This window comes from Rothia sp. HMSC065C03, assembly GCF_001837295.1.
Taxonomy (GTDB): Bacteria; Actinomycetota; Actinomycetes; order Actinomycetales; family Micrococcaceae; genus Rothia.
The window spans coordinates 560,443-618,113 of sequence record NZ_KV831978.1; the positions used below are offsets into that span (position 1 = coordinate 560,443).

The 57,671-nt window shown below is 59.9% G+C and carries 47 protein-coding genes (2 of these 47 only partly in view); 34 read left to right on the top strand and 13 right to left on the bottom strand.

Annotated features, from left to right (window positions below; all coding sequences use genetic code 11):
• The 3 genes from HMPREF2605_RS02565 to HMPREF2605_RS02575 all read right to left on the bottom strand — a co-directional run.
• Positions 1-454 carry the beginning of a sugar transferase gene (locus HMPREF2605_RS02565; protein ID WP_070642928.1) on the bottom strand. The gene continues 1,028 nt to the left of window position 1, outside the view, so 454 of the gene's 1,482 nt are visible here — the first part of the coding sequence; it begins with the start codon at positions 452-454; the stop codon falls past the left edge of the window.
• A 506-nt stretch (positions 455-960) separates the two neighbouring features.
• Positions 961-1,743 (bottom strand): phosphatase, encoded by a 783-nt coding sequence (locus HMPREF2605_RS02570; protein WP_049346436.1) that lies wholly within the window; start codon positions 1,741-1,743, stop codon positions 961-963.
• Positions 1,744-1,771: 28 nt separating this feature from the next.
• Positions 1,772-3,034: a glycosyltransferase gene (locus HMPREF2605_RS02575; protein WP_070846826.1), complete on the bottom strand. Its 1,263-nt coding sequence runs from the start codon at positions 3,032-3,034 to the stop codon at positions 1,772-1,774.
• A gap of 138 nt (positions 3,035-3,172) precedes the next feature.
• Between HMPREF2605_RS02575 and alr the strand changes: the two genes are divergently transcribed.
• From alr to tsaD, 5 genes are all read left to right on the top strand, one after another.
• Entirely contained in the window at positions 3,173-4,486 is a 1,314-nt protein-coding gene (alr, locus tag HMPREF2605_RS02580; RefSeq protein ID WP_070846827.1) for an alanine racemase, read from the top strand.
• Positions 4,486-5,091 carry a tRNA (adenosine(37)-N6)-threonylcarbamoyltransferase complex ATPase subunit type 1 TsaE gene (gene tsaE / locus HMPREF2605_RS02585; protein ID WP_070846828.1) on the top strand — a complete coding sequence of 202 codons (606 nt, stop codon included), beginning with the start codon at positions 4,486-4,488 and terminating at the stop codon, positions 5,089-5,091. The genes alr and tsaE overlap by 1 nt, the downstream gene beginning before the upstream one ends.
• 23 nt (positions 5,092-5,114) lie before the next feature.
• A complete protein-coding gene (gene tsaB, locus HMPREF2605_RS02590; protein ID WP_049346430.1) occupies positions 5,115-5,975 on the top strand; it encodes a tRNA (adenosine(37)-N6)-threonylcarbamoyltransferase complex dimerization subunit type 1 TsaB in 861 nt (286 codons plus the stop codon).
• The gene (gene rimI / locus HMPREF2605_RS02595; RefSeq protein WP_070831730.1) at positions 5,976-6,494 is read left to right on the top strand and encodes a ribosomal protein S18-alanine N-acetyltransferase; all 519 of its coding nucleotides are present in this window, start codon (positions 5,976-5,978) and stop codon (positions 6,492-6,494) included.
• A 144-nt stretch (positions 6,495-6,638) separates the two neighbouring features.
• Positions 6,639-7,739: a tRNA (adenosine(37)-N6)-threonylcarbamoyltransferase complex transferase subunit TsaD gene (gene tsaD / locus HMPREF2605_RS02600; protein ID WP_070831728.1), complete on the top strand. Its 1,101-nt coding sequence runs from the start codon at positions 6,639-6,641 to the stop codon at positions 7,737-7,739.
• 169 nt (positions 7,740-7,908) lie between these two features.
• On the opposite strand, the gene HMPREF2605_RS02605 is transcribed toward tsaD, so the two are convergent.
• Both HMPREF2605_RS02605 and HMPREF2605_RS02610 read right to left on the bottom strand, forming a co-directional pair.
• Positions 7,909-9,057, bottom strand: a complete 1,149-nt coding sequence (locus HMPREF2605_RS02605; RefSeq protein WP_070691003.1) for a glutamate--cysteine ligase — start codon at positions 9,055-9,057, stop codon at positions 7,909-7,911.
• Positions 9,058-9,361: 304 nt separating this feature from the next.
• The gene (locus HMPREF2605_RS02610) at positions 9,362-10,837 is read right to left on the bottom strand and encodes a class I SAM-dependent methyltransferase (protein WP_070831725.1); all 1,476 of its coding nucleotides are present in this window, start codon (positions 10,835-10,837) and stop codon (positions 9,362-9,364) included.
• Positions 10,838-11,055: 218 nt separating this feature from the next.
• Between HMPREF2605_RS02610 and groES the strand changes: the two genes are divergently transcribed.
• From groES to guaA, 8 genes are all read left to right on the top strand, one after another.
• Positions 11,056-11,343 carry a co-chaperone GroES gene (groES, locus tag HMPREF2605_RS02615; RefSeq protein ID WP_005505066.1) on the top strand — a complete coding sequence of 96 codons (288 nt, stop codon included), beginning with the start codon at positions 11,056-11,058 and terminating at the stop codon, positions 11,341-11,343.
• Positions 11,344-11,445: 102 nt separating this feature from the next.
• Complete coding sequence (gene groL, locus HMPREF2605_RS02620; RefSeq protein ID WP_049327584.1) at positions 11,446-13,032, top strand: chaperonin GroEL; 1,587 nt, start codon at positions 11,446-11,448, stop codon at positions 13,030-13,032.
• A 307-nt stretch (positions 13,033-13,339) separates the two neighbouring features.
• Positions 13,340-14,857 carry an IMP dehydrogenase gene (gene guaB, locus HMPREF2605_RS02625; protein ID WP_070690998.1) on the top strand — a complete coding sequence of 506 codons (1,518 nt, stop codon included), beginning with the start codon at positions 13,340-13,342 and terminating at the stop codon, positions 14,855-14,857.
• 146 nt (positions 14,858-15,003) lie between these two features.
• Positions 15,004-16,134, top strand: coding sequence for a GuaB3 family IMP dehydrogenase-related protein (locus HMPREF2605_RS02630; protein ID WP_070846829.1), 1,131 nt, complete (start codon positions 15,004-15,006; stop codon positions 16,132-16,134).
• Between the two features lie 283 nt (positions 16,135-16,417).
• The gene (locus tag HMPREF2605_RS09715; protein ID WP_083311161.1) at positions 16,418-16,735 is read left to right on the top strand and encodes a lactococcin 972 family bacteriocin; all 318 of its coding nucleotides are present in this window, start codon (positions 16,418-16,420) and stop codon (positions 16,733-16,735) included.
• Between the two features lie 140 nt (positions 16,736-16,875).
• Positions 16,876-19,020 carry a hypothetical protein gene (locus HMPREF2605_RS02635; RefSeq protein WP_070690992.1) on the top strand — a complete coding sequence of 715 codons (2,145 nt, stop codon included), beginning with the start codon at positions 16,876-16,878 and terminating at the stop codon, positions 19,018-19,020.
• On the top strand, positions 19,020-19,691 hold the full coding sequence (locus HMPREF2605_RS02640; RefSeq protein WP_083311159.1) for an ABC transporter ATP-binding protein: 672 nt from the start codon (positions 19,020-19,022) through the stop codon (positions 19,689-19,691). Before HMPREF2605_RS02635 ends, HMPREF2605_RS02640 begins: the two co-directional genes overlap by 1 nt.
• A 222-nt stretch (positions 19,692-19,913) precedes the next feature.
• Positions 19,914-21,506 carry a glutamine-hydrolyzing GMP synthase gene (guaA, locus tag HMPREF2605_RS02645; RefSeq protein ID WP_070688570.1) on the top strand — a complete coding sequence of 531 codons (1,593 nt, stop codon included), beginning with the start codon at positions 19,914-19,916 and terminating at the stop codon, positions 21,504-21,506.
• Positions 21,507-21,731: 225 nt separating this feature from the next.
• Here guaA and HMPREF2605_RS02650 read toward each other — a convergent pair whose 3' ends face one another.
• Positions 21,732-22,208, bottom strand: a complete 477-nt coding sequence (locus HMPREF2605_RS02650) for a hypothetical protein (protein WP_070846830.1) — start codon at positions 22,206-22,208, stop codon at positions 21,732-21,734.
• 378 nt (positions 22,209-22,586) lie between these two features.
• On the opposite strand from HMPREF2605_RS02650, the gene HMPREF2605_RS02655 reads away from it, so the two are divergent.
• The gene (locus HMPREF2605_RS02655; protein WP_070846831.1) at positions 22,587-23,555 is read left to right on the top strand and encodes an AEC family transporter; all 969 of its coding nucleotides are present in this window, start codon (positions 22,587-22,589) and stop codon (positions 23,553-23,555) included.
• A 122-nt stretch (positions 23,556-23,677) separates the two neighbouring features.
• On the opposite strand, the gene HMPREF2605_RS02660 is transcribed toward HMPREF2605_RS02655, so the two are convergent.
• From HMPREF2605_RS02660 to HMPREF2605_RS02670, 3 genes are all read right to left on the bottom strand, one after another.
• A complete protein-coding gene (locus tag HMPREF2605_RS02660; protein WP_070846832.1) occupies positions 23,678-25,483 on the bottom strand; it encodes a glycoside hydrolase family 13 protein in 1,806 nt (601 codons plus the stop codon).
• Positions 25,484-25,609: 126 nt separating this feature from the next.
• Complete coding sequence (locus HMPREF2605_RS02665) at positions 25,610-27,424, bottom strand: glycoside hydrolase family 13 protein (RefSeq protein ID WP_070846833.1); 1,815 nt, start codon at positions 27,422-27,424, stop codon at positions 25,610-25,612.
• Positions 27,425-27,497: 73 nt separating this feature from the next.
• Positions 27,498-28,376, bottom strand: coding sequence for an endonuclease/exonuclease/phosphatase family protein (locus HMPREF2605_RS02670; protein WP_070846834.1), 879 nt, complete (start codon positions 28,374-28,376; stop codon positions 27,498-27,500).
• Positions 28,377-28,794: 418 nt separating this feature from the next.
• Here HMPREF2605_RS02670 and HMPREF2605_RS02675 point away from each other — a divergent pair, with 418 nt between their 5' ends.
• The 5 genes from HMPREF2605_RS02675 to HMPREF2605_RS02695 all read left to right on the top strand — a co-directional run bounded on the left by HMPREF2605_RS02675 (position 28,795) and on the right by HMPREF2605_RS02695 (position 36,428).
• On the top strand, positions 28,795-30,432 hold the full coding sequence (locus tag HMPREF2605_RS02675; protein WP_049353733.1) for an alpha-glucoside-specific PTS transporter subunit IIBC: 1,638 nt from the start codon (positions 28,795-28,797) through the stop codon (positions 30,430-30,432).
• 264 nt (positions 30,433-30,696) lie between these two features.
• Complete coding sequence (locus HMPREF2605_RS02680) at positions 30,697-31,497, top strand: MurR/RpiR family transcriptional regulator (protein ID WP_246828158.1); 801 nt, start codon at positions 30,697-30,699, stop codon at positions 31,495-31,497.
• A gap of 97 nt (positions 31,498-31,594) precedes the next feature.
• The gene (locus tag HMPREF2605_RS02685) at positions 31,595-32,053 is read left to right on the top strand and encodes a cell shape determination protein CcmA (protein ID WP_070642894.1); all 459 of its coding nucleotides are present in this window, start codon (positions 31,595-31,597) and stop codon (positions 32,051-32,053) included.
• 111 nt (positions 32,054-32,164) lie between these two features.
• Complete coding sequence (locus HMPREF2605_RS02690) at positions 32,165-36,163, top strand: DEAD/DEAH box helicase (RefSeq protein ID WP_070846835.1); 3,999 nt, start codon at positions 32,165-32,167, stop codon at positions 36,161-36,163.
• On the top strand, positions 36,156-36,428 hold the full coding sequence (locus HMPREF2605_RS02695; RefSeq protein WP_141762262.1) for a hypothetical protein: 273 nt from the start codon (positions 36,156-36,158) through the stop codon (positions 36,426-36,428). The genes HMPREF2605_RS02690 and HMPREF2605_RS02695 overlap by 8 nt, the downstream gene beginning before the upstream one ends.
• 91 nt (positions 36,429-36,519) lie before the next feature.
• On the opposite strand, the gene HMPREF2605_RS02700 is transcribed toward HMPREF2605_RS02695, so the two are convergent.
• Positions 36,520-36,705 carry an FmdB family zinc ribbon protein gene (locus HMPREF2605_RS02700; RefSeq protein WP_005505091.1) on the bottom strand — a complete coding sequence of 62 codons (186 nt, stop codon included), beginning with the start codon at positions 36,703-36,705 and terminating at the stop codon, positions 36,520-36,522.
• A gap of 240 nt (positions 36,706-36,945) precedes the next feature.
• On the bottom strand, positions 36,946-37,605 hold the full coding sequence (locus tag HMPREF2605_RS02705) for a 5-formyltetrahydrofolate cyclo-ligase (protein ID WP_246828152.1): 660 nt from the start codon (positions 37,603-37,605) through the stop codon (positions 36,946-36,948).
• A 339-nt stretch (positions 37,606-37,944) separates the two neighbouring features.
• Here HMPREF2605_RS02705 and galU point away from each other — a divergent pair, with 339 nt between their 5' ends.
• From galU to HMPREF2605_RS02740, 7 genes are all read left to right on the top strand, one after another.
• Positions 37,945-38,853: a UTP--glucose-1-phosphate uridylyltransferase GalU gene (gene galU, locus HMPREF2605_RS02710; protein WP_005508447.1), complete on the top strand. Its 909-nt coding sequence runs from the start codon at positions 37,945-37,947 to the stop codon at positions 38,851-38,853.
• Between the two features lie 322 nt (positions 38,854-39,175).
• Positions 39,176-40,810, top strand: a complete 1,635-nt coding sequence (locus HMPREF2605_RS02715) for a hypothetical protein (protein ID WP_070846837.1) — start codon at positions 39,176-39,178, stop codon at positions 40,808-40,810.
• Between the two features lie 422 nt (positions 40,811-41,232).
• Positions 41,233-41,733, top strand: a complete 501-nt coding sequence (locus HMPREF2605_RS02720) for a DedA family protein (protein WP_049341824.1) — start codon at positions 41,233-41,235, stop codon at positions 41,731-41,733.
• A gap of 96 nt (positions 41,734-41,829) precedes the next feature.
• On the top strand, positions 41,830-43,002 hold the full coding sequence (locus tag HMPREF2605_RS02725; protein WP_141762263.1) for a LysR substrate-binding domain-containing protein: 1,173 nt from the start codon (positions 41,830-41,832) through the stop codon (positions 43,000-43,002).
• Positions 43,003-43,028: 26 nt separating this feature from the next.
• Positions 43,029-43,538, top strand: coding sequence for an NUDIX domain-containing protein (locus tag HMPREF2605_RS02730; protein ID WP_005508451.1), 510 nt, complete (start codon positions 43,029-43,031; stop codon positions 43,536-43,538).
• The gene (locus tag HMPREF2605_RS02735) at positions 43,538-44,722 is read left to right on the top strand and encodes a glycine betaine ABC transporter substrate-binding protein (RefSeq protein WP_070846838.1); all 1,185 of its coding nucleotides are present in this window, start codon (positions 43,538-43,540) and stop codon (positions 44,720-44,722) included. The genes HMPREF2605_RS02730 and HMPREF2605_RS02735 overlap by 1 nt, the downstream gene beginning before the upstream one ends.
• 6 nt (positions 44,723-44,728) lie before the next feature.
• Positions 44,729-45,952: a pyridoxal phosphate-dependent aminotransferase gene (locus tag HMPREF2605_RS02740; RefSeq protein ID WP_070846839.1), complete on the top strand. Its 1,224-nt coding sequence runs from the start codon at positions 44,729-44,731 to the stop codon at positions 45,950-45,952.
• Positions 45,953-46,106: 154 nt separating this feature from the next.
• Here the strand turns inward: HMPREF2605_RS02740 and HMPREF2605_RS02745 are convergent, their stop codons facing one another.
• Together HMPREF2605_RS02745 and xseA are read right to left on the bottom strand one after the other, a co-directional pair.
• Positions 46,107-46,376 (bottom strand): exodeoxyribonuclease VII small subunit, encoded by a 270-nt coding sequence (locus tag HMPREF2605_RS02745; RefSeq protein WP_070846840.1) that lies wholly within the window; start codon positions 46,374-46,376, stop codon positions 46,107-46,109.
• A 54-nt stretch (positions 46,377-46,430) separates the two neighbouring features.
• Positions 46,431-47,732 carry an exodeoxyribonuclease VII large subunit gene (xseA, locus tag HMPREF2605_RS02750; RefSeq protein ID WP_070846841.1) on the bottom strand — a complete coding sequence of 434 codons (1,302 nt, stop codon included), beginning with the start codon at positions 47,730-47,732 and terminating at the stop codon, positions 46,431-46,433.
• A gap of 155 nt (positions 47,733-47,887) precedes the next feature.
• Between xseA and HMPREF2605_RS02755 the strand changes: the two genes are divergently transcribed.
• The 8 genes from HMPREF2605_RS02755 to HMPREF2605_RS02790 form a co-directional block, all read left to right on the top strand.
• Entirely contained in the window at positions 47,888-49,105 is a 1,218-nt protein-coding gene (locus HMPREF2605_RS02755; RefSeq protein ID WP_070846842.1) for a dehydrogenase, read from the top strand.
• Positions 49,106-49,132: 27 nt separating this feature from the next.
• Entirely contained in the window at positions 49,133-50,218 is a 1,086-nt protein-coding gene (locus tag HMPREF2605_RS02760) for a 4-hydroxy-3-methylbut-2-enyl diphosphate reductase (protein ID WP_070846843.1), read from the top strand.
• A gap of 367 nt (positions 50,219-50,585) precedes the next feature.
• Positions 50,586-51,539 carry an ABC transporter ATP-binding protein gene (locus HMPREF2605_RS02765; RefSeq protein ID WP_070846844.1) on the top strand — a complete coding sequence of 318 codons (954 nt, stop codon included), beginning with the start codon at positions 50,586-50,588 and terminating at the stop codon, positions 51,537-51,539.
• Positions 51,540-51,609: 70 nt separating this feature from the next.
• Positions 51,610-52,368, top strand: a complete 759-nt coding sequence (locus HMPREF2605_RS02770; RefSeq protein ID WP_070846845.1) for an ABC transporter permease — start codon at positions 51,610-51,612, stop codon at positions 52,366-52,368.
• Between the two features lie 179 nt (positions 52,369-52,547).
• Positions 52,548-53,810: a sensor histidine kinase gene (locus tag HMPREF2605_RS02775; protein ID WP_070846846.1), complete on the top strand. Its 1,263-nt coding sequence runs from the start codon at positions 52,548-52,550 to the stop codon at positions 53,808-53,810.
• Positions 53,811-53,948: 138 nt separating this feature from the next.
• Positions 53,949-54,581 carry a response regulator transcription factor gene (locus HMPREF2605_RS02780; protein ID WP_005505116.1) on the top strand — a complete coding sequence of 211 codons (633 nt, stop codon included), beginning with the start codon at positions 53,949-53,951 and terminating at the stop codon, positions 54,579-54,581.
• A 216-nt stretch (positions 54,582-54,797) separates the two neighbouring features.
• Positions 54,798-55,883, top strand: coding sequence for a redox-regulated ATPase YchF (ychF, locus tag HMPREF2605_RS02785; protein ID WP_070593684.1), 1,086 nt, complete (start codon positions 54,798-54,800; stop codon positions 55,881-55,883).
• 148 nt (positions 55,884-56,031) lie between these two features.
• Positions 56,032-57,671, top strand: the 5' portion of a protein-coding gene (locus HMPREF2605_RS02790) for an AAA family ATPase (RefSeq protein WP_083324839.1). The gene runs 328 nt beyond the window's last position; only the first 1,640 of its 1,968 coding nucleotides appear in the window; it begins with the start codon at positions 56,032-56,034; its stop codon lies off the right edge, out of view.

The following is a 57,671-nucleotide window of genomic DNA, read 5'->3' on the forward strand; positions in this document are numbered from 1 at the left end:
GGCCCTGACGAATAACCCAACGCTCCATCAGCAGGAAGAACAGGCCCAGCGGATAAGCAATCAGCAGGTACATGCGGGTGACGTCAACCTTGAGGAAGAACGCCACAATAATCAGCAGACAGAAGAAATAAGTACTGCCGCGAGTAATGAGGCGGTACTCCTCAGTACCGAAACCCATAATGCGCAGGCTACGGGAGCCATTCACCTGGAGAATAAACCACCAGCCAATGGTCAGGCCAATACCCAAGAAGATATAGTCCATCGCGGGTACGCGGCCATCGAGAACATTAATAGGCCAAACGTTCACATAGGGCAGGTCAGCATTTTCCCACCCGAAACGAATCAGATGCGCAGCGACAACCGCAACAGCAATGGCGAAAAAATCGCCAAAGTAAAGGGCGCGCTGAACCTTGGGATGCCAGCTTCGCTTGATAACGAAGTCTGAACCCCACATTTTTTTAAGACGATCTTGTACTTTCAACGGTGTAATCTTCCCCGGAAATTTGTCCTGTATTGCGGACTGAGAGCGGCGAATAGGCACATTTACCCCTAATTATCGGTGTAAGGGAGACGTGTCCTAGTCTTTGTCCTGATGAATGAGTGAACCCTTAATCTTGCTGAGTGAATAATGGCAGAGACTACGGCAAAGGCGCTGGTAAGACGCCTAGTGGAGCGTTATATGAGCCCGCTGAGCGCATAAACGTGTTCCGTAAACTATTCTACGGGGTCGGGGGTCTTCCGTCTCGAAGAATGAAGAGGCAAAGTCGCTCCGGTGTGATGAAATCAATCACAGAAAAATAAGAGAATAAGAGCCTCCGGGAAGAATGCCTAGTGGAGCTAAGAAACTCCCAAAATTACCGGTATGTTTCACGCATCTGCAGAAAAACAATAACCGGCATATAAAAAGACAAATCCCGGAGTCTCAATAACAAGCCCTACGCACACGGCGTAAAAGGGACATTAAGGGCGCTCAAGCCCCGCACGATCCAAAATGAAATCAATCATCGGTTCATAACGGCGCGGCGGAACGTTATCGTCCATCGGCACACACACCGGCAAATCTCCCTGCTCAGCCGCAACAAACAGACCGGGATCATTACAATCCGCAATGCCAATCGTCAGCAGCTTACGAGTAGACGCCGCATAACCACCCATACCGTGATCCGAAACCACCAGATCCGGGGTCACGCCACGCGCCTCCAGCTGATCCAAAGCGATGCGCATCGGGCCGGGGAAATGTGTATGCTGCAGGTTGCCGTACTGCTCAAACATCACGACATCCATAATCTGGCGGACGTCGCCGTCGAGGAAACGCTCGCCCTCCTCAATCTGAAGAACCTCAGCACCCGCAGCCTTCGCCGCTGCAGCCATTACCGCGTAAATGGGGAACAGGCCCGCCGGGTGACCGGTCGCAAACAGGATGCGGGAACCGGCACGCACCGCCTCGCCGAAGATACGGGCGTACTCCTCCAGGGCGCTGATGCACTGCTCGGCACCAATCGTGTCCTGACCGTGAGTATGCGAACGGTCCGGGTTCAGACCCGCACGGCGGACCATCACCTCAAACACCGAATCGTAATCCCACTCGCGGGTCCACTGAACACCAAACTCAAGGTGCTCATTGCCATCCAGGAAACCCTGAATATGGTCCAGATTATTCTCGCGCGGGGTCGCCACCTCGCCGGTAATACGCACCGAATCCAGGTATGCGGCGAACTCATCGCGGCTCATGGAGAAAGACATTAAAACTCCTCATGACGTGAAAAATACATTACTGCGAGATACCTTCACGTACCTCGGCATAAGCTTCTAGGGTCTTACGCGCCGTCTGGTCCCAACCCATCGTGCGGGCACGCGCCGCAGCGTTCGCGCCCAACGAGTGGCGCAGATACGGGGCACGCACCAGACGCTCAATAGCCGCAGCCCAACGCTGCGGAGTACGAGGAGCCACCAGCAGGCCCGTACGGTGGTTCTCCACCGCAAAGCGCAGACCGTCAGCATCCGTAGCGAGCACCGCCGCGCCGCACGCCTGCGCCTCCAGAGCCACCAACCCGAACGTCTCAGACGACGACGGGGACGCCACGATATCGGCAGCACGGAAAATATTCGCCAACTCAGATGCCGGAACCGGATCCTTCAAATGCACCCGATCTGCCACACCCAGCTCAGCTGCACGCTGCAACAGGCGGCGCTCATAATCCGAATCGGAACGACCAATAATGTCCACATCCACCTGCAGATCGGAGGGGAGCAGCGCGAGCGCCTCCACCAGCAGATGCGGGCCCTTCAACGGCTGAGGCCTACCGGCAAACACAATGCGGCAACGAGTCTCCGAGGTGTCATTGAGCGGATGCACGCCAGGAATCGTATGGAAAATCGAGGTGTCAACACCCGGCGGGATAGTGGCAAGCTTCTGCGCGTCCGTACCGTAATACTCGCCCATCTGCTGCGCCTCCAGGGGAGTATTCACAATCACCCGGCTCGCGGAGCTACTCATCAGGCGCTCGGCGGCATAGCGCTCCTCGGGTTCGGGCGCCTCACCTTCGCCGCGGCGCGCATCCTTGGCAGCAGCCGTCGTATGTGGAGTAAAAAGAACAGGAACCGGGAAGCCAACGCCCTGAGCCGACCACAGGTCGGATGCACGAGCCGCAGCCTGACCCGACAGCCAATAGTGGGCGTGAATAATATCCGGGGTGTACAGTGCCTGCTCGACGCACGCCTGCGCAAAATCATCGGTGACCGCAGCCAGCTCATTCTTCGAAAGACCACGGGCGGAGGGCAGATCAAGACTGTGGCGCACAAGGCGCTCGCCGGGCTGAGGAGGCTGACGGAACGGCGAATCAGCCGGAAGCGCCTCACCGCGATCCAGGGTGAAAACCTCAACCCGCAGCTCCGGATCCAGTTCCAGCATGGCATGCACCGACCGGGCAATATAGACGTTCATGCCGCCTGCATCTCCGCTACCGGGCTGCGCAAAAGGGTCGGTGTGCATGGAATACACGTGAACCGTCCGAACCGGCGGCAGAGTGCTCATCGATGCTTTCCTCTCTAAAGGGGTACCTGACCTAGTGTAGCGCGACAGGACTTTCGCACAGCGGGAGGTCTAGAATTTAGTAGAAGAGAGGCTGCTCAAGCACAGCCTGTAGTACCCGCCCGTCAGAAACGAAGGACCATGACTCACCCTCAGCAGCCTGCCGAACCGCTTTACTGCCCGCCCTGCACTCCCGGCCAGGTGGAACGTAGCGCCACGATTGACCTTGACGCGCTGGAACATAACGTGCGCCGCCTCAAGGAACTCATTGGTGACCGCATGCTCATTGCCGTGATTAAGGCGGATGCGTACGGTCACGGCGCATACCCGGTGGCACGTTCAGCTATTGCTGCCGGTGCCGACCTGCTGGGCGTGGTGCACGTGAACGAGGCCCTGGAACTGCGTGCTGACGGTATTGACGCGCCGCTCATGGCGTGGCTGCACACCCCCTCCACCGACTTTGATGCGGCACTGCAGGAGAAGATTCGTCTGGGCGTTTCCGGCTGGGACCTGGAGGCGGTAGCCGCCGCCGCTGAACGCACCGGCGAGCGCGCTATCGTGCATCTGAAGGCTGATACCGGTCTGGGTCGTAACGGCGCCACCGCGGCGGATTGGCCTGCGCTGGTCGCTCGTGCCGCTTCTCTCGAGGAGTCCGGTCTGATTACGGTTGAAGGTATTTTTAGCCACCTGGCGGTTGCTGATGAGCCGACCCGCGCCGAGACTGCGCAGCAGCTCGACACCCTGGATACTTTTGTGGCTCAGGCTCGTGAGGCTGGCCTGGCCCCGAAGATCGTGCATTTGGCGAACTCGCCTGCGACCCTGACCGCCTCGCTGGAGGGCTGGGACACGGAGGAGCGTCTGCTCGGTGACGGCGTGCGTTGCGGTTTGGCTCTCTACGGTCTTTCCCCGCTGCCGGAGGTGACCGCTGAGGACCTGGGGTTGAGGCCCGTCATGACGGTGAGCAGCTACATTGCCGCCGTGAAGGAAGTTCCTGCAGGTCAGGGCGTTTCCTACGGTCTGCGCTACCACACTCCCAAAGCAACCACCCTGGCGCTGGTGCCGCTCGGCTACGCTGACGGCGTGCCGCGCATTGCGGAGAACGCGCCGGTGCGCATCTACCCGGGCGCGCAGAACGCGGAGAACGGCTCCGTGCCTAACAGTGCGGAAGGTAAGACCTACCGCGTGGTCGGCCGCATCGCCATGGACCAGATGGTCGTTGACCTGGGCGAACCCGGTCTGAGTGACCCCGCCCTGGGCTACCTGGGGGCGCCCGCCATCCTTTTTGGTGCCGGTGAGAACCCGCCCGTGGAAGAGTGGGCGGATGCCGCGCAGACCATTAACTACGAAATCGTGACCCGCATTTCGTCCCGCGTGGAGCGCCTCTATGTTGGCGGCTCCTGGGTTGAAGCTGAGCTGAACGAGCTGTGGGGTACCGGGCAGGAGCAGGAGGACTAATGAGCGCTGAGTACATTTCTGCCGCACTCGACCTGGATGTGACCGGCCCCGACCATACCCGCCGCCTGGCGCTCACCCTGGCGCAGCACCTGAACGCCGGGGACGTACTGTTGCTCTCGGGCGAGCTCGGTGCGGGCAAGACCACGTTCACCCGCTCCCTGGGTGAAGGCCTGGGCGTGCGCGAAGGCGTTATCTCACCGACCTTCGTGCTCTCGCGCGTGCACCCGAACCTGCCGGACGGCCCCCGCCCCGGCGGCCCCGACCTGGTGCACGTGGACGCCTACCGCCTCTCCAGCGCCGAAGAGCTCGACGACCTGGATCTGGAGTTCTCCTTGCCGCGCTCTGTGACCGTCATCGAGTGGGGCCGCGATAAGGCTGAACATCTGAGTGATTCGCGCCTGGAGCTGGACTTCACCCGCCTGACCGGCGCGGATGCACGCTTCGCCTACTCGGCTGTCGAAGAGTTCAGCTGGGACGACGAAGACGAGGACGAAAGCGACGAGGACGCGGACACCCCCGAACCTCGCCTGCTGCGGGTGCGCGCCTTCGGCCCCCGCTGGGAGCACGCTTTTGACGCCCTGAAAGAGGCCCTGCAGAGCGCCTAGAGCCCGCGCGTTAGAATGATAGGGTGCTAGTACTTGCCCTTGATTCATCCGCCACCGCATCTGTGGCGCTCGCCCGTGTGCACGGCTCCGAAGCCGGTGCGTCCTTCGAAATCCTCGCCCGCTACGAGAGTGAAGATACCCGCTCCCACGCCGAGGTGATGGGCCCCTACGCGCAGGCGGCCCTGCAGGACGCTGGCGTGCGCGGCGAAGATTTGGATGCGATTCTGACCGGTATCGGTCCGGGACCTTTTACGGGTCTTCGCGCCGGTATCGTTACTGCGCGCGCTCTGGGTTTTGCCTGGTCGGTGCCGGTGTACGGCATGATGAGCCTGACCGCCCTGGCTGAACGTGCTGTGTCTGGCGTGGTTGCCAGTGAAGCTGCCGGGGGCGCAGCTGGAGATACAGCCGGGGAAGAGAACGTAGAACGAGCGTTCGCCTCTGCTGAAAGTGCTGAGCTTGTAGAAGGTGCTGAGCTGCTCGTACTCTCCGACGCGCGCCGCCGCGAAGTCTACTCCGCCCGCTACCGCGTGAATGCCGAAGGCTACAGCCTGGTGGACGGCCCGAACGTATGCCCCGCCTCCGAAATTCTGCCCGGTGGGGCTCCCTCCTATGCCTACGGTTACGGTGCTGGCCTGTACGCCGAGGCCCTCGAAGAGCACGGCTGGACCATCGTTGATTCTGCCCGCGAGGTTCACCCCCACGCCGAGTACCTGGTTGCCGCCGCGGCACGCCTGGGCGTAGAGAACCTGAGCGAGGACACCTCCGCCCAGTACCTGCGCGACTCGGACGCAAAGGTCCCCGCCGCAATGCTCGCCCGCCAGCAGAAGCAGGCCGCGCAGTCCGCCGCACAGGCTGCGCAGACTGCCGCGCAGAAGGAGAGCTAAATGAGCGCTGCTGAAAACTCTGAAAATATCGTGCGAGACGACCTAGCTCTGGGCGCTCGCCTGCGCGTTGCCGAACTCGCGGACGTGCAGGCTATGCACCGCATGGAAACCACCCTGTTCCCCGCCGACGCCTGGCACATCGACATGTTCCTTGAGGAACTGACCCACCCGACCCGCACCTACTACATGCTGGAACTGCCCGCAGAAGGTTCGGAAGATAACGAAGGCGGCTGGCGCGCTATCGGCTACTGCGGAACCATGGTCGTAGCCGACACCGCCGACGTTCAAACCATCGGCGTGCTCCCCGAGTACGAGGGCCACGGCTTCGGTCGCGCCATGCTTGAGCAGATGCACGAGCGTGCCCGTGAGCTGGGTGCCGAGCGCATCCTGCTGGAGGTGCGTGCCGACAACCCGCGCGCCCAGCGTCTCTACGAACGCAACGGCTACCGTGCGATTCACGTACGCCGCGGCTACTACGATGACGGAACCGACGCCATCATTATGGAATGCACGTTCTAAATAATCCGTTGAACTAAACGGCAATCCCCGCGATAGAGGCGAGTATCCGCCACCCTCTACGCCGCTGCATCCCTATATCACTGCATCCTTCCATTACTGCAACTAGAAGCACTACGCGCAGACAGCGCAACAGAAAGATAGACTATGAGCACTCGCGAACCCCTCGTTCTGGGCATCGAATCCTCCTGCGATGAGACCGGTATCGGCATTGTGCGCGGTGCACAGCTGCTCAGCAACACCATCTCCTCCTCCATGGAAGAGCACGTGCGCTTTGGCGGCGTGATCCCCGAAATCGCCTCCCGCGCCCACCTGGACGCCATGATCCCCGCCCTCAAAGCGGCACTCGCCGAAGCGGACATCACCCTCGATCAGGTGGATGCTATTGCCGTCACCGCCGGCCCCGGCCTGGCGGGCGCACTCATGGTGGGTGTCTCCGCGGCGAAGGCGCTCGCTATTGCCACCGGCAAGCCCCTCTACGGCATTAACCACCTGGTCGCCCACGTTGGCGTTGGCCTGCTGGAGGATAACGGCACCGAGGACGGCTCCGACCTGCTGGCGAATGCCGGCTCGGGTGGCCTGGGTGCACTGTTGGTTTCTGGCGGTCACACCGAAATCCTGCAGGTGCGCGACATTACCTCCGATGTGCGTCTGCTCGGCGCGACCCTCGACGATGCCGCAGGCGAGGCTTACGACAAGGTCGCCCGACTGCTCGGCCTGGACTACCCGGGCGGCCCCGCGATTGACCGCGCCGCCGCTGAGGGTAACCGCAACGCCTTCGTGTTCCCGCGCGGCCTGTCGAACCGCAAGTTCATGGGCACCGTCGAGGAGCCCGGCGCGCACCGCTATGACTTCTCCTTCTCCGGTTTGAAGACCGCCGTGGCGCGCGTGATTGAAAGCTTTGAGGCCGCCGGTGAAGAGGTTCCGGTCGCCGATATTGCCGCGTCCTTCCAGGAGGCTGTCGTAGACGTTATCACCAAGAAGGCGATGCTCGCCTGCCGCGAGCAGGGCATGAAGACCCTGCTGCTCGGCGGTGGTGTGGCGGCTAATTCGCGTCTGCGTGAGCTGCTTGCCGCCCGGTGCGCCTCCGAGGGGGTACGCCTGATCATTCCGAAGTTCACCCTGTGCACCGACAACGGCGCGATGGTTGCGGCGCTGGGCGCCCGTCTGGTCGCCGCCGGTCGTGAACCCTCGGGCGTAGACTTTACGACGGACTCCTCGCTGCCGGTGACCACTGTCTGTTTCTAAGCGGGCTGCTTCTAAACGGGCTGTTCTAAACGGTCTGTTTCAGAAAGGCAGCGCGAGCGCGTTCCTGTGGCTCGCCTCGAAAATACTCATAGAAATGCCTCGGCACAGTCTCCCAAAGGACTGCGCCGAGGCATCTCTGTATTCAAACTTTAGCCGCGGGGGAACGGCGCTAACGCAGTGCCCGTGCGCGGGACTGCGCGGCAACATCCAGCGCCACCTCACGCAGAGAGCCGGTCTTCTCAAAGACCGCACGCTGACGATCCGCACCCGTACCCTCGGCGAGGATGCGGCGCACCTGAGCCAGCTCCACCTCGCAGTCAAGGTCGCGTGCCACCGGCTCCAGCTTGGGCAGAAGCAGTTCGAAATCTTCGCGCAGGGTGCGCTGTACCGGCTCGTTGGAGACTACGATCTTAGCCTCCAGGCCGTAGCGGGCTACGCGCCACTTATTCTCCTGCGCGTGCCAGGGGGCGAGCACTTCAATGCTTTCGCCCGCCTCAATGCGGCGGGAGAAGTACTCCACCAGGCACTGCGTGAACGCCACGATCGCGGCAACATCCGGCAGGGAGGCGAGGCCATCGCAGTAGCGCATCTCAATGGTGCCGTAGCGCGGAACCGGGCGCACATCCCAACGGTCCTCGCTGGGGTCGTTAATCACGTCGGTTGCCACGAGCGAATCGAGGTACTCGCTGTACTGCTCCCAAGTATCAAAGTGGAAGGGCAGGCCGTTCGTCGGCAGCTGCTGGTAGAGCTGGGTGCGGTGTGATGCGTACCCGGTGTCCACGCCATCCCAGTAGGGGGAAGAGCAGGAAAGCGCCAGCAGGTGCGGGCCGTAGTTGGTGAGCGCGTCAATAAGCGGCAGAACCTTATCGCGGGAGTCAACGCCCACGTGCACGTGCACGCCGTAAATGACCATGTGGCGGCCCCAGTACTGGGCACGCTCGACCACACGCTGGTAGCGTTCCTTCGCCACGACCGGCTGGTCAGCCCAGTGGGAGAAGGGGTGCGTGCCGGCGGGGTAGAACTCAATGCCCAGGTCATCGGTGATTTCACGGATGATGTCGGTCAGTTCCTGCAGCTGGCGGCATGCCTCGGCGACGGTGTGGCAGATGCCGGTCACCACTTCGATGGTGTTCTCCAGGAATTCGCCGGTCACGTGCGCGCGGTCGGAGGCGGGCTCGAGCAGTTCGGGGCGGCGCTCGCGCAGGATGGTTAGCACCTCGCCGGCGCGCTGGGTCAGTTCGCCGCTTTCACGGTCGATAAGTGCAATCTCCCATTCCACGCCGAGAGTGGACTGCGGGGAGGAAGCAAAGTCGATCATATGGCCTTTCCTGCGTCTGGAAATAGTGTCGTGCACAGTGCCGACTACGGAAGTTTGCTATCGGTGGGTTCGGCCCGGCAGGGTACTAGCTGGTGAGAGCCGGCTCCGCGGGGGAGTACCTCTACTGGGCCCCGTATCTTTATTAGGCCCGTATCTTCTCATTAGGCACTGTATCTAGTGTACGGTCTAGCGGTGCTCAGCGCCCTGTCGAGTGCAGAATCCGAAAACGGTACCGTAACGAATCGTCACGAACGGTAATCCAAACGTGCAGCCGGATGTGCGGGTTGGATGCGGGGCCTGAAAGCTAGAGCGGGCGCACGTGCCAGCCGATACGGCGCGAGTCCCTGCCCGAACCGATGCGGGTAAAGACCAGCGTTGCCGGACGGTAGGTAGGCTCCTGTGCACCCGAAGAAGAATTAGCATTCTTTTTCTGTTTTTTCTTAGAGGTCTTAGAACCTGCAGAACCCAGCAGGCGTGCACGCAACTGCTCCGGAACAATATCCACGCCACGCTTTTTAATCGTCAGCGCCGTAAAGCCCTGCTCACGCACCCAACGCTTCAGCTGCTTCTCCTGCAGGGGAATCTCCTCCAGCACCTCGTAGCAAGCAACCAGTGGATGCTCCACCGGCTTGGCAGAACACAGGTACGCCAGGTGCTCATCCAGCAGATGCGCACCAATACTCTGCGCAAACTCAGCGACCAGATGCGAGCGCACAATCGCCGGGGCAGGCTCCAGAAGGTATTCGCCCGGCTGCGGCAGGGATACCGGAACCTCCACGCTCTGCTGAGCCTCTGCTGCCGTGAGGGGGCTACGGAAGCTGACCGCCTCGTAGGGCGGTAGTAGGGCGCTGGTTTTCTTGGAGTCTTCGTTAGAGCTTTCGTTGGGGATTTCCTCGGGGCTTTCATCGAGGTCGGCTTCTTCAACGGGCAGCTCACGCACCGAAGTTGCGGTGCGAGCCACACCCTCCTGCGCCAGCGCGTTAAACCAGAGGACCAGTTCGGCGAGGGACCCCTCCGATTGAATCCACTCCGCCTCAACGCGCGGGTTGGGGTTTGCCTCCGACGCAATATATTCGGGCAAGGGGATGCCCTCATGCGGAAAACCGGGGCCCAACTTCACACCCATCGGCACACCCGTGCGCGCCAGATTCAGCACGAACGAGAACGGGGGAGAGAACGCCTCCGGATCAAAAAGACGCTCCGTCTGAGCCTTCTTGGTACCGCGTAGCTCGCGGCGTGCCGGGTCCATCCACACAATGCCCACCGGCTCACCGGCAGCATCCAGAAGCTCACCGTACACATAGTCGGTCACATCGCCCGAATACACGCGCGCCTGCGGGCAGAACTCAAGGTTCTTCGCCGCAAAAGAAGCCGTCAGCGGGTCCAACTCCACCGCAACCACGGCACCGCGATCCGCCGCATATACGGCAGAATCCGAGGCGATACCGCACCCCAAATCAGCCACCGTGCCGGCAACAGGGCGCAGACGCTGAGCGCGATAATGCGCAATCACCGGGCGGGTCGCCTGCTCCGCAGCCTCCTGAGTCAGCATGAGCGTGCGGGCGCGCTCGCCGAACTTGGCGCGCGCACGGGTACGAGCCTGCGCCAGCGAAATAATCTGTGCAGACTCCTCGGGGCTGAAACCGCGCGAACGCAAAGAGGTAACGGCGCTGAGCGTATCCGAGCCCAGCGGGTAGAGCTCGTCGGCTGCCGCGAGCGCTTCGGCGCTGAACGGAAGCTCAGCGGCGGGAGTAAAAGGGGATGTAGGCATGCTCCTCATTTTACGGGGTGCCGGTTTTGAGAGGTGAGGAGCCCGATTTGCCCAGCTTTTTGCTCGGCGTTCGCCTTGCGGTGAAACACCCCGGCAGAGCGCCGCTATTCTTGACCGAAAGCGCAGGTGAAATTAGAGTTGAGGTAGCACTCGAGACAGTACATTAGGCGCGCCACTGCGCCGCTGTCTCGCATCAAACGTCAATCCACAATCCGGAGGAACCGATTATGGCCATCAAGCCGCTGGAAGACCGCGTCGTTATCAAGATCGAACAGGCTGAGCAGACCACCGCATCCGGTCTGGTCATCCCCGAGACTGCGAAGGAAAAGCCGCAGGAAGCACGCGTCGTCGCCGTTGGCCCCGGCCGCGTGGATGAGAAGGGCAACCGCATCCCCGTTGACATCAAGGAAGGCGACGTTGTCGTGTTCTCCCGCTACGGTGGCACCGAGGTCAAGTACCAGGGCGAAGAGTACCTGATTCTCTCCGCACGCGACGTTCTGGCAATCGTCGACTAATACTTTCAGATGCTCATGCGCCGTACCGTTCACCCGGTGCGGCGCATGAGCTGTCATCTGCCCCTCATTTTCTTTCTGTGACGCACTAGGAGTAGCGAACACATGGCTAAGCAGCTTGAATTCAACGATGCCGCCCGCAAGTCCCTGCAGGCTGGCGTCGATAAGCTGGCAAACGCGGTCAAGGTAACCCTTGGCCCGCGCGGGCGCAATGTTGTGCTCGACAAGCAGTGGGGTGCACCCGTCATCACCAACGACGGCGTGTCCATCGCCCGCGAAATTGAACTGGACGACCCGTACGAGAACCTGGGCGCCCAGCTGGCGAAGGAAGTCGCCACCAAGACCAACGACGTAGCCGGTGACGGTACCACCACCGCAACCGTGCTCGCACAGGCACTGGTCAACGAGGGCCTGCGCAACGTCACCAGCGGTGCAGCACCCGCCGACGTCAAGCGCGGCATTGAGGCTGCTGTGGAGGCTGTCTCCGCACGCCTGCTCGAGAACGCACGCCCCGTGCAAGGCCCCGAGGTGGCGCACGTTGCCGCTATCTCCGCGCAGTCCGAGCAGATTGGTGAGCTGCTGGCTCGCGCCTTCGAGAAGGTCGGCCAGGACGGCGTCATCACCATCGAAGACGGCTCCTCCACCGAGATTGAGCTGGACATCACCGAAGGTATGCAGTTCGACAAGGGCTACCTCTCGCCCTCCTTCGTGACCGACGCTGAGCGCGGCGAAGCAGTGCTGGAGAACAGCCTCGTGCTGCTCTACCAGGGCAAGATTTCCACCATCGCAGAGATCATGCCCGTGCTCGAGAAGATCGTTCAGGCGAAGAAGCCGCTGACCATCATCGCTGAAGACGTTGACGGCGAGGCGCTCTCCGCACTGGTCGTGAACAAGCTGCGCGGCACCATCAACGTGGTGGCTCTGAAGGCTCCCGGTTTCGGTGACCGCCGCAAGGCAATCATGCAGGACCTGGCAATCCTGACCGGCGGTACCGTCGTGACTGGCGAGCTCGGCATTGACCTGCCGCAGGTCACCCTGGAGCACCTGGGTTCGGCACGCCGCGTGACCGTCACCAAGTCCCACACCACTATTGTGGACGGCGGCGGCGACCCCGAGGCAATCGAGGACCGCGTGCAGCAGCTTCGCCGCGAAATTGAGCGCGTGGATTCCGAATGGGACCGCGAGAAGCTCAAGGAGCGCCTGGCTAAGCTTGCCGGCGGCGTGGGCGTTATCAAGGTCGGTGCCGCAACCGAGGTTGAGGCCAAGGAGCGCAAGCACCGCATCGAGGATGCTGTGTCCTCCACCCGTGCAGCTCTGGAAGAGGGCATCGTCTCCGGCGGCGGTTCCGCACTGGTTCACGCGCTGAAGGCACTGGACGGTATGGACCTGGGTAACCACGACGCAAACGTGGGTGTGCAGATTGTCCGCCGCGCCCTGGTTCAGCCGCTGCGCTGGATCGCTGAGAATGCTGGCGAGGACGGCTACGTCATCGTCTCCAAGGTCTCCGAGCTGCCCGTGGGTCACGGCTTCAACGCCAAGACCGGCGAGTACGTGGACCTCATCGAAGCCGGCGTGATCGACCCGGTGAAGGTGACCCGTTCGGCTCTGCAGAACGCTTCCTCCATCGCGGCTCTGGTGCTGACCACCGAGACCCTGGTGGTTGAGAAGCCCGAAGAAACTGAAGAAGACTAAATAGTGTGTGTGCCCGGTGCCGCCCCTCCACTATGGAGGCGGTACCGGGCACTCGCTGTCGGTAGGCTCGGATGCGCTCGCGTTCGTGGGGTGCTAGAACCTGCCGGCTGCCTCCCGCTGAGGGGTGCTTGCTATGAGTGCTTCTCAGCAAAGAAACCTTTAGCGGTTTACTATAGAAGGTAAGCTGTTCCCGTTTGCGCTCGAATCACCTTGTGGGGTGCGAGCAGACGGGTCGTATCGCATCTTGACATACGCAACGTATAGGCTGAGCTTCTCACCGATGAAGCCAGCATCCGAAAGGTAGACAATGACCATTCCCACCGCTCTGTCCGAGGATCCCTTCGGCTTCACCGGCCTGACCTACGATGACGTGCTGCTGCTGCCCGGCAACACCGACGTCATCCCCTCCGATGCGGACACCTCCACCCGCCTGTCCAAGCGCATCACCCTGAACACCCCCATTATTTCCGCGGCAATGGACACCGTGACCGACTCCGCTATGGCAATCGCTATGGCACGTCTGGGCGGTATGGGCGTTATCCACCGCAACCTCTCCATCGAGGACCAGGCTGCACACGTGGACCGCGTGAAGCGCTCCGAGTCCGGCATGATTATCAACCCCGTCACCATCGGTGCTGACGCAACCATCGCCGAATACGACGAGGTCTGCGGCTACTACAAGGTCTCCGGTCTGCCCGTCGTCAGCGAAGAGGGCGTGCTGGAAGGTATCATCACCAACCGCGATATCCGCTACATCTCCCGCTCCGACTACGAGGGCATTCGCGTCCGCGACATCATGACCCCCATGCCGCTGGTCACCGCGCACCCCGGCGTCACCAAGGACGAAGCATTCGCGCTGCTGTCCCACAACAAGATTGAGCGTCTGCCCCTGGTCGACGACGCAGGTAAGCTCGCCGGTCTGATTACCCTGAAGGACTTCGTCAAGACCGAGCAGTACCCCCGCGCCACCAAGGACGAGGACGGCCGTCTGCGTGCCGGCGCTGCTATCGGCTTCTTCGGTGACGGCTACGAGCGTGCAATGACCCTGGTCGAGGCAGGCGTCGACGCACTGTTCGTGGACACCGCAAACGGCCACTCCCAGGGCGTGCTCGACATGATTGCCCGCCTGAAGAAGGACCCCGCCGCAGCACACGTGGACGTCATCGGTGGCCAAGCTGCAACCCGCCTGGGCGCACAGGCAATCATTGACGCTGGCGCTGACGGCGTGAAGGTCGGCGTTGGTCCCGGCTCCATCTGCACCACCCGCATTATCGCCGGTGTTGGTGTTCCCCAGGTGACCGCTATCAACGAGTCCGCTAAGGCAGCAATCCCGGCAGGCGTGCCGCTGATTGCTGACGGCGGTATGCAGCACTCCGGCGAGATTGGTAAGGCACTGGTTGCTGGCGCTGACTCCGTGATGCTCGGCTCCCTGCTGGCCGGTACCACCGAGTCTCCCGGTGAGCTGATCTTCATGAACGGTAAGCAGTACAAGGCATACCGCGGCATGGGTTCGCTCGGCGCAATGCAGACCCGCGGCCGTCACAAGTCCTTCTCCAAGGACCGTTACTTCCAGGCTGACGTCTCCAGCGAAGAGAAGCTGATTCCCGAGGGTATTGAGGGTCAGGTTCCCTTCCGCGGCCCGCTCTCCGCAGTGATTCACCAGCTCGAAGGCGGCCTGCGCCAGACCATGTTCTACGTCGGTTCCCGCACCATCGAGGAGCTCAAGTACAAGGGTCAGTTCGTGCGCATCACCCCCGCAGGTCTGAAGGAATCGCACCCGCACGACATCATGATGACCGTTGAGGCACCGAACTACCGCCGCTAAAACGCATCACTAACGATGATTCGCCGCATGGCGTGCACACCATGCGCCGTTGAGCCCGCCCCATACCCGCTCGGGTATCGGGGCGGGCATCGGCGCGAATAACGCCCAGCGGCACCCCTCAAACCGAATTCGAAAGGATTCACCCCATGTCTGAAATTCAGATTGGCCTCTCCAAGAACGCCCGCCCCACCTACTCCCTGGACGACGTGGCGCTGGTGCCCACCCGCCGTACCCGCGACCGCCGCGACGTCGACACCTCCTGGCAGATTGATGCCTTCAAGTTTGACACCCCCATCATTGGTGCGCCCATGGACTCGGTCATGTCCCCGGCGACCGCCATCGCACTGGGCAAGCTGGGCGGCCTGGGCGTGCTGAACCTCGAGGGCCTGTGGACCCGCTACGAGGATCCGCAGCCGCTGCTCGACGAGATTGTTGAGCTGCCCGAGGCGGACCCCGCCTCCGCAACCACCCGCATGCAGCAGATTTACTCCGAGCCGATTAAGCCGGAACTGATCACTGCACGCTTGGAAGAGATCCGTGACTCCGGCGTGGTCGTTGCAGGCTCCCTGAGCCCGCAGAACACCCAGGAGCACTACGAGACCGTAGTGAAGGCGGGCGTTGAGCTGTTCGTCATCCGCGGTGCGTCCGTCTCTGCTGAGCACATTTCCACCTCGCACGAGCCGCTGAACCTGAAGAAGTTCATCTACGAGCTCGACGTTCCGGTCATCGTTGGTGGCGTTGCTGGCTACTCGCAGGCTAAGCACCTGATGCGTACCGGCGCAGCCGGCGTGCTGGTGGGCTTCGGCGGCGGCTCCGCGCAGACCACCCGCCAGGGCCTGGGCATCTCCGCACCGATGGCAACCGCTATCGCCGACGTCGCCGCTGCACGTTCGGACTACCTGGACGAGTCCGGTGGCCGCTACGTACACGTGATTGCTGACGGCTCCCTGGGCCGCTCCGGCGACATGGTGAAGGCGCTCGCACTGGGTGCTGACGCCGTGATGCTGGGTGCTCCGCTGGCTCGCGCCTCCGAGGCACCGGGCCAGGGCCTGTACTGGGGTAACGAGGCGCACTCGCTGGACTTCCCGCGCGGCGTGCGCACTCCGCTGGGTGTTGTTGGATCCCTGGAGGAAGTCCTGTACGGTCCTTCGCACCACGTGGACGGCACCAGCAACATTGTCGGTGCGCTCAAGCGCGCAATGGCTAACTGCGGTTACCTGGACCTGAAGAAGTTCCAGAAGGCTGACCTGACCGTGGTTCCTGCGTACCGCGGCTAATGTAGCTTCATGAATCACCGCCCGGTGGTTGGTGGGTTTATCCCTCCGACTACCGGGCGGTATTGTTTTGACGTGCTCTTTTAGGTAGGGGTTGAGTCACTGTCTTTGGGAGAATGGAATTTATGCCATGTTGTGAAACTTTCTCATTTTATAGTGACTGGGATTATATTTTCACTGTAGTGTATCTAATAAGGATATGGCTAAGGTCTATATTCTTTGAAAGAACTTCTGCAAAACTGCAAGTTCAATACCATATGGATATACCTATCGAAGGAGATTAGAAATGGGTATCTTCGCTCCCCCTGTTAAGAAGGTTCTTGCTGCTGCCGCGTTGAGCGTGACGGCCCTGACTGCCGTTCCTGCCGCAACTGTCCCGGCTGCGGCGACTGTTGTTGAGGTGCATGGTGGTACTTGGGACTATGGTTCGTCTATCTGGGGTGTGTGGTCTCGTTATTACCACAAAGAAGCACGGCATAGTGCAACCGTTTGGGGAAGTAACTGGGTTTACTCCGGATGTAAGAAGCCCTTTACCACTGCTAGGGCTTCGTCTGGTCATTCTTGGGACCACACTAACGAGGCTTACTATAACAACCATTGTTAGAGATGAGCGCGTTGGATGTTCTATAGCGTATTAGCAATATGGCCCTGCAAATGATGCAGGAAGCTAATATACAAAATATTTGGCGGGCCGTCTGAGTGAATCTATCAGGCGGTCCGCCCATATGACAGAAATGAATCCCCATGCTTAAGTGCCGATTCCGATTTGGCCGGTATGTATCGGCCCTCACCTCAGTTTATCTATGGGCGGCCCTCGCCTCCATTGTGTTCCCTTTCTTCATGCTTCTGAGTATCAACTCGGAGATGTCTCTTGGGCATACCCGTAACCTCCAGATTCCTTCAATCAGCGAAGGCGTAGATACTCGCAAATTTCTAGAGGATATGTGTCAGGAAGCGGAGAAGAACAGTATCGCTATAGCTCGTCGCACCCTTGATGTGTCAGATACTCGGCACGGTATCGTACTCGAATTCTGTGGTGCCGAAAATACTGTACGTGGGTGGGAACAAACAGGATACCCTTCCTATACCCCTGAAGACCGCGTTGAGGTCAAAAGGCTTAATCCGGGCAAGGTTGCAGAAGCGCGAGGTCTCTACAACCTTTATGGCGGTAGTGAGCAACAACGCGCCCAGCTACTCGCTACCCTGCGTGAAAATGGTGCGCATACAACGGAATACGATGTTCTCAATCTCCGAAGTATTGCAGGGTACTACATGGGAACCTCAGGCGGGTATGCCTTTATTGCAACATGCCTAGCCCTTAGTACGGCTCTGATTGGTGCCATATTCCGGCAGACGAAAAAAAGCGCGCGCCTGCGTCTGCATGGGGCATCCTTAAACCGTGTCTACGGTGCACAGCTGCTAGAGTCGGGGCCTGCTATTCTTTGTGGAATTCTGGGCCTCTATGCCCTTTTCTATACATTCCTCGCCCTGTACAATTCGTGGGCTTTTGCAGCTTTGACGCTGAAAGTTCAGCTTATCCTGTTGTGCTGGATGTTGGGCCTTATGCTTCTGCTGCATTATGTGGCTTGTGCACTTACTGTAGCTATACCTATTGGACAAGCCCTTAAAGGAAAGGTACCTACGCGTATTACCTATGCGGCTAGCTGGGCGTGCCGCTCTTTGGCGCTCATTCTTGTTGTTGCTACTCTAATCACTTTGGCTTACACGACTCAGCAAGTTCATGCACTCAATCAAGCCCGCCCCGCGGTGCTTCAGGGTAACGGATATAGTGTGTCCTTTAATGGTTTCCGGTATAAGACTAGTGACATCCAGAACCTTCAGGGCTGGAGTAAAGAACAAGTAGAATCTGATAACGTCATCCTCGCTAGTGCGGAGAACCCTGTCTATACATCCCCTGAATCGATTGAAGCTTATAGAGCCGGAAAGGATGAATCAGCCTCTCTGAAATCTGATCAGAGCTTGGGTCGTACCTTTCTGTACGTGAATCGTGAATACCTGGATAGTAATCCTGAATCCCTGCCAGCAGGTTTACCTCCTCTTGAAGACCTGGAAGGTCGTAGTGGTCTTAGCGTCTACTATCCCCAGGAATTGGAAAAGCACACTGATGATATAAGGCGCCTTGCTTCTAGTACTTTTGACTCGGCTGATAGCTCTTCTTCCTCGAATAATTTAGAAGCTTCACGTGCTGAGCTTTCGGAGTTGAGGGCATATGAGTCTGTAACGAGGTCCTATACATATGGTGACGGTACTAAAGCGAACTACTTTGTGCAGAACCCCATCATTGTGTATGTCCCGAAAACTGTGCTGACTGACAGAATGGAGATGCTCGTTGCCGCCTTCAGTCAGAACGGGGCATTTATTAAGGACCGGCAGAAAGCTCTTGAATCTCTGAAGGGTAGTGCAGCTCGAAGCTACGTAGGTGAAATTCTGCCGGTGAGCGAAAAATATTTTAGTCTCACAAGCAGGATGCAGAGCGAACAACGCATTAGCTTGTATGCGCTCATCATCCTTTCCGTTTTGTGTCTTGTGACCCTTCTGGAGTACGCACGTGTGTACTGCGCAGAACATCAGCAGCGTATCGCTCGTTCCTTTACCTACGGTATGCATCCGACCCGGACTTTCCGTGGGGTTCTCATTGGGGAGGCGGTTTTGACGATTCTTGTCATTAGCTATGGGGTCCTCCAACTAACGAGTTTGGCCCACGAGCAGTATCTCAATGCTGGGGCTGAGACTGCATCTGTTATTGCAGTACTGGCAACGGTACTCTTCACATCCACTGTTATTGTGTCGATTGGTATGAGTTTATGGGCCTTTGGCAGAGGCTACCGAGTTACTGTTGCCAATCATGCGCGAAAGGAAATGTACTGATGACGTCCATCTTAAAAACAGAAAATCTGCTGGCCGTAAGCGGGGGGTCTGTGCGTATTGCAGGACATCCTATTTTTGCTGATGTCCATATTGCCGTAGCTCCAGGACAGATGCTAGCCCTAACTGGTGCCTCAGGAAGTGGCAAGACCACTCTCCTTAACTGTCTAGGGACCCTGACCGACTTTACTGAAGGGGAATATACCTTCCAAGGAACAATGTTGAGCGGCTCATCATCGCGAACCCGCCGTCATTTCCGCCGTGATAGTCTAGGATATCTCTTCCAGAACTATGCCCTGGTAGAAGGGGAGAGTGTTGAAAAGAACGTCCTCGGACCGCTCGCGGTTATGCCGCGTTCGCAGCGTCCGAGCCGCAAAGAGCTAGAGTCCGTCCTCGCCCGGGTCGGTTTGTCTGGGCGAGAGAAGTCTCTTATCTACCAACTCTCGGGTGGTGAGCAGCAGCGCGTGGCGCTTGCTGGGCTTATGTTGAAGCAGCCATCCCTGATTCTGGCAGATGAGCCGACCGGCGCGCTGGACGCCGAGAACGAGGCGCAGGTACTTGATATTCTGCGGGAGCTGGTGAACGCCGGGGCCTGTGCCATTATTGCTACGCACAGCGATGCGGTGGCTGACTTCTGCGACCGGCGTATTGATATGTCTCAGTTCAAGGGATAAACGAAGAGAATTGTTTTTATAATGTACCGCCTGGCTATGGAGACGTTAACTCCGTTGCCGGGCGGTGCTTTCTTATATCGCTGTCTTGATGCGGTGGAATGACCGGCAAAGTGCGGAATAGTTCCCGCGCCGCGGGCATTCAACCCCACAACGCGATAGCGTAAAATAGATATATCCCCGCGCAAGTGCGCGGATTAGTACCAACACGTTGAGGTAATTTTCGTGACCAACTCTGTGAACCTGGACCAGCTCGAAGAGCGTCCCGTCCTGGTGGTAGATTACGGTGCACAGTACGCGCAGCTCATTGCTCGTCGCGTGCGTGAAGCCGGCATCTACTCCGAAATCGTCCCCCACTCCATGAGCACCGAGAAGATGCTCGCCAAGAACCCGGCAGCTATTGTGCTCTCCGGTGGCCCCTCCTCGGTCTACGCCGATGGCGCACCCAAGGGCGACAAAGCCCTGTTCGAAGCTGGCGTGCCGATCTTCGGTATCTGCTACGGCTTCCAGGTGATGGCTCAGACCCTCGGCGGCACCGTCGCCCAGACCGGTCTGCGCGAATACGGCGCAACCGACGCTGTGGTCTGCGCTGAGAACTCCTCCTTCCTCACCGGCACCCCCACCACCCAGAACGTGTGGATGTCTCACGGCGACTCCGTGACCGAAGCCCCCGAAGGCTTCGAGGTGCTGGCAAAGACCCCCGGCGCATCCGTGGCAGCATTCGTGGACGAGTCCCGCAAGCTCGGCGGCGTGCAGTGGCACCCCGAGGTGAAGCACTCCGACTATGGCCAGGTCGCTCTGGAGAACTTCCTCTACAATGTGGCAGGCCTGAAGCCTACCTGGTCTACCAACAACATCATCGAAGAGCAGGTCGCAAAGATCCGCGAGCAGGTCGGTAACGACCGCGTTATCTGCGCGCTCTCCGGCGGCGTTGACTCATCCGTGGCAGCAGCACTTGTGCACAAGGCTGTTGGCGACCAGCTCACCTGCTTCTTCATCGACCACGGTCTGCTCCGTGAAGGCGAGCGTGAACAGGTTGAGCAGGACTACGCAGCATCCATGGGCATTAAGGTCATCACCATTGACGAGTCGGAGCGTTTCCTCTCCGCACTCGAGGGTATCACCGAGCCCGAGGCGAAGCGTAAGGCTATCGGCCGCGAGTTCATCCGCTCCTTCGAAGAGGCACAGCGCAAGCTGATTGCCGAAGCAGGCGAAGAGGGCGCAGACATCAAGTTCCTGGTCCAGGGCACCCTGTACCCGGACGTTGTCGAGTCCGGCGGCGGCGACGGCACCGCAAACATTAAGAGCCACCACAACGTGGGCGGCCTCCCCGACGACCTGACCTTCGAACTGGTGGAGCCGCTGCGCACCCTGTTCAAGGACGAGGTTCGCGCTATCGGTCGTGAGCTCGGCGTTCCCGAGAAAATCGTGGCACGTCAGCCGTTCCCCGGCCCCGGCCTGGGCATCCGCATTGTCGGCGAGGTTACCCGCGAGAACCTGGAGACCCTGCGTGCCGCTGATGCTATCGTGCGTGAAGAGCTGACCGCAGCAGGTCAGGACGAGCACATCTGGCAGTGCCCCGTGGTTCTGCTGGCTGGCGTTCGTTCCGTGGGTGTTCAGGGTGACGGCCGTACTTACGGCCACCCGATTGTTCTGCGCCCGGTCTCTTCGGAAGACGCAATGACCGCTGACTGGTCGCGCCTGCCGTACGACCTGCTGGCTAAGATCTCGAACCGTATTACGAACGAGGTCAAGGACGTTAACCGAGTGGTGCTGGATGTTACCTCCAAGCCCCCGGGAACCATTGAGTGGGAGTAATCCCGCTGTGGGCTACCTAGCTTTGTAGCTGGGAGCCTGTGAAGGAGCCGCCCGGTGCATCCTGCTGTGATGCGCCGGGCGGCTTCTTGCGTAAGAACATGTAGAAAATTTCTGGGCGGATATTTTTGAATTTATAAAAAATCGTCTATTTATTTAAACTGCGAGTCTAAATAAAAACGCACTCCAAATAAATACCCTAAAAAACTACACCAAGAAATAAACCTATTAGTGCGGGTGATGCGGGTGACGAATCGAATCACGCCAATGAGCGCTCGACCCCAACCCAAAATGCAGAGCAAAAAACGTGCCAAAACAGCAGAACCCAAACGCGCACGCCATATACACGCCGTAGGTCAGCATCATAAACTCGGAATCGTGACTCACGCCCGAAGCGACATTCAACGCCAACGAGACGCCCAGAATCACAAGCCATGCGACGCTTGCCACCGCAATCAACCAGGACAGTAGGCTCAGTACCGGGTGCGGGACCCTAAACGTGCGCTCCTCGACAAGGGCTTCTGAGGGGGTAACACGGGATGCGGGGGTAGCCGCTGAGGCGCTCGTAGCGGCGGACGCGGAACGCCGCGGGATACGCACCCCGGTGTGGGGATGGGCGGCGCGGCGCGGGGTTTTCTGACGCGCTACCTTGGGGGAGGGGACACCCCCGGAGTCGGAAGGGCTGGAGAGGTAAGGCTGCTGCATTGCGTGCTCCCGGCGAGATCTTGAAGGGAACTAATCCTGCTGAGTTCGCTTCGTGAGGGTATGGACGGCAGACGAGTTCATACGGTAGGAAATGCAATCTCTGCGTATTTCTAGAGTAAATTTGATGTATAAAAAATACGAGGGTTTCGGCAAATATGATGCAATATGACGCGAAAATTTCGAAATGGCATCCCGTGAAATGCTCAACCTTAATCTGAATGTATAGGCGGGCGATATTAGACAGGCTCACATTCTCGAGAATATTCCTCGCCAACCCGTCCTCGGTGCCCGAACGTGAGACCATGGAAAGGCGGCCTAGCGCAACGGCGCGGTGCGCATCCAAAATAAGGGCCAACGCGGTGACCGAAGGAGCGTCTTGTGGGAATCATCCTGCCCCTCATCTACCTGGTTGCAGGGCTGACGCTGGCCCTCACCCTGCCCGAGCACCGGGGCAGACAGCTCAAGGAATGGGCCTCGGCCCTGCTGACCCGCTGGATTATTCCCGCCGTCATCATCTACACGGTCGCCACCAGCCGCCCCGAGCTGTTCTTTGTTGCCGCGTCCACCATGGTTATGATGCTCCTCGGTGTGCTCGGTGCCGGGCGGATTACCCGAGATCCCGTGCAGAAGCTCGCCTTCGTCTATCTGAACGCCGGGCTCTTCGGCATCCCCGTGGTCGCGGGCATCTGGGGCGATGAGGCCGTGCGCGTCTACATCGGCGCGTATATCGGCAACTCCATCATGGGCAATATTCTGGGTACCTCGCTGCTACGGGGCGACTCGAGGGCCGAATCGGGTGAAGGTTCCCCACCCCGTACGGCCACCGCCGCGAGCCACGACGCAACCATCCGCAGGGTACTGCGAGGGCTGCGCACGAGCCCGCCCGTTATCGCCGTGGTAATCGGCCTGCTCTGCCTGCCCGCAGGGCACTTCCTAAGCGTTCACGGGGCCGGGTTCTACCGGGTGCTGACCTGGGTCTTCAGCTTTATCGGAATGATCGTTCTGGGCATGTGGCTCGGTGCCGCCAAGCTGCACCGCGCAGACCTGACCCGGGCCGCCGGATGGGGGGTGCTCCGCGCCGCGCTCGTGAGCGTCTACAGCCTCGGCGTGCTGGCGCTCGCCCGTTGGGCGCACGACGCGGCGGGCATGCACTTCGACCAGCTACTGGCCTACCCGCAGGCGCTCTTCATCCTGGGAGTCCTGCCGCCTGCCGCCAATATCGTGATCCTTGAGACCCACTACCGGCACGAGGGCACCGCAGCCCCCGTCATCGCCGCAGGGGCGGTCGTCAGCGTCGGTCTTATCGCGCTGGCGGTGCCGATTCTTCAGCTTGCGTTCTCCGGTTAGCCGGAGCCGAAACGAGCACACAACGAGTGGGTACAGCAAAAGGAGGGCGGGGATCGTACAATCCCCGCCCTCCCGCGGTTCTACGCCGACCTAGAGGTCAGCAGCCGTCAGACAGCTTTCGTCTATCGAACGATGTGGTAGACCTTCGCCTCGTAGGGGCGCAGGGTCGAACCCGCATCGTCCTTGTAGTTGGAGCTCACCAGCTCAACACGAGCACCAGCCTCGCGTGCCTCGTTCAGCACGGCGAAGTCGCGCTCCTGCTCCTCGGCGGTGAAGTTCGAAATCACCAGCAGAGACTCGTTCGCGGGGGAACCATCCGCGCCACCGGTACGGGTGTAGGCGTACACGGCCTCGTCCTCATCGTGCGGAACCTGAACCGAATCCACCGGAGCGAAGGAGGCGTAAACCATCAGATCCTTCAGCTCACCGCGGCGCAGAGCCACCAGCTGCTGGTAGTGGTAGAAGATCGAATCCTCATCCGCCAGAACAGCCTCGGCGTTGATTTCGGGGTAGTTCGGGTTCACGTTAATCCAGGTGGTCACGCCCTCGGGGCTGAAGCCGGCGTTTGCCGAAGCATCCCACTGAACCGGGGTACGAGCGTTATCGCGGCCCTTGATGTAGATCGCCTGCATTGCCTCTTCGTGGCTCAGACGCTTGTGGTCAACGTGCATGTCCTCGTAGAAACGGATCGAGTCACCATCGCGGTAATCCTCAATCGAATCGAACTTCACGTTGGTCATGCCAATTTCTTCACCCTGGTAAATGTACGGGGTGCCCTGCATGAAGTGCAGAGTGGTCGCCAGCTGCTTAGCGGACAGGGTGCGGAACTCATCCGAATCGTTACCGAAACGGGAGACCACACGCGGCTGGTCGTGGTTGTTCCAGTACAGCGAACCCCAGGCGTTACCCTCCAGGGTGGTCTGCCAGTCGTTCAGGATGCGCTTGAGCTCGGTCAGCTTGTACGGCGCGTAGGACCACTTGCCGCCCAGAGAGCCGTTCGGGTCGTTATCCACGCCCATGTGATCGAAGTGGAAGATCATGTTCAGCTCACCGGTGTGGTAGCCAGCCCACAGCTTAGCGTCCTCGGGGCTGGTTGCGCTGGTCTCGCCCACGGTCATCACGTCGTAGCGGCTGAAGGTCTCGCGGGTCAGTTCCTTCATCCACGGGTGCACCATGGTGCCGTTAGAGATGACGAACGGAATCGAGGAGGTGTGCTTCTCGAAGTCGGTGGAGGGGTCATCCGGGAAGCCCTCGGGCTTGGAGATGATGTTGATAGCGTCCAGACGGAAGCCGTCAACGCCCTTGTCCAGCCACCAGCGGACCATGGAGTATAGATTCTCGCGAACCTTCTCGTTCTCCCAGTTCAGGTCGGGCTGTTCCTTGAAGAAGATGTGCAGGTAGAACTGGCCGGTTGCCTCGTCCCACTCCCACGCCGGGCCACCGAACTCGGATGCCCAGTTGTTCGGAGGAATCGGGTTGCCGTCCTCGTCGAAGCCCTTCGGATCCTTCCAAATGTAGTAGTCGCGGTAGGGGTTGTCCTTAGACGAGCGGGACTCCTTAAACCAGGGGTGCTCATCGGAGGTGTGGTTCGCGACCAGGTCCATCAGAATCTTGATGCCGTGCTTGTGGGCGGTTTCAAGCATCTCGTCAAAGTCTTCCATGGTGCCGAAGTCACTCATGATGGCGAAGTAGTCAGAGATGTCATAGCCGTTGTCCACGTTCGGCGAGTCGAACACGGGGGAGAGCCAAATGACGTTGATGCCCAGCTTAGCCAGGTAGGGCAGCTTCTCGGTGATGCCCTTCAGGTCGCCAATACCGTCGCCGTTTGCGTCGTTGAAGGAACGGGGGTACACCTGGTACACCACGGCTTCCTTCCACCACTGGCGGCCTTCGTAGGAGGGAACCTGGTATGCCTCGGAATTGCTCATAATTGCCTTTCTGTACCGGCGGGTTACGCCGAAGAGGGAAAAGGTGTCTGTGATTAAAGTATAGGGCGAGGGGGACCGGAACGTCCGTGTCTGGTCCCCCTCGCGCACCATTATTTTGGGGCGTGCCTACTCGGCGTTACCGAAGAGGTAGACCTTAGCCTCGTAGGGGCGCAGCAGGGTGCCCTCGTCGGTGAACTCGCGGTTCTCATCGCGGTAGTTCGAGCTAATCAGCTTCGGGGCGTTCTCGATAGCCTTCAGCTCGTTCGGGGAGAGAGCCTGCGAGTTGGTCAGAACCACCGAATCCAGGTTGCCGCCCGCGTAGTTCAGCTGAACGGTGTCATCGGTGAAGTTAGCTACGACCAGCAGGGCGCGCTCGCCGGTTGCAGCGGCGTCCTCATCGGAGTTCACGCGCAGGTAGGCGTAGACCTGCTCGTCCTCTTCATCCAGGAGGCGGTACTCACCGGTCAGGACGATTGGGTGCTCGCGGCGCAGGCTAATCAGGTCGCGGTAGTGGTAGAACACGGAATCCGGGTCTGCGAGCTCTGCTTCTGCGTTGATTTCGGTGTAGCGCGGGTTCAGCTTCAGCCACGGGGTGCCGGTGGTGAAGCCTGCGTTCTCGCCGGCGGTCCACTGCATGGGGGTGCGTGCGTTGTCGCGGCCGGAGGCGCTGATGTAGCGCAGCATGTCCTCGGCGGAGACGCGGCCCGACTCTTCAACATACTTGCGCCAGGAGTCGTGAATTTCCAGGTCGTTGTAGTCCTTGACGTCGTCGAAGAAGACGTTGGTCATGCCCAGCTCTTCACCCTGGTAGATGTAGGGGGTGCCCTGCATCAGGTGCAGTACGGTGCCCAGCATCTTGGCGCTGACGGTGCGGTACTCGGGGGAGTCGTTACCGAAGCGGGAGACGGTGCGGGGCTGGTCGTGGTTGTTCCAGTACAGAGAGTTCCAACCGCGGCCGTGCAGACCCTCCTGCCAGTGGGTGAGGACCTTCTTCAGGTCAACCAGGTTGAAGCGGCGGTCGGACCACTTGCCCGTCACGCCGCCCTCGGAGGCGTCCACATCCATGTGCTCGAACTGGAAGACCATCTGCAGCTCGTTGCGGTCGAAGCCGGTGTAGAGAGCGGCGTCGTCCACGGTCACGCAGGGGGTTTCGCCCACGGTCATGACCGGGTACTTGCTCAAGACCTCGCGGTTCATCTCCTGCAGGAATTCGTGCACGCGCGGGCCGTTCGCTGCGACAGCCAGGGAATTGTCGAGGCCGCCAGCGAGGACTGCCGGGTCCTCGGGGAAGGAGAGGTCCTTAGAAATCAGGTTGATGACGTCCATGCGGAAGCCGTCCACGCCCTTGTCCAGCCAGAAGCGCATGATGTCGTAGACCTCTTCGCGGACCTTCGGGTTCTCCCAGTTCAGGTCGGGCTGCTTGACGGAGAAGTAGTGCAGGTAGAACTGGCCGGTCGCCTCGTCCCATTCCCACACGGAGGGGCTGAAGCAGGAAATCCAGTTGTTCGGCGGAATCGGCTTGCCGTCCTCGTCGAAGCCCTTGGGGTCGCGCCAGATGTAGTAGTCGCGGTAGGGGTTGTCCTTGGAGGAGCGTGCCTGCTTGAACCATTCGTGCTCGTCGGAGCTGTGGTTGACGACCAGGTCCATCATGAGCTTGATGCCGTGCTTGTGCGCGGTTTCGAGCAGCTCATCGAAGTCTTCCATGGTGCCGAACTCGGCCATGATGGCGCGGTAGTCGGAGATGTCGTAGCCGTTGTCATCGTTCGGGGAAGCGTAGATGGGGGAGAGCCACAGCACCTGAATACCGAGCTTGGCGAGGTACGGAATCTTCTCGGTAATGCCGGGCAGATCGCCGATGCCGTCGCCGTTGGAGTCGTTGAAGGAGCGGGGGTAAATCTGATAGACCACCGGTTCCTGCCACCACTGGGTCTGGTTCGTCATTGTTCTTCCTTCCCTTGGTATGGATGAGTGTTGTGTGGGGCCGCTCTGTGGGCGGCTAAAGTCTGATGCCCTTTTAGGACTGGGTGGTGAGGGGCGTCAGGAGGCTCTCCGGTGCCCAGCTTTCAGGGTCAATCTCCAGGAGCAGACCGCTGTGGTCGGAGATTGCCTCGGGGGAGTTGTCGCGGAAGACCACCGCGTGCGAGTTGACCGTGAGCAGGCGATCGGCGAAAACGAAGTCGATGCGCTTGGCATCCGTGCTACCTTCCCAGCCGGCAATTTCGCGGTGGACGGTGTTCTCGCCGTTAGTGTGCTCAGCCAAGGAGCGGGTGTCAATCATGCCGCTGGAGGTGACGAACGCGTAGCCTTCGTCGCTCAGGTGTGCTGCGGAGTTGAAGTCGCCGCCGAGCAGTACCGGGGCGGTGCGGGCGCACTCGGCAAGCTCCTGCGAGAGGTGTGCGTATTCCTGGGCGAAGAGGGGCTCGCCGTCGAAGTCCCACCAGGACATGTGGGTGGTGGCGCACCAGAAGGTGCCCGTCTCAGTTTCGATGAGTGCTGCCTGGGCGGCGCGGCGCTGTACCTGGTGGTAGCCGTAGCCGGGGGACATATTGATGGGCTTGATGCCGCGAATCGGCAGGCGCGAGAGGATAGCTACGCATTCGTCGTAACGGTCCCAACCGAGGTGGGTTTCGGTGAGGGTCCATTCGTAGCGGGCGCCCATTTCGTTGAGTGCCTGCACGAGCAGCAGGGCGTAGTTGTCTTCGCGGACTGGAATACCCGCGCCGCCGCGGTAGTTGAGGGGCTCCTTCACCACGGGGGTGGAGGTGAGCTGGTTGACTTCCTGCAACGCAATGACGTCCACCTGCTGTTCAATAATGAACTTGGCGAGGGTACGGATCTTGGCAATCTGGTGGATTTCGCACCAGCTGTGCGTATTGAGGGTGAGGAAGCGCATGTATCTAAGTCCGGGGTATGTGTGAGGTTGAAGAATGATATGCGCACCGCGTATTGAGGTGGTGAGTGTTTATGCACTCTGACCTATGGGTGCACTGTTTATGCTATCGATTCTGTGGGCTGAGTAATAGGGGAAAAGTCGCATCCGCCCTCAGTATTTTTAACCAGTGCCGGGAGATGTTTCAGGTTCTGAAAAACTCTTTCAAAACTCACAGTTTTGGTACCTGCGGGTAGGTAATACCTGGCATTATTGTTTCTGTCTAAAACACATTCGGCATTTAGCGCACGCAGGATATGTGGCACCCGTCTCATATACTTTCGTTTGGAGGTATAAAGATGCAGCGTGACCATCGCAGGCTGGCAATGATCGCCAACCCCTGCGTCCGCTCACTCGACAACCCGAAAGGGCGTATAGCCTCATGATGGAAAAAGTACAGAGGTTCGGCTCTGCCATGCTGGCACCCGTTCTTCTCTTCGCATTCGCTGGCCTCGCGGTCGGTATTGCGATCATTGCACAGAACGGCGACCTGATCCCCCTCGCTGCTGACAAGGAAAGCGCGTGGAACCACTTCTGGTCCGTTTGGGAGTCCGGCGCATGGACCGTCTTCAACCAGATGGAACTGCTCTTCGTGATTGGTCTACCCATTGCACTGGCAAAGACCGCTAACGCACGTGCAGTGATGGAAGCTGCAATGGTCTACCTGACCTTCAACTACTTCGTCGGCACCATGCTCAAGGTATGGGGCAAGGGCGGCACCGGTTTCTTCGACCTGGACTACACCACCGACATCTCTAAGAGCGCGGCAGGTACCGGTCTGAAGATGATCGCCGGTATCAAGACCATGGACACCGGTATCTTCGGTGCAATCATCATCTCCGCAATCGTGGTGTGGGCACACAACCGCTGGTTCGACAAGAAGCTGCCCGACTTCCTCGGTATCTTCCAGGGTTCCCAGTACGTCTACGGCGTCTGCTTCTTCCTGATGATGCCCGTGGCATTCCTGTTCTCCTGGCTGTGGCCCTACGCTCAGCACGGCATCTCCTCCCTGCAGGGCTTCTTCATCGCATCCGGCGCACTCGGCGTGTGGGTTTACACTTTCCTCGAGCGCTTCCTGATTCCGACCGGTCTGCACCACTTCATCTACTCCCCGTTCGTCTTCGGTAACGTTGTTACCCCGAACGGTATTGCTAAGGACTGGCCGACCCACCTGACCGAGTTCGCAAAGAGCGACAAGCCCCTGAAGGAACTGTTCCCCGGCGGCGGCTTCGCACTGCACGGTAACTCCAAGGTCTTTGCACCCATCGGTATCGCAGCGGCGTTCTACACCACTGCTCGTCCCGAGAAGCGCAAGGAAGTTCTCGCTCTGATGATCCCCGTCTGCCTTACCGCAATCCTGATCGGTATCACCGAGCCCCTCGAGTTCACCTTCCTGTTCCTGGCACCCCCGCTGTTCCTGGTCCACGCAATCCTGGCAGCATCCATGGCAGCAATCATGTACCAGCTGGGTCTGGTTGGTTACATGGGTGGCGGTCTGCTTGACTTCCTGTTCCAGAACTGGATTCCGCTGTGGGCAAACCACTCCGGCACCTACCTCATGCAGATTGGTGTGGGCCTGTGCTTCACCGTCCTGTACTTCCTGATCTTCCGCTTCATGATTCTGAAGTTCGACTTCAAGACCCCCGGTCGTGAAGAAGACGGCGGCGAGACCAAGCTCTACAGCAAGGCAGAGTACAAGGCAGCTAAGGCTGCTGAGAAGAACGGCGGCGCAGCTGCTGAGTCCGCTGACGGCGACCTCTACGCACCCCGTGCAGCTGGCTTCCTCGAACTGCTCGGTGGCGCAGAGAACATCACCACCGTGAACAACTGCGCAACCCGCCTGCGTGTCTCCGTTGCTGATGAGTCCCTCGTCAGCCCCTCGGATGCAGACTTCAAGAATGCAGGCGCTTTGGGTCTGGTCCGCAAGGGCAAGGCATTCCAGGTGATCGTCGGCATGGACGTTCCCCAGGTTCGCGAGCGTTTCGAGACCATGGTGAACGAAGCTAAGACCCTCTCCTAAGAGACTTCAGCTTTCAACCGCCTGACGGTATGATGCCTCATAAGGTATAGACTTCGCCGGCGGTATCGGATAACACCGATGCCGCCGGCGAAGCTGTACCCGGGCGCGTGCCTGGACACATGCCCAGCTCAAATCTGTACGAGACCCCACTCAAAGTGAGGGATGACCATCCCCACCCACCCTGGCCGATGACCCTAGAGCGTGTACTATTTATATATTGCTCACCATCGGATTCAGGAGCTTTGAGTGGATTTACAAGACGTCGTGAATGCGAACCAGCACCGGTTCAGTGAAACTGAACGGGAAATTTTGGCATTCATGCTAGAAAATGAAGAGTTCGTTGCGGAGTCAACGATCAACTCTTTGGCACATAAAACGTATACTTCGACCAGCTCAATTATTCGCCTGACGAAGAAGCTGAACTTCTCCGGATTTGCTGAGTTGAAGTACTTCATTAAGTCCTCTCTGAACCGCAGCGAACCCTTCAACCCGCGGTTCATCGAGAGTGGCCGCGAAGACATTCAGCGCACCTACGACTACCTCGAGCACATGGAACTGAGCGGACTGCTCAAGCGCATCCATGAGGCTCGCACTGTGTACTGCTTCGGTACCGGCTACGCGCAGCGCAATGCCGTGCAGGAATTTACCAAGTCCATGCAGGTATGCGGTAAGTTCTGCCAGGTCATCCCGGCACGTAATGAGTTCGAAAGCGCCATGAACAATATGACCCAGGACGACGTGGTCATCATTGTGTCCTTCTCCGGTCAGACCGAGAACATGCGCGAACACATTAAGATGCTGGCGCTACGCCGCATCCCCATGATTGCGGTGACCGCCATTGGTGTGAACTACATGTCCTCGCACGCCGAGTACTCCCTGCACTACCAGACCACCCCCACCCAGATCAGCACCCAGCGTAAGCCCTACTACTCCTTCGTTGCGCTGTCGGTGCTGCTGGACTACATCGTGCGCCGCTACATTGAATTCGTTGAGAATGAGCGCCGCGAGTCCCTGCAGGACCAGGTGGACGACGCCCTCAACGCTGGGGACGAAACCGACGCCTGACAAGGCATTACTGTGCCCGCCTGTGCCCACCTGCTTCTTCACTCACTCCTCCTGAATCCGACCGAATCCGCCTGAGACCATCTGAAAGAGACACCCTGTGACCGCAATTTTCGCGCTCATCGAAAACACCGAGAAGATGCGTAAGTACCTGTTCTGGTACCTCATGATTATCCCCGCGCTGCTACTGCTGTGGATTGCTCTGGGCGCAGCGAACTCCCAGATGGACTTCCAAGCAGCCCTGAAGATTCCCTTCTTCACCGTGGCATTCCTGAACGCCTGCCTCAGCCTGCTGCTGGGCGGCACCCTCAAGTTCGCGGGCGCGGAGAATGAACGCACCGAACGAGCCTACGCCCTGTACCTGACCATTCTGCTGGTCATCATCGGTAACCTGCCCGGCGCGATTCTGAGCTTCTTCCTCTTCCGCTCCCTGCGCTTCGGCAACCTGGAAGGCGAGCTGGCGCCCAAGTACCGTTGGGCGCTTCTGCCCGCCCTGGTCTTCTACGTATTGGTGACCGTAGTGCTGCTCGTCGCCAACATCGCAATGTGGTCGAAGTAAGCACGTAGGAAAAGACAGCAAGCACGCAGGCGCGCACTGACACCCGCCCCGCTTAAGGCACAGCATGAGGCACACCGGGCAGAGGACCCCGGAAGAACCACCATCTTCGGTGTGTACGCGCAAACGTACACCGCACTGACCCACAAGGACACTCACGACGTGAACCAGATTCCCGAGCCTACCGACGCGCAGCACGCACCCGGCACCCCGGCTGATACCGCTCAGCCCGCCGCCGCCGCGACCTCAGCAGAGGAAACCCCCGAAGTAGCCGACGAAATCAACATCGCCGAGCTGCCCGCACACCTGAACCCCGCCCACGAGGACTTCGACCCCTCGGCGGGGCTTGAGCGCTGGGCGGAACAGATGGACGTCTACACCGGCCCCGACGCGATGCTCGACTTTAATCAGGTCGACTACGTGCACATCGACCTGTCCGAGGCGAACCCCTCCGGTCTGGCACAGCTGCTCGCCGGACGTAAGACCCGCCTCTCCACGATTCTGCGCGACAAGTCGCAGCTGGAGGCGGGCATGCGCTCCGCACGCACCCTGCGCACCAAGATTTACGAGCTTGCCACCGACCACGGCCTGGACTCCGGCTACTTCGTGGCGGGTACCGCCTCCTGGCTGTCGCACGACACCCGCGAGGACGCCGCCGCCTACGAGAAGCGCTTCATCGCGCCGATCCTCATGGCGCCGCTGAGCATCACCCCGCACCCGAAGGATGACGACTTCGAGCTGCGCCTTGCCGGTTCCGCGCGTCTGAACCCTGCGATGGTTCGCCAGATCAAGCAGGAGTACGGCATCGACCTGGGCACCATGGACGTGGCGCAGCTGGCGAACTCCATGTCCCGCTTGGACCCCGAGCCGGTTATTGAGCGTATGCGCGCCTCCGCCGGTCGTATTCCGGGTATGACCATCGAGTCGAAGTACTTCATCTCGACCTTCGCTGACCTGAAGGAAAGCTTGGGCGAGCTGCCGCATACCGCCATCACTCCGCTGGTTCGTGACCTGGCGGCGTTGAAGGTTCCCGGCGTGAAGCCGCGTGAGCTCAACGCACACAATCTGCAGCAGCCTCTGGATCAGCGCGACCCGGCAGAGGAAATGCTCCTGCTGGACGCTGATGCGAACGCCCAGGAGATTATCGACACCGCGGTCAGCGGCTTCTCCTTCACTATCACTGCGGCACCCGGCACTGAGCCGCTGCGCACCGCCGTGAACATTGCTTCTGCACTGATGGGGCGCGGTAAGTCCGTGCTCGTCGTGGGCGAGAAGCGCTCTACCCTGGCTGAATTCTCTGCACTGCTCAAGCGTACCGGTATAGACGGCCTGCGCTACGACCTGCTTGCCGAGCACGATTCTGAGGCTCAGCGCGCCGAATTCATTCGCGCGATTGTGCGCAACGAGAGTGCCGAAGAACCGAACTCTGAGGACCTGAACGAAGAGCTCGTAGCGACCCGCGCCGCCCTGCTCGACCACACCCGCGCTCTGCTGAACAAGGACTCGAACTGGCAGATTTCCGTCTACTCGGCGCTACAGCGTCTGGCTGAGCTGACCGCCTCCGAGGACGGCCCGGCAACCCGCGTGCGTTTTGACCGCCCCATGCTCGACTCGCTCATGGAGCGTGAGCAGGTGCGCGCCGACCTGGTGCGCCTGGGCGAGATTGACGGTTTTGCGTCGGCTTCGCGTACCTCCCCGTGGTACCGTGCCCGCCTGGTCAATGACGAGGAAGCCGCCGAGGCGTACGCCCTGGTCATTACCCTCAAGTCCTCCCTGCTGAACCTGCGTGAAGCGATGAACCAGACCAGCGCCATGCTGGGCCTGCGCCGCGGCCGCACCATCTCTGAGTGGGAGTCGCAGCTGGCGATTCTGATGCGCATCCGCGAGACGCTCAAGCGTTTCCGTGCGGACGTGTATGACCGCCCGGTGACCGACCTGATCGCTGCGACCGCTTCGGGCGCGTGGCGCCGTGAGAACGGCATCGAGATGAGCAGTATGCAGCGTTCCCGCCTGCGCCGCGCGGCTAAGGAGTACATCCTGCCCGGCGTGAATATCGGTGACCTGCACGAGCAGCTGAAGATTGTTCAGGCGGAGCGTGCCGAGTGGATTCGCCACATTGAGGCGCCCCGCACCCCGCAGATTCCGGAGAACCTGGATCAGCTGGCTGCAGCCCTGAACTCCCTGGTGTCTGAGCTGGCGGGTCTGGGCATTGTTCTGACGGACACCATCGAGGGCACCGACTTCGTGCGCACCGACCTGGATGCTCTGGATGCGCGCCTGGACGCCCTCATGGCGGACCGTGTGCTGCTCATGACCCTGCCTGAGCGTGACGCCCTGACCCAGAAGCTGCGTGAACGCGGCCTGTCGGAGCTGCTCGATGACCTGTACGCGCGTCAGGTTCCGACCGAGGTTGTTTCCGCTGAGCTGGAGCTTGCCTGGTGGCAGTCTGCCCTGGAGTTCTTGCTGCAGCATCACGAGGGTAAGCTGCTGGATGGCGACCGCCTGCGCGATACGGAGTCCCGTTTCCGCCGTGCCGACTACGCCCACATGACCAGCGCCCCGGCGCGTCTGCTGGCGAAGATTGCGCGCGTATGGACCGAGCGTATTGAATCCGAGCACGACCAGGCGGCGTACCTGAAGAGCCAGCTGCGCGGCTACGAGTTCGTGCTCGAGGAACTGCTGACTCACGCCCCGGTCATGGCGCGTACCCTGCTACCGCTGTGGACTGCGAGCCCCTTCGCCCTGGCGCGTAAGGTTCCCGCCTCCATGCGTTTTGATACGGTGCTGCTACTGGATTCTGAATCGACCCCGCTGGCAGCGAACCTGCCGGCGATTACCCGCGCCGACCAGGTGATTGCGCTGGGCGACCCGCACTCGGGTTACCCCTCACCGTTCATCGTGTCCGCGCCGACTTTCGGTGCGCCCGAGCCGACCGACGAGCAGCTGGACAGCACCTTCGACGTGCTCGCTACCGTACTGCCCAACCGCACCCTGGCGATGCTGCACCGCAGCATGGACCCGGTGATTCTGGACTACCTGAACCGTGAATTCTACGGTTCGCAGCTGCATGCGGCTCCGGTGAGCCGCGCCTCCTCTCAGCCTGCCGGCTCTCTGACCGTTGAGTACATTGATACTCGCGGCAAGGTCAGCGATAACGCGAACCTGGATTCGCCCGGTGTTGAGGTGGAGCGCGTCACGAACCTGGTGCTCGAGCATGCGTACCGCACCCCGGACCGTTCGCTGGCGGTTGTGACGGCTAGCCCGAAGCACGCTCAGCGTGTGGCTGAGTCGGTGCGTCACGCCCTGAGCCTGTACCCGCAGCTGGCGCCGTTCTTTGCCGCCGGTGAGGAGTCGTTCCGCGTGGTCGACCTGACCCGTGCCGAGACCCTCGAGCGCGATACCGTGATTTTCTCCTTGGGTGTGGGCCGTGCCCGCCTGGGCCAGGCGTCGTACGATTTGGGGCAGCTGTCTGCTGAGCATGGTCGTCAGGGCTTTGTGGTGGCGTTGACTCGTGCCCGCCGTGCCCTGCGTATCGTTTCGTGCATTGACCCGTCGGAGCTGGATCCGCAGAAGCTGCATCATGGCGCGGTAGATTTCTACCACCTGTTGCGTGAGCATGCGGAACGTCAGGCGCGTGAAGAGGTGGAGGCGAAGGCACAGCGCGTACCCGAGACCCTGCCGCGTAACGCGTTCTTGGCGGCTGACGATGCGGACACCCCGGATCTGGGCGACTGGCTGCTCAACGATTTGGTGGCGCGCCTGCAGGCTCACGGTGTGCGTGTGACCCGCGGTGAGGGCGACATCGCTCTGATCGCGCACGCCCCGGAGAAGCTGGCTGCTGAGCCGGTGCCCGCGCTGGGTGTGGCTCCCGTGGTCTCTTCGAACCCGAGCGTTCCGGCGGCTATGCCGCTGGTGGCGTGCTCCGATGGCGAGCCGAACTATGCGCGCGCTTCGGTGCGTGAGCGTACCCGCCTGCTGCCGGAGCGTCTGAGCCGCACGGGCTGGAACTACATCACCCTGGGCACCCTGGAGGTGTTCGCCGATCCGGATGCTGTGGTGGCGCGCGTGCTGCACTACCTGGATATGGATGAGGGCGCTGAGGTTCGTGGCTAGTTATTCGTCAACGCCGAAGCCTCGCCGCGGGCACCGCCGTGTGAGCGGCGGCGGCTCGGTGAGCGGGGCTGAGCCTCTGCTGGTGGGTGTGACTACGCCTCCGGTTGTGGCTTCGGGTACCTCGTCTGCCGTGGGTGCTTCCGTGCAGAAGGCTGGTACCAAGAAAGCGGCTACTTCCGCGCAGCCTCTAACCCCGGAGGAGCGTGAGCGTCTGGAATGGATGCGTCAGCAGCGTCCTCCGCACTGGGGTAACAATATCGTGTAGTGTCTTCCCGCGGGGGAGTGCTTCTTAAACGCCGAGGGGCGGGGCAACCTGTGTTGCCCCGCCCCTCGTTTTGGCTGGTGTGGAACCCCGTTTAGGAGTTGCCCTTGTCGGTGCTGTAGAAGCCGGAACCCTTGAAGGTCACGCCGACGGTGTTGTAGCGCTTGCGCAGGGTTTCTTCGCCGCACTGCGGGCAGACGCGCAGTGCATCGTCGCTAAAGGACTGGCGCTGCTCAAAGACGTGGTTGCAATTCTTGCACTGGTAAACGTAGACCGGCATTTTGTCCTTCTGTATCCGTTTTCGCTGGGATGGTTTATTAACGTGGTTTGAGTGTACCGCTTTTGAAACGTTGGGAGCTATTTGCGTTTTCTTCTCAAAAAGCTATTTCTGGTTTCTTTTTGCCTTTTTCCTGGGTGATTTTGTGGGTGTGTCCCGCATATCTTTGTGCTTTTGCATAAAGATTCGGGGTGTCAATCAGGGGTGAAGCGGGTACGAGAGAATTGGGTACTTTTAGACCTGCTAACGGGTGCGGTAGATACCCTGCTCGGTGAGGATGACCGGCAGAATAGCATCCCACTGGTCGTAGGGGACAGCCTCGTAGATTTCGTCGCTGAAGACAATGCCGATGCTCCGGCCGGTGAGCTGCTGGTCGCTGAGCAGGGGGATAATCCGGTCGTAGTAGCCGCCTCCCTGACCGAGGCGGTGCCCGCCTGCATCAAAAGCAAGGGCGGGGATGAGACGCAGGTCGGCGTCAATGAATGCTTGCGTGTCTTGTTCTTCGCCTTCGGGTTCGGGGATGCCCATGGGGCTGAGCGGATGCTCAACGGTGGGGTCCCAGTGCACCCAGGCGAGTTTGCGACCGGGGCGTACGACGGGCACGAGGATGCGGTGTCCCTGCTCATGGAGAGCGTTTAGTGCTTGGACAATGGGCGGCTCAGATTTGGTGGGCAGATACGCCGCAATGGTACCGGGGGAGTGGACCCGCTGCGCAACCGCCTCGAGAATGTGGTGGGTGAAAAGGTCAGTCAGATGTTGCTGTCCGTGTTCGCCGCGGTGGCTGCGTGCGGTGAGGCGGCGCGGGCGGATTTGGGAGCGGAGAATGTCTTTGTCTAGGGAGATATCGTCTGCGCTGGCACCGGCGTCGGAGTTGCTGGTGGCGGGGGTTGTGTTGAGGTGCATGGTGTGTCCCATCGTCGTTGCGGGTCTTGTGTGAAGGGTTGGGGAGTGGCGCGTCCCGTAGGAAGTAAGGTGCGTTCACTCTATGCTGAGAGGTATCCGTGCGCAGGGTAAAACTGCCCTGGTGGGTGGTGAAAATTGACCTATATCTGCGGGGACGTGGATTCCACTTTTTAGTATAGGGTTTGAGAAAAATAGTGCTGAGTTCTGTGGGGTGCATTTTCTTTGCACACCGAAGAATGGGCCGCTGTGGATATGTAGTTAGTCACGTTGAAGATTTTTTCATGTCATAGTGTCTATAAATCGCCTTAAGTACTTTACAACTTAGGGTATTCTTGTGGCATGGCTACTGAAATTAAGTCTGTTACTAAGGCAGTTATTCCTGCTGCTGGTCTGGGCACCCGATTCCTGCCCGCAACGAAGGCAACCCCCAAGGAAATGCTCCCCGTCGTTGATCGCCCCGCGATTCAGTACGTGGTGGAGGAAGCAATCCGTGCCGGTCTGAACGACGTTCTGATGATTACCGGCCGTAACAAGCGCGCTCTCGAGGATCACTTCGACCGCGTTCCCGTTCTGGAGCAGCAGCTCGCTGAGCAGGGTAAGGACGCCCTACTCGCATCCGTGGTAGCTACCAATGAGATGGGTGGCGACCTGCACTACGTGCGTCAGGGCGACCCCAAGGGTCTGGGCCACGCTGTTCTGCGCGCAAAGCGCCACGTTGGTGACGAAGCATTCGCTGTTCTGCTCGGCGATGACCTGATTGACGAGAAGGAAGACCTGCTCGCTCGTATGGTGGAGGTCCAGGAGCGCACCGGCGGTTCTGTCGTTGCTCTGATGGAGGTTCCCCGCGAGGCTATTTCTGCTTACGGCGCAGCTGCTATTGAGGCTGTTGAGGGCGAAGACGGTTTCGTTAAGATTACCGGTCTGGTTGAGAAGCCTGCGGCTGATGAGGCTCCCTCGAACTACGCTGTGATCGGCCGTTACGTTCTGAGCCCGAAGGTCTTCGAAGTTCTGGAGAACACCGCTCCGGGCCGCGGCGGCGAGATTCAGCTGACCGACGCTCTGCAGACCCTGGCTCAGGGTGAGGGCGAAGGCGAAGGCGTCTACGGCGTGGTCTTCTCCGGCCGCCGTTTCGACACCGGTGACAAGCTGTCCTACCTGAAGGCAAACGTTATTCTTGCTGCTGAGCGCCCCGAGTTCGGTGACGACCTGCGCGCATGGCTGAAGGACTTTGTCGCAGAGAACTGCTAATTACTCTGCATCCGCTCTCTAAAGAGGGCAACCGATAAATACCAACCACGCTGAGGAAGGCGTTCTTTCCGGTGGGGCGTTTTAGCCCCAAGGGAGGGCGCCTTCCTTTGCGTCGTATGTGTCTATTATGTGCTTGGGGTGCTACTTGGGTGAGGGCCCAAGGCGTGCCTTGTGCAGGGACGCGACGACGTTGTAGTGTGCATATTCCTTCTGGGGTATATGTGCATATCCAGCCCGATTCTTGCCGCTTATGGAAAGCATTGGGAATATAAGGGTATGATTAAAGTCTAGGGATAAAGGGACGATAGAGGGCGACCTGAATATGACGCTTTTGAACACCTCCGGCGTGTTGGTAATTCTGACCGTGATTTTGCTGCTGTGGTTTGTGCCCAGGAGCCTGCGTCGCGCGCCCGCTGGCCCTGTCATGGAGCCTGAACGTCCCCTGATTAGTGCTGAGCGTACCGCGGAGGATATTCTCGCCTCCGCCGGTGTGCTGCTGAACGAGTCGGAGGCATACCAGTCCTCCGATCACGCGGTGGCACCGGGTACTTCTCTGCCGTCTTCTGCTCTTCCGCAGGTTTCTTCCCGTTCCTCCCACACGGTGGAGGAATCCGCCCAGCCTGCGCCCGATACGGCTTCTATTTCGCAGATTCGCGAATCTTCCCCGACTGCCCCGTACACGGACGAGATTCCGGTGGTGGAGGAGTCGAAGTCCTCGCCGCTGTCCTACTTTGATACTTCGAGCCCGAGCGGTATTGCCCTGCTGGTTGCTGCCGGTTTGGGCGTGCTTGCCCTGGTCACCGGCCTGTTGGCGCTCTTTGGTGTGCTGGCGTGGGGCTGGGCTGTTCTCTTGCTGATTCTTGCCGGCGGTGCATGGGCTGTGAGCCGTTTTGGTCTGCTGGAGTCTGTTGCTAACCAGGTCAAGGCGAGCCGCGATGCACGCCAAGCTAAGGCAGAAGATGATGAGGATGACGAAGCTGAGGACGAAGCCTACGAAGAGTCCGATGAACATGAAGAAGCCGGCGATGATGCTTCTGAGCCTGTAGAGGACTCGGCGGCTGAGGGTGTGGAGCCTGAAGTTGCTGAAGAGCCTGCACATCATGCTCGCCCCGCCACCCGTGAGGCTACTACCCGCAAGTCTATACACGGTGTGAACCGCGAGGCGGCACGTCCGAGCCGCGCGCACATCGCGGTGGAGTCCTCCGATGAGGCTCCCGAGGCGGCTCCTCGTGCGGAAGCGCCTGCTGCGGCACCTGCTCATTCTTCTCGTGCCGTACCTGCCCGTTCTGCCCGCGCGGCGGAGGCGCCCGTCGCACACCGTCAGGAGCGTCGCCAGCAGCAGCGTCCGAGCCGTTTCCAGCCGATTCGCCGTGGTAGCGTGCTCTTCGATCAGGAGAGCGGTTCCGCTACTTCCTCCGGTGCACCGCGTACTGCGGCACAGCCTCAGCGGGTAGCGCAGGCTCCGGTTGCTCCGAGCCAGCCTGTCCAGCCTCAGCCCGCACAGCCCGCTCAGGCACCCGTACAGGCTCCCGCCAAGCCGGTAGCAGCTCAGCCTGCACCAGCCACCCAGGCACCTGCACAGCCGGTAGTAGCTCCCGCACAGCAGCCGGCAATTCACCCGGATCAGCCGGTGGCTCGCCAGGCTCTGCGTGACGGTTCGCCCGTCCGCCAGGCACCTGCGGCACCTGCTACTCAGGCTCCCGCTCAGCCGATTCCCGAAGAGATTCCTCTGCCGGATGTCCTGGACGATTCCGAGTTCGATGCGCTGGATATCGCCTCGCTGAACGATTCGGTTCTTTCGACCGGTGCTACTGCGACCGGCGGTGTTCGTTCGACGAACCGTCACCCCGGTGCCGGCTCCTCCTTTGAGGCGGTTAGCAACACCTGGAACCCGGTTCAGCTGCCTAAGCCGCTGAGTGCACTGCACCGCCAGGACAAGAACCAGGGTAAGAAGTAGACTTTGCTCCAGACACGCATAAAACCCCGACAGTTCACACTGTCGGGGTTTTTGTATGCCTGGGGATGATTGGGAAGAAGTTAAAAAGAAAAGGAACCCCGTCCATGGGGTTCCTTTTCTAGCATCACACACAGGAAGAAAGTCTTCTAGACCGATTAGGAAGGCCTTCCCACAAGGCCTGCCCTATTCGGTAATAAAAATATATCCTAATTCCCGTGCGGGTGACAAGCTGAAAATAGCGACACCCTGTCAATAAACTAAGGTTGCCCTAAGTAAAATCCGCGCCATTGCAGGCGACAAGGGGCAATAACCCCCGGCTGAAAAAATTTAAAAAAATTTTCTGACCCCTCCAAAAGTCGAATAAGAAGCCTCAAAGAACCTTCAATCAGGTTAATATCGCCCACTCATGAGAGAATAGCCGGGTGAAAGATTGGTTTGACGCACTCCCGATTGAGGTTGCCCTAGCTTTCATGTGGGTGGTCGGAATCGTCCGCACCAGCATCGTGTACGCTCTTGGCGCGCTTGCTGCTGAAGGCGGTGCCCGCCTCGACCGCATCCGCAAAGCCATGGACAGCCCGCTCTACCGTAAAGCGCGCCGCTTGATTAATCGGTGGGGCGTTATTGCTGTGCCCCTCTGCTTTCTCACCGTGGGTCTGCAAACCGCGGTCATCATCACGACCGGCTTCACGAAAATGCCTCTGCGTCGCTGGGTTCCCGCGATGCTGGTTGGAACCTTCATGTGGGCGTGTATTTACACCACCATCGGCTTCGCAATTCTTGCGGCCCTCGGCCTGGAGCCGTGGATGTTCCCGCTCGCCCTTGCCATTGTTATCACGGTGCTGGTCATTGTGACTCAGCTGCGCGAACGCCGCATTAACCGCGAAACCGTTGAGAACACTGCGGATAACATCGCCGAGAACTAGTCCTACCTTCAGCGGGGGATAGGTGCACTATCTCGCCGGGTTGAGGCCACTCACCTACCCTCAATGCCCCCGCCCAAGATGTGCTAGCGTGGAGGGATGAGTTCATCCGCATCCTCCACCGCAGGCACCCCCGAAGAGCAGCCCGTCAACGACTCTGCCCTCACCGCAATCGACCCCGAGCAGAACGCGCCCGAAAACGCTACCGACCAGGTAGAAAGCGAAGCTCCCACCCGCGTGTACCTGCATCCCGAGCAGCTGGCGATGATCCAGACCCCGGAGGCTCTGCCCGTCCCCGTGCTGCAGCGCTCTGTGCTGCGCATTAGCTACGTGCCCGCGATTATGCCCGGCAAGTGGTTCAACCGCTGGCACGAGCGTTTCGGCGACCGTGTGCAGCTGGCGGAGGTACCCGTGCGTGAGGCGCGCGGCCTGGACTCCCTGCATCAGGACCTGTGCCTGATTGACCCTGCCCTCAACTCTGCGGAAGAAACTGCCCCCGAGGCGCCCGCCGAGGTTAGCGCTGAGGCTACCGAGCACGCCCCCATTGAGCGTAAGGACGTACCCGAGAACCCCTTCGCACACATGAGCATTGTGCGCCCCGACCGCGAACCGGCAAGCACCGACGGCGAAAAGTACCATAGCATCCGCCTCTACGAGGAGCTACCCGTGGTCATTCTGCCGGTGGACCATGTGCTCACCGTGCTTGATGAGGTGCCCGTGGAGGAGCTTGCTGAAGAGTTCCTGCTGCAGCCCGCCTCCGATATTCCCGCTTATGAGGAAGTCTCCCGCGCATGGCGTGAGAGTGCCGGTCGCATCGTGCCCGAGGGCCTGACCGATAAGGAAACCATCGAGCTGGTTGCCGCTGGTGTGGGTCTGTACATTGTGCCCATGTCCATTGCGCGTTTCTACCACCGCAAGGACCTCACCTACCGCCCCGTTGCGGGCCTGGACACCTACCCGGTGCACCTGGTCTGGCCGCGTGCCCCCAAGGGCGAGCCGCGCAGCGAAGAGCTCGAAGCGCTCCTGCAGGACTTCATCGGTATTGTGCGTGGCCGCACCGCAACCAGTGAGCGCGGTAGCGAAACCCGGCAGGCACGCGCCGAACGCATCGCCGCTGAAAAAGCAAAGGAAAAAGCGAAGGCACGAGCCGCCAACGCCCGCCGCGAAGCACGCGATAAAAAGCGCGCCAACGCCAAGAAAAACGGTAACGCGCGCCAGCACGCTCGACAGTCCGCCAAAGCCGCCAGCGCACGCCGCGGCAAGAAACGCTAACGAACGATAGACGGTAAAATCAAACCATGGCATTAGCAATGGAAACCCGACCCGCAGCCTACGCAGTGATCATTGAGCAGGGCAAGCTGCTCATGACCCGCTGGGTGCCCGAAGACCGCGCGCTCAGCCCCCTCTGGTCCCTGCCCGGCGGCGGCATGGAACCCGGCGAACAGGCCGACGAAACCGCGCTACGAGAGACCCTCGAAGAGACCGGTTACAGCGTCGCCATTGAAGACATTCTGGGCGTGCACGCCGGACACTTCCCCGTGCGCTCCACCCAGAAAGACCCGCAAGCGCTACCCTTCTGCGCCCTGCGGGTGGTTTTCCGTGCCCACATTGTCACCGGCGAACTGCGCCACGAAATCAACGGCTCCTCCGACACTGCACGCTGGGTACCCATCGCTGAGCTGGACACCATCCGCTACGGCACCCTCATCGACGAGGTAGCCTCCATGATGGGCTACTCCAACGCCGCTAGCTGGGCACGCGAATACCGCGAATTTCTTGCCGATGAAAACGCACGGAAGCTTCCCTAATGAACCGACTGACCCTCACCCGCCGTGCGGCTCTCACCTCCCTGGCGCTCATGCCGCTGCTCGCCGCCTGCGGCAACAATGACACGACCCCGCATGTGGACCCTTCCGCCTCCAGCTACGGTACCCTGCGTATCGGCTACGGCGCCCTGCGTGAGATGCGCGCCGTAGCGCACGTGTACGCACGCGCCCTGCGACAGGTCGGCTACACCGTCGAACTTGTTGACACCGACAACAGCCGCGCCGCCGCCCTGCGCGGGCTCATGGTTCCTTCGGCTAATTCTGCCACCCCTACCGCTACTCTGCCCGACGACGAGGCAACCGGTAGCACCACTGCCGCGGCCCTTGAATCGTTGGACCTTGTCATCGACTACAGTGGAGACCTGCTGCTCTACCTGACCGACGACGGCAAAATCAGCCCCGCCGCCGCACAGAACGAACGTATTGCCGCCTCCGTGACCGCCTCCGCTCAAGCGGCAGGCGTGACCCTGCCCCCGGCGGCCACCCCCACCACGGAGGAGAGCACCACCTCCGCACATGCTACGGACGGTACCGCAAGCCCCTCGGCAAGCTCCACCCGCTCCGCAGACCCCATCAACCTGCGCGCCATGAGCACCACCGACATGACCAACGCCATCTCGCGCATCCTGCCCGAAGAGCTCATGCTCCTCAACGGCGCTAACGCCACCAACAAGGATGTACTGGTCACCACCCGCGCCGTGAGCGCCCGCCACAAGCTCAACTCCCTCGCAAACCTGCGCGATGTGCAGTCTTCTTTGGCGTTCTCCATTCCGACCGGGTACTCCAGCGGCACCTACGGCGTGGATTCCCTGCGTAGCCTCTACCACTACCGCGTGCACGACCCGAAGATTCAGGACGACCCCGCCGAGCGCGTCAACGCCCTCACCGCAGACACCGTGCAGGTGACCCTGCTGCACAGCTGCGACTCGGCAATTGACGATAACCGCCTGGTCACCCTGGAAGACCCCTCGACGGCACTTTTGCAGCAGCAGCTGGTGCCCATTATCCGTCGTACCCTGCCAGATAGCGCCCGGACGGCAATTAACCGCGTATCATCTACATTAGACACGGGTAACCTCTCGTTCCTGTTGCGTCTGACTAGCGGTTCCAACCCCATCGCAGATGATGACGCAGCACAATTCATTTTGGATCACCCTAGAAAGTAAATCATCATGACGAAGTACCGTCAGTCCTCAAAGTTGAGCAACGTCCTGTACGACATCCGCGGCCCCATTCTGGATGAAGCCAATCGCATGGAGGCGATGGGCCACCGCATCCTCAAACTGAACATTGGTAACCCCGCCCCCTTCGGCTTTGAGGCGCCGGATGCCATCATGATGGACATCATTCGTCACCTGCCTGAAACCCAGGGCTACTCCGATTCCCGCGGCCTCTACTCGGCACGTACCGCCATTGTGCAGCACTACCAGAACCGCGGCATCATGAACCTCGACACCGACTCCATCTACCTGGGTAACGGTGTGTCTGAGCTGATCCCGATGACCCTGCAGGCACTCTGCGAGACCGGCGACGAAATCCTGGTCCCCATGCCCGACTACCCGCTGTGGACCGCATCCACCGCGCTGGTGGGCGGCAAGCCCGTGCACTACCTGTGCGACGAGGAAAACAACTGGTACCCGGACATCGAAGACATTAAGTCGAAGATTACCGAGCGCACCAAGGGCATTGTGGTCATTAACCCGAACAACCCGACCGGTGCCGTCTACCCGCGCTCGATTTTGAAGCAGATCGTGGACCTGGCACGCGAGCACGGTCTGGTTGTGTTCTCCGACGAAATCTACGAAAAGATTACCTACGATGGCGCAGAAGCCATCAACATGGCAACCCTCACCGGCGACGACGTGCTCTGCTTGACCTTCTCCGGCCTGTCCAAGGCATACCGCGTCTGCGGTTACCGCGCAGGCTGGGTCGCTATTACCGGCCCCAAGAAGGACGCAACGAGCTACCTGGAAGGCATCCACCTGCTTGCATCCATGCGCCTGTGCTCCAACGTTCCGGCACAGCACGCAATCCAGACTGCACTGGGCGGCTACCAGTCCATTAACGAGCTGATTGTCCCCGGCGGCCGCCTGTACGAGCAGCGCACCCTGGCGCACAAGATGCTCAACGAGATTGACGGCATCAGCTGCACCAGCGCGGACGGCGCTCTGTACCTGTTCCCGAAGATTGATGTTGAGCGCTTCGACATTACCGACGACGAGCAGTTCGCCCTGGATCTGCTGAAGAGCCAGAAGATTCTCTTCAGCCACGGCCGCGCGTTTAACTGGAAGGACCCGGACCACTTCCGTCTGGTGTTCCTGCCCGATACGCAGACCCTCACCAGCGCCCTGGAGCGCCTGGGTAACTTCATGGCTGACTACAAGCAGAAGCACTAGCGAGCTTTACGGCCGCCTCTGCTTTGCGAGAGACAGAAATAGCCTGCCCCGCAGTTCTGATGAGCTGCGGGGCAGGCTATTTTTCCGATTGGCAGATGCGCCGGGGCGTGAATGCGCCAGGAAGGAGGCGACGTAACGCGCCAGCAGGGGCGTGCTAGTTCGCCGCAGGCTCCTGACCGCCCTGTGCACCTGCCTGTGCGCCGCGTGCCGCGTTCAGGCGCTCTTGCGCGCCCTGCAGCCACGCCTCGCAGCGGGCGGCAAGCGCCTCGCCACGCTCCCACAGTGCGATGGAGGTTTCCAGGTCGCTGGCGCCGGACTCCAGCTGGCGCACGACCTGCTCCAGCTCGGCGCGTGCCTGCTCGTAGCCGAGGGTTTCGACGGGGGCGCCCAGCTCGGCGCTGTTGAAGCTAATGTTCTCGCTCATTGAGGAACCTTTCAGAGGTAAAAACTTGGGGTAAAACTTTAGGGGTATTGAGGTTTAGGAGATGTTCGAGGGATCCGTGGAGGTCACGGTCGCCTGCGCCGAACCGGTCGCCGCGCGCACCGTAATCTGCTCGCTCTCGCTCAGCGCCGAAGCGTCACGCACAATAGCGCCCGCGGCATCCTGAACGATGGAGTAGCCGCGGTTCAGCGTCTGCGCAGGAGAGAGCGAACGCACCCGCGCCAACGTGTGCGACAGGGTCGCCGACTCACGCTCCAGGCGGTGCTGCACCGAACGGTGGGCGCGCTCGCGCAGCTGGCTCAGCTCCTCCACACGCATGAGCAGGGAGGACTCCGGGTGGGTGAGCACCGGGCGGCTGCGTAGCTGGGCAATGTAGTTCATCTGCATGCCCACGTAGCCGAGCACCGCACGGTCCAGGCGGGCGCGCGCCTCGGTGATGCGGGCGGTTTCCTCCGAAATATCGGGCACGATGCGCTTACCCGCATCGGTGGGGGTGGAGGCGCGCAGATCGGCGACCGCATCGAGGATGGGGGAGTCCGCCTCGTGACCGATTGCCGAGACCACCGGGGTGGTGGCCGCCGCGACGGCGCGGATGAGCGCCTCCTCAGAGAAAGGCAGCAGATCTTCGAAGGAGCCGCCGCCTCGGGCGATGACGATGACGTCCACCTCCGGGTGGGCGTCCAGTTCGGCGAGCGCGGCAATGACCTCAGCCGCCGCGCCCTCACCCTGAACGCGGGTATTGCGCACCTCGAAAACCACGCCGGGCCAACGCAGGGAGGCGTTGCGGATAACGTCCTTCTCCGCGTCAGAATCGCGACCGGTAATCAGACCCACGCGATTCGGCAGCATGGGTAGCGGCTTCTTCCGCGCGTCAGAGAACAGCCCCTCGGCGGCGAGAGCTTCACGCAGACGCTGCAGCTGCTCGTGCAGGTTGCCGGTGCCGACCGCGTACACTTCCTTGCCGATGAGGGAGAGCTTGCCGTTCTTCCACAGGCTCGGCTTGGCGCGGGTGACGATGCGAGCGCCTACGGTCACATCAGCCGCCAGGCCGCTACCGGCACGCCCGAAGAGCGCGAGGGTGAAGGAGAAGTCTTCGTTGAGGTCTTTGAGCTCCATGAAGACGTTGCCGCCGCGGCCGTTGAGGGAGGCGACCTGCGCCTCCACCCAGAGCTCGGGAACCTTGTCTACATAGTTTTTGAGGTTCTGCGCGAGCAGGGCGAGGGGCCAGGGGTTGGTGGCGGTGGTTTCCTGAGACTTCCCGGGAAGCTGCCGCTCGTGCACGGGCGGCACCACCAGCGCGGGTGCCGGCTGCGCTGCGGAGGGGTTGTAGAAGTTCATACCTTCTATTGTCCCTGATTGGTTGGTTATGCGCCTGCGCACAGGTCAGCCTGGCGACTCGGGTAGCTTGCACGGAGTGCAGGCAGAACTTAGCTTCTGGCGCATTCTGCGGGTCTGAATCGGCTTTGAACACTGTGAGCGGGTACCCTAGGCTCATGCGCTCACCCGATCAGTCAGCACATCAGAACAACGCCCTCAACACCGCCGCGGCTTCGTCAGCGGCGGGTACTGGCGCGCAAAACTACCCGGCGGACGCGACCCGAGTCGTCGACACCCGGATTACCCGCACGGACGGCTACTATACGGCGGACGAAGACACCACCCTGCTACAGCCCACGCGCACGCTCGGCCACGCTGCAGCCCCCACCAAGGCTGAACTGCAGGCCGCCCCGGAGCCTCCCTTCGCGGCAGGTTTGCGGAGGTTCCTGACCGTTGTGCTGTGCGCCCTGGCCCTGGTGACCGCTCTGGGTGCAACCACGGGTGCCTGGGTGAACTCTAAGCTCATGTCAGAGCGCGGTTTCTCGCAGATTTCCTCCAACCTGGCGGAGGATTCGCAGCTCGCCTCGCGCATCGCGGACGGCGCAGTCGAAGACCTCATGAAGTCGGAGGCTATGACAACCTTCCTCGACGGCACCAAACAAAGCGGCTTATACTCCATTCTTGTAAAGCCGACACAAGACGGCATACGTTCCATGCTCAACCGTTCCGCGGCTGAGCTGTCAAAAACTGAAGAATATCGAAGCCTCTGGAAGGAAATAGCCGAGGAAACTCGCCGCTACAACCTTGAACACCAGGACGGCCCCGCCGTCATTGTGCTCACCCCCTTCTACCGTGCGCTGGACGCGAAGGTCGGCTCTATCGGCTCCTTCGACCCTGACCTGACCAAGCTCGGCCCTGAAACCCTCAACATTGACCGGGTGAAGGACGGCAACAGTCAGCAGGGGCAACAGGAGCAGCAGGAGTGGTTCCTGCACGCAGGCATTAACCGTGCCGCCGCGCTGGGCAAGTCCACCATGCCGCTGACCATCATTTCGGTGCTGAGCCTGCTGCTGGCTACGCTGCTGGCACCCAGGCACCGCATCCTGGTGCCGGTGTTCACGGCTCTGCTCTACGCCCTGCTGGGCTGGGGCGCGGCAGCCTGGTTCGGCGGCCAAACCCCTGAATCCCTGGGAATTACCAGCCACAGCACCGCCGGAACGGCGCTGATTACCGGGGTATGGAACCAGCTTGCACCGTCACTGACCGGGCACTTGCAGGCGGCGGCAAGCTACGGGCTGGTCATGGCGATTCTCGCCCTGCTGATCGGTATTCTGATTCGCCTCATCGCCCTGGGACGTAGCTCTGCGAGCGGTGCCACAGTCATCACACACTAAAAGTCCGAACAACGTAGGATAGTAACCATGTCCACTGAAACTATTGCCCTGGGCCTGCCGCCCGTACCCCGCGAGCGCCGCAGCCGCGCCGACGTTGAAGCCGCCGCACCCGTCAACGGCGAGAAGAAGGTCCTGCTCGCCACCCCGCGCGGTTACTGCGCCGGCGTTGACCGTGCCGTGATTGCTGTCGAGAAGGCGCTGGAACACTACGGCGCGCCCGTCTACGTGCGCAAGCAGATTGTTCACAACCGCCACGTGGTGGAGACCCTGGAGAAGCAGGGCGCTATCTTCGTTGATGAAGTGGATGAAGTTCCCGAAGGTTCCGTGACCGTGTTCTCGGCGCACGGCGTGTCCCCGGCGGTGGTTTCCGCAGCTGGCGACCGCTCCCTGAACACTATTGACGCGACCTGCCCGCTGGTGAACAAGGTGCACCGCGAGGCTGTGCGCTTCGCTAAGCAGGACTACGACATCCTGCTCATCGGTCACACCGGCCACGAAGAGGTCGAGGGTACCGCCGGTGAGGCGCCCGAGCACATCCAGATCGTGAACTCGCCCGACGAAGTGGACCAGGTGACCGTTCGCAACCCGGAGAAGGTCGTCTGGATTTCTCAGACCACCCTGTCCGTGGATGAGACCCTGGAAACCGTGGCGCGTCTGCGTGAGCGTTTCCCCTCCCTGCAGGATCCGCCCTCGGACGACATCTGCTACGCAACCTCCAACCGCCAGGGCGCCATCAAGGAGATTGCTCCGCGCGCTGACCTGGTCATCGTGGTTGGTTCGGCAAACTCCTCGAACTCCGTGCGCCTGAAGGAAGTGGCACTCGAATACGGCGCTAAGCGTGCCGAGCGTGTGGACTTCGCACACCAGGTGGACGAGTCCTGGTTCGAGGGTGTGGCGACCGTGGGCCTGACCTCCGGCGCGTCCGTGCCCGAGGTTCTGGTTCAGGAGGTACTGGCCCTGCTCGCCGAGTACGGCTACAGCACCATCGAAGAGGTCGAGACCGCGAAGGAAGATATTCTCTTCTCCCTGCCGAAGGAACTGCGTTCCGCTCTGAAGAACGACGAGAACGTAGGCCGCCAGCTCGGTGGCCGCGGCGCTAAGCCCACTCGCTAAGCCTTTTAGCTGATGACCCCGTGTCCTTTTCCCCGTGTGGGGAGAAGACACGGGGTTTTTCGTGCTTGAGGATGCATGGGTAGGGATGGCGGTACGCGCCGGTTTCCGCTCGCGGGGGAGTGCCCCCTCTGCGGCGCTGGGGCGCCTTGAGGACGGAGCCCCCGCTTCACGCGACCGCCTCCGCTGCTGGGGGTGTGCCCTCTCTGCGGCGCCCCAACAACGATTGATACAGGCGCCTTGAGGACGGAGCCCCCGCTTTGCGTAACCGGCCGCGACGCTCGCATATCCTCAACTCATGACATTTGTCATGTGCAGGTCATGACACTCTGTACCGCAGCGGCGCGAAAACCGGAGGTGTAATAGAAACATGAACACCGCAGCACTTCAGAACAGCAAGCACAACACCGCAGAAACCGTTATTTCTGCCCGCTCCCTCCGCCAGGTTTTCTCCACCCGCGCGGCAGGCACCGTGGTCGCCGTCGACTCGATTGACCTGACCGTCAAGCGCGGCGAAATCATCGCCCTGCTCGGCCCCAACGGCGCAGGTAAGACCACCCTCATCGACATGATTCTTGGCCTGACCCAGCCCAGCGGCGGAGAGTTGAGCGTCTTCGGTCGCAACGCTTCCGAGGCGGCACGTGCCGGTCTGCTCGGTGCGGTTCAGCAGACCGGCGGCCTGCTCAAGGACCTGACGATCCGCGCCACGGTCGAGATGATTGCGGCGCTGTACCCCAAGCCCATTGACGTGGATGAGGTACTCGCCGGCGCCGACCTGACCGATATTGCTAAGCGTAAGGTCGGCAAGTGCTCGGGTGGTCAGCAGCAGCGTCTGCGTTACGCCCTGGCGACCATGCACTCGCCGGAACTGCTGATCCTGGACGAGCCGACCGCCGGTATGGACGTGAATGCGCGCCGCACCTTCTGGGAACGTATGGAAGCCATCGCAGAACGTGGAACGACCATTCTTTTTGCGACGCACTACCTGGAAGAAGCACAGAACTTCGCCCAGCGCATCGTGCTCATGGAATCCGGCTCCATCATCGCTGACGGCTCCTCCGACGAGATTCGTGCCCTGACCGGCCACCGCCACCTTTCCTTCCTCGCACCCGCACCCATCACCGACCTGGATGTGCCGGTCGAGGTGACCGAAGAGTCCGGCGGGTACCGCCACCGCATCTCCGTGCTGGAGATTGAGCAGGTACTGCGCACTCTGCTGAACAACTACAGCATCAGCGACCTGGAGGTTATCAAGCCCTCCCTGGACGAGTCCTTCACCCTGCTGACCGAGCAGGCCGCCGCCTCCAAGGCATCCGACGCCTAAACATTCAGACTGCCTAAAAACCACACCATCTAAACGTTACGCCGCCGCTACACACCTCAAGGAAAACATCATGCTCCGCTACGCACTCTACGACATCCGCGCTTCTATCCTCTCGACCGACCGTTTCTTCTTCGGCGTGGCACTGCCCATCGTCTTCTTCCTGCTCTTCGGCGCGATGCAGGATTACTCCTCCCAGCCGATGGGTGACGGCAACGTAGCGGCGTACGTCATGATTGGCATGGCGCTCTACGGTGCGGTTCAGAACACTGTGGCGATTAGCGGCAGCACCGTCGCTGAGCTTTCCAGCGGCTGGAACCGCCAGCTGGCGCTGACCCCGCTGACCACCGGCAAGTACCTGGGCGCGAAGTCGCTGACCGCCCTGGTGATTTCTGCGGTGCCGGTGATTGCGGTGAACATTGTGGGCATGTTTACCGGCGTTGAGATCCCGGTGAACCAGCAGCTTGCCGCTGGCGCGCTGACGGTGCTGTGCGGTCTGGTGTTCGCCTTCTACGGCATCATGATGGGCCTGCTGATTCGTAACGAGAACGCCGTGTCCATTGCGAACGGTCTGCTGGTGATTATGAGCTTCTTCGGTACCGTGTTCTCCCCGCTGAGCACCGACCTGCTGAAGTACGCCCGCTTCACCCCGCTGTACGGTGCCGCTGAGATTGCCCGCTACCCCTTCAGCGCAGGTCAGACCATTATCTCGGGTGGTGCGGACTGGCTCGTGACCGAGCCGCTCTGGTACGCCGTGGTGAGCCTGGTCGTGTGGGCGGCTATCTTCCTGGGTGTTTCTGCCCTGCTGATGCGCCGCGCAACCCGCCGCTAAATGCTTCTTCCCGCCGCAGTCTCAAGGGTTCCGTAGTATCAGGGGCTTCCGAGGCTGCGGCGGAAGCCGTATCCACTCACGCTGCTCCTACTAACACAGCCCCTACTGACACCGCTGCTACTAACAATGCCGCACCGGTGGTATCTGCACCCGCGGCACCCGCACGTTAGGCTAGAACCATGACCGAAACCCACACCCATTCCTACGAGAACGAACACCCCCACACGGAGAACGAGGCGGCACCCTCCGCCGCGAAGCGCACCCTGGGCAAGCACCGCTTCCGCTTCCTCCACCGGGAACGCAGCGGCAACGTGAACTGGCTGGCGCTGGGCTTTAGCGCCCCGTGGCTGGTGTTTCTGCTCATGCCGCTGGACAGCTTCCTCACCACCCCGGAGCTGGCGCCGGTGCGCTGGACCGGTGTGGCACTGGTGGTGCTGTTTGCGGTGGTGAACTGCTCGGCGTACGCGGTGCCGTGGCTGGTGCCGGTCACCTCCACGGTGCGTCGAAGCGTCATCTGGACGGTGCTGATGGCACTGCCTGTGGTTGGCCTGACGGCGCTGCGGTTGGAATCGGCGTATATGGTGTTCTTGTCGTTCAGCATGTACTTTGTGGCGTTCTGGATTTTTGGCACAATCGCCCCGTACCGCCTGCGCTTGGGTGTAGCGGCGACGATTGCCCTGGCCTGCTGGCTAATTTTTATGGCGAGCATCGGCTTTGATGTCACCGCGCGCGGTGGTATGGCCCTCTTTATTGGTGCACCGATGGTGGGCATGCTGGGCTTCTCCTACCTGATTGAGCTGGGCGAACGCGCGGACGTGGCGCGTGCCTCCCTGGCGCTCTCCGAGGAGCGTGAGGAGATTGCCCGCGACGTGCACGACGTGCTGGGCCACTCCCTGACCGTCATCACCCTCAAGGCTGAGCTGGCGCAGCGTCTGCTGGAGATTGACCCCGCCCGCGCCGGTGCCGAGATGGAGGCGATCGCGCAGCTGTCCCGCGCGTCCCTGGCGGAGGTCCGCTCGACCGTCACCCGCCTGCGAGTGCCCGACTTCTCGGGTGAGATTGAGGGTGCGGGCCGCGCCCTGCAGACCGCTGGTATTCGCGCCGAGCTGCCGGAGGCTCAGAGCGCGCTCGCGGTGGCTGGTGTGAACGCGAAGCTGTTCTCCTGGGTTCTGCGTGAGGCGGTTACGAACATGGTGCGCCATTCGGGTGCGAACGCGGCGCGGGTGCGTCTGAGCGCAACCGGTCTGGACATCCTCGATAACGGCGTGGGTGTGGGCGATGCGCGCGGTAACGGTCTGACGGGTATGGCTCAGCGTGTGGCGGCGTCCGGCGGTAGCGTGGTGATTGAGGCGGCGCCCGAGCAGTGGCTGGCGGAGAACCCTGGCGGTGGGGTGGGTACGCGCATCCGTGTGAGCATGGACGGTGACACCTCACTGCTGTAGGTAGGTTCTGCAGATTGTGGAACTTGGCGCCGCGCCCTGGACGGGGGAGCTACCCGCCCCTGTATGGTGGTGGTAGACAACCTCACGCGGTTGTTCCGCCCGCCGTTATCACCCCGTATTCACCCCTGGGAGGCTTCCATGATTCGTGTTCTGCTCGCTGACGATCAGCAGCTCATCCGTGAGGCTCTTGCCGCCCTGCTGGGCCTGGAGGTTGACCTGCAGATTGTGGGTCAGGTCGGTAGTGGTGATGAGGTGTTGGGTGCTGTCGCCCTGTTGAAGCCGGACGTGGTGCTGCTGGATGTGCAGATGCCCGGTACTTTGCTGGCTGATGGTATTGAGGCGGCTGCGGCGCTGCGTGATGCGGGTGCTTTGAGTGAGTCGGGTGAGCCGGTGCGTACGCTGATTGTGACGACGTTTGGCCGCCCGGGTTATGTGCGCCGTGCGTTGGAGGCTGGTGCGAGTGGTTTTGTGGTGAAGGATACGGGTGCTCGCCAGTTGGCGGAGGCGATTCGTCGTGTGCATGCGGGGTTGCGTGTGGTGGATCCGTCGTTGGCGGCGGATTCTTTGGTGACGGGTGCTTCTCCGTTGACGGAGCGTGAGGCGCAGGTGCTGCGTGAGGCGGCGTCGGGTGGTACGGCTCAGCAGATTGCGTCGGCGTTGTTTTTGTCGGCGGGTACGGTGCGTAATTATTTGTCGGCGGCGATGGCGAAGACGGGTGCGTCGACTCGTCAGGATGCGGTGCGTATCGCCACGGAGAACGGCTGGCTCTAGCCCGCTGCTCTCATCAACACGGGCGGCTCCTGCGCGAACACGGTAGAATGGTAGTGTCTATGCCCGCAGGCGCCCCGCACCCGTTTCTTCTTGAGACTGGCGGTGTCGCGCTTGGAAGCGGGCACCATTTTCGCCCTGTGCCCGCCCGCACCCGCCGCATCACGTACGCGGCGCATCCTGAGTGTTTGGCGGGGTACATGAATCGAAGGAAAACTTGTGGCTCTAACTATCGGCATTGTTGGCCTGCCTAACGTGGGCAAGTCCACCCTGTTCAACGCGCTGACCGGCAACACTGTGCTGGCAGCTAACTACCCGTTCGCGACCATTGACCCGAACGTGGGCGTGGTGAACCTGCCGGATGCGCGTCTGAACCGTCTGGCTGAGATTTTTGGTTCGGAGCGTATTCTGCCTGCGACTGTTTCGTTCGTTGATATTGCGGGTATTGTGAAGGGCGCTTCTGAGGGTGAGGGCCTGGGTAACAAGTTCCTCGCGAACATTCGTGAGGCGCACGCTATCGCCCAGGTGGTGCGTGCGTTTGATGACCCGGACGTCATTCACGTGGACGGCAAGGTTGACCCCGCCTCCGATATGGAGACCATTAACACTGAGCTGATTCTGGCTGACCTGCAGACTCTGGAGAACGCTATTCCGCGTCTGGAGAAGGCTGTGAAGATTAAGAAGGGTGACGCCGCTCAGCTGGAGACCTACAAGGCTGCGCAGAAGATCCTGGAGGATGGTGACACCATCATTTCTCGTGCGAAGGACGCGAAGCTGGAGCTGACCCATTTGAAGGAGCTGAACCTGCTGACTGCTAAGCCGTTCATTTACGTGTTCAACGCGGATGAGGGCATTCTGGCATCTGAGGAGAAGCAGCAGGAGCTGCGTGACATGGTGGCGCCGGCTGAGGCTGTGTTCTTGGACGCGAAGCTGGAGGCTGATCTGGTGGAGCTGTCTGAGGAGGAGGCTCGCGAGATGCTGGAGATGAACGGTCAGGATGAGTCCGGCCTGGACCAGCTGGCTCGTGTGGGCTTCTCGACCCTGGGCCTGCAGACTTATCTGACTGCTGGCCCGAAGGAGGCTCGCGCCTGGACGATTTATAAGGGTGATACTGCGCCGCAGGCTGCTGGCGTGATTCACTCTGATTTTGAGCGCGGCTTCATTAAGGCTGAGGTTGTGTCTTTCAAGGATCTGGATGAGGCTGGCTCCATGGCGGAGGCGAAGGCCCGCGGTAAGGTTCGTATGGAGGGCAAGGACTACATCATGCAGGACGGCGACGTGGTCGAGTTCCGCTTCAACGTCTAAGCTTGGAATAATTAAATAAATTAATATCTGAGTAACAGTGAAGTTATAAGATCCCCTTGAGACAGTTGTATCTTTGATGAACTGATGCTCAAGGGGATTTTATTATATCTATTCAATGTAGGAAATCTATTGGTTCTAGGAGGAACACATGGTTGATGCAACAAAAGTATCATCAATAAAGATTGACACAGGATATGATGGTGTAAAAGAATATCCATTTTTTACTCGAGAGAGTAAAAATGGTCAGGCTCTTCCTGATGCTCGATGTGCTATTGTTTTGGGTAAAAACGGCTCGGGAAAATCAACAATTGCGCGGTCTATGAGTTTAGAAACTCGGGGTACGGAGTTTTTTGATGTAGACGGAAAATCACTTGGGAGAAATTGTTCAAATGTGCATGTTTTTAATGAGATGTATGTCATTGAGAACTTTCGTATATATGATTCAAGCCACCTTGAGCCAGTTATCTTACTAGGGGAAAATGCAACAATAATTAACGAAATAGACGTTCTTAAAAAAGAAATATCAGAAATTGAGAAAAATATATCACAGACAGCTAGAGGGGCAGTAAATCAGGTTTGGTCTAAATATGATTTTGCATCCTGGGATGGATTTCTATCACATTTATGTAAAATGTTTGTGGATGCATGTCTTGAGAATGAGTTGGATATTGGTAGCTCTGAGGAAAGTGGATACATGCATTTGGGGGAAACTCTCTTGGAGAAGGCATTTAGAAGTTCTGATATTGATGATGTCTATTTTAACAGGTGGCTCTCTTTGGAGTTTAGTCAAGGTGGGAATCGAAGTAAATATGTTGATGATTCTGAATTGATTTTATCTGAGGGGGACCTTGTAAATCTAGAGAATGAGATAGAGGATATTTACAATGAAATATGCTTTGCGGCTAGTAAGAAAGTTAATGGGCAGGGTGATTCACACGAGCGCGTTGCTGGTGATATAAGGTTATTTTCTCTTCGTCGAAATTATGTTAAGAGTATCATGCGAGTTTTACGTGTTAAGGACTACTCTTTATATACTGATTTATCTAAGTCACGTGTATTTATACCTGGTGTAGATAGAATGAGGCAAGAAAAAGAACTACGCCTTTCTAAGAGCGAAACCTTAAAGAATATGGAAAAGCGATTGGAAAGGAAGAGACATGAGGACTCCACTGCTCTGGTTGTTAAAAATATGAATCAGTGGTTACGTGTAATTTTTGGTGAAGATGTATTGCAGATAGAAGCTGATGGTGAATATGGATATAGGGTGAAGAAGAGGGGTCGAGAAGTTTTGCCTAATCGGCTATCTCTTGGGGAGCAGAATATTTTGGCGTTGTGCTATTTCTTTGTTGATATATCGGACGGGGAGAGAACATTGAATATTGCACATAAAAATCAGATTATTATTCTAGATGATCCACTGTCTAGTTTTGACTATGACAATAAGTATGGTGTTATTCAAATTTTAGATTATGTTTCCGAGATTGTGGCTGGAAATAGTTCTAAAGCAAAAATAGTTATTATGACGCATGATCCCGCTGCAGCCCTCGAGATTTCAAAGTCTATTATATATAGGATAAATGGTTCTGTTGTGAAATGTTGTGAAATTATAGAGTCTCAAGGTGAATGTATCAGGGAGGTGAATTTTGGTAATATTGATGAATATCGAAACATTCTAAAGAAGATGTTTGACATTGCTGTTAGAAATGGGGGAGATATAGAATTGCTCTCTCCTAATGAAGTTAGGCGCGTATGGGAAGCATTTTTGAGGTTTGAATTGGGGGAATCTAA

Bases quoted from the DNA above. Each gene is read 5' to 3' on its own strand.
- HMPREF2605_RS02570 (WP_049346436.1), bottom strand. From the start codon at position 1,743: ATGTCTTTCTCCATGAGCCGCGATGAGTTCGCCGCATACCTGGATTCG.
- HMPREF2605_RS02575 (WP_070846826.1), bottom strand. From the start codon at position 3,034: ATGAGCACTCTGCCGCCGGTTCGGACGGTTCACGTGTATTCCATGCAC.
- alr (WP_070846827.1), top strand. From the start codon at position 3,173: ATGACTCACCCTCAGCAGCCTGCCGAACCGCTTTACTGCCCGCCCTGC.
- tsaE (WP_070846828.1), top strand. From the start codon at position 4,486: ATGAGCGCTGAGTACATTTCTGCCGCACTCGACCTGGATGTGACCGGC.
- rimI (WP_070831730.1), top strand. From the start codon at position 5,976: ATGAGCGCTGCTGAAAACTCTGAAAATATCGTGCGAGACGACCTAGCT.
- tsaD (WP_070831728.1), top strand. From the start codon at position 6,639: ATGAGCACTCGCGAACCCCTCGTTCTGGGCATCGAATCCTCCTGCGAT.
- HMPREF2605_RS02605 (WP_070691003.1), bottom strand. From the start codon at position 9,057: ATGATCGACTTTGCTTCCTCCCCGCAGTCCACTCTCGGCGTGGAATGG.
- HMPREF2605_RS02610 (WP_070831725.1), bottom strand. From the start codon at position 10,837: ATGAGGAGCATGCCTACATCCCCTTTTACTCCCGCCGCTGAGCTTCCG.
- groES (WP_005505066.1), top strand. From the start codon at position 11,056: ATGGCCATCAAGCCGCTGGAAGACCGCGTCGTTATCAAGATCGAACAG.
- groL (WP_049327584.1), top strand. From the start codon at position 11,446: ATGGCTAAGCAGCTTGAATTCAACGATGCCGCCCGCAAGTCCCTGCAG.
- guaB (WP_070690998.1), top strand. From the start codon at position 13,340: ATGACCATTCCCACCGCTCTGTCCGAGGATCCCTTCGGCTTCACCGGC.
- HMPREF2605_RS02630 (WP_070846829.1), top strand. From the start codon at position 15,004: ATGTCTGAAATTCAGATTGGCCTCTCCAAGAACGCCCGCCCCACCTAC.
- HMPREF2605_RS09715 (WP_083311161.1), top strand. From the start codon at position 16,418: ATGGGTATCTTCGCTCCCCCTGTTAAGAAGGTTCTTGCTGCTGCCGCG.
- HMPREF2605_RS02635 (WP_070690992.1), top strand. From the start codon at position 16,876: ATGCTTAAGTGCCGATTCCGATTTGGCCGGTATGTATCGGCCCTCACC.
- HMPREF2605_RS02640 (WP_083311159.1), top strand. From the start codon at position 19,020: ATGACGTCCATCTTAAAAACAGAAAATCTGCTGGCCGTAAGCGGGGGG.
- HMPREF2605_RS02650 (WP_070846830.1), bottom strand. From the start codon at position 22,208: ATGCAGCAGCCTTACCTCTCCAGCCCTTCCGACTCCGGGGGTGTCCCC.
- HMPREF2605_RS02660 (WP_070846832.1), bottom strand. From the start codon at position 25,483: ATGAGCAATTCCGAGGCATACCAGGTTCCCTCCTACGAAGGCCGCCAG.
- HMPREF2605_RS02665 (WP_070846833.1), bottom strand. From the start codon at position 27,424: ATGACGAACCAGACCCAGTGGTGGCAGGAACCGGTGGTCTATCAGATT.
- HMPREF2605_RS02670 (WP_070846834.1), bottom strand. From the start codon at position 28,376: ATGCGCTTCCTCACCCTCAATACGCACAGCTGGTGCGAAATCCACCAG.
- HMPREF2605_RS02675 (WP_049353733.1), top strand. From the start codon at position 28,795: ATGATGGAAAAAGTACAGAGGTTCGGCTCTGCCATGCTGGCACCCGTT.
- HMPREF2605_RS02700 (WP_005505091.1), bottom strand. From the start codon at position 36,705: ATGCCGGTCTACGTTTACCAGTGCAAGAATTGCAACCACGTCTTTGAG.
- HMPREF2605_RS02705 (WP_246828152.1), bottom strand. From the start codon at position 37,605: ATGCACCTCAACACAACCCCCGCCACCAGCAACTCCGACGCCGGTGCC.
- galU (WP_005508447.1), top strand. From the start codon at position 37,945: ATGGCTACTGAAATTAAGTCTGTTACTAAGGCAGTTATTCCTGCTGCT.
- HMPREF2605_RS02715 (WP_070846837.1), top strand. From the start codon at position 39,176: ATGACGCTTTTGAACACCTCCGGCGTGTTGGTAATTCTGACCGTGATT.
- HMPREF2605_RS02725 (WP_141762263.1), top strand. From the start codon at position 41,830: ATGAGTTCATCCGCATCCTCCACCGCAGGCACCCCCGAAGAGCAGCCC.
- HMPREF2605_RS02730 (WP_005508451.1), top strand. From the start codon at position 43,029: ATGGCATTAGCAATGGAAACCCGACCCGCAGCCTACGCAGTGATCATT.
- HMPREF2605_RS02735 (WP_070846838.1), top strand. From the start codon at position 43,538: ATGAACCGACTGACCCTCACCCGCCGTGCGGCTCTCACCTCCCTGGCG.
- HMPREF2605_RS02740 (WP_070846839.1), top strand. From the start codon at position 44,729: ATGACGAAGTACCGTCAGTCCTCAAAGTTGAGCAACGTCCTGTACGAC.
- HMPREF2605_RS02745 (WP_070846840.1), bottom strand. From the start codon at position 46,376: ATGAGCGAGAACATTAGCTTCAACAGCGCCGAGCTGGGCGCCCCCGTC.
- xseA (WP_070846841.1), bottom strand. From the start codon at position 47,732: ATGAACTTCTACAACCCCTCCGCAGCGCAGCCGGCACCCGCGCTGGTG.
- HMPREF2605_RS02755 (WP_070846842.1), top strand. From the start codon at position 47,888: ATGCGCTCACCCGATCAGTCAGCACATCAGAACAACGCCCTCAACACC.
- HMPREF2605_RS02760 (WP_070846843.1), top strand. From the start codon at position 49,133: ATGTCCACTGAAACTATTGCCCTGGGCCTGCCGCCCGTACCCCGCGAG.
- HMPREF2605_RS02765 (WP_070846844.1), top strand. From the start codon at position 50,586: ATGAACACCGCAGCACTTCAGAACAGCAAGCACAACACCGCAGAAACC.
- HMPREF2605_RS02770 (WP_070846845.1), top strand. From the start codon at position 51,610: ATGCTCCGCTACGCACTCTACGACATCCGCGCTTCTATCCTCTCGACC.
- HMPREF2605_RS02775 (WP_070846846.1), top strand. From the start codon at position 52,548: ATGACCGAAACCCACACCCATTCCTACGAGAACGAACACCCCCACACG.
- HMPREF2605_RS02780 (WP_005505116.1), top strand. From the start codon at position 53,949: ATGATTCGTGTTCTGCTCGCTGACGATCAGCAGCTCATCCGTGAGGCT.